59 protein-coding genes and 2 tRNA genes (2 of these 61 cut by a window edge) are annotated in these 56,128 nt (G+C 74.0%); 47 read left to right on the top strand and 14 right to left on the bottom strand.

What is annotated here, in order from left to right:
- Positions 1-62, top strand: partial view of a protein kinase domain-containing protein gene (locus ABEA04_RS19825; protein ID WP_345462879.1) — the final stretch only. Its footprint begins 742 nt before the window's first position; 62 of the gene's 804 nt are visible here — the last part of the coding sequence; its start codon lies beyond the left edge, outside the window; it ends in the stop codon at positions 60-62.
- Between the two features lie 44 nt (positions 63-106).
- Positions 107-1,693, top strand: coding sequence for a hypothetical protein (locus tag ABEA04_RS19820; RefSeq protein WP_345462876.1), 1,587 nt, complete (start codon positions 107-109; stop codon positions 1,691-1,693).
- 67 nt (positions 1,694-1,760) lie between these two features.
- Here ABEA04_RS19820 and ABEA04_RS19815 read toward each other — a convergent pair whose 3' ends face one another.
- Both ABEA04_RS19815 and ABEA04_RS19810 read right to left on the bottom strand, forming a co-directional pair.
- On the bottom strand, positions 1,761-2,783 hold the full coding sequence (locus ABEA04_RS19815) for a PP2C family serine/threonine-protein phosphatase (RefSeq protein WP_345462874.1): 1,023 nt from the start codon (positions 2,781-2,783) through the stop codon (positions 1,761-1,763).
- Complete coding sequence (locus ABEA04_RS19810; protein WP_345462871.1) at positions 2,780-3,481, bottom strand: vWA domain-containing protein; 702 nt, start codon at positions 3,479-3,481, stop codon at positions 2,780-2,782. The genes ABEA04_RS19815 and ABEA04_RS19810 overlap by 4 nt, the downstream gene beginning before the upstream one ends.
- A gap of 153 nt (positions 3,482-3,634) precedes the next feature.
- Here ABEA04_RS19810 and ABEA04_RS19805 point away from each other — a divergent pair, with 153 nt between their 5' ends.
- Entirely contained in the window at positions 3,635-4,945 is a 1,311-nt protein-coding gene (locus ABEA04_RS19805) for a protein kinase domain-containing protein (protein WP_345462868.1), read from the top strand.
- 29 nt (positions 4,946-4,974) lie between these two features.
- On the top strand, positions 4,975-6,636 hold the full coding sequence (locus ABEA04_RS19800; RefSeq protein WP_345462865.1) for a trypsin-like peptidase domain-containing protein: 1,662 nt from the start codon (positions 4,975-4,977) through the stop codon (positions 6,634-6,636).
- A gap of 359 nt (positions 6,637-6,995) precedes the next feature.
- Here ABEA04_RS19800 and ABEA04_RS19795 read toward each other — a convergent pair whose 3' ends face one another.
- Positions 6,996-7,436, bottom strand: coding sequence for a TrmH family RNA methyltransferase (locus tag ABEA04_RS19795; RefSeq protein ID WP_345462862.1), 441 nt, complete (start codon positions 7,434-7,436; stop codon positions 6,996-6,998).
- Positions 7,437-7,678: 242 nt separating this feature from the next.
- Complete coding sequence (gene ku / locus ABEA04_RS19790) at positions 7,679-8,632, bottom strand: non-homologous end joining protein Ku (protein ID WP_345462859.1); 954 nt, start codon at positions 8,630-8,632, stop codon at positions 7,679-7,681.
- A 134-nt stretch (positions 8,633-8,766) separates the two neighbouring features.
- On the opposite strand from ku, the gene ABEA04_RS19785 reads away from it, so the two are divergent.
- From ABEA04_RS19785 to ABEA04_RS19655, 27 genes are all read left to right on the top strand, one after another.
- Positions 8,767-9,333 (top strand): Uma2 family endonuclease, encoded by a 567-nt coding sequence (locus ABEA04_RS19785; RefSeq protein ID WP_345462856.1) that lies wholly within the window; start codon positions 8,767-8,769, stop codon positions 9,331-9,333.
- Positions 9,334-9,362: 29 nt separating this feature from the next.
- Positions 9,363-10,319: a non-homologous end-joining DNA ligase gene (ligD, locus tag ABEA04_RS19780; RefSeq protein ID WP_345462854.1), complete on the top strand. Its 957-nt coding sequence runs from the start codon at positions 9,363-9,365 to the stop codon at positions 10,317-10,319.
- Positions 10,316-11,053, top strand: a complete 738-nt coding sequence (locus ABEA04_RS19775; protein ID WP_345462852.1) for a L,D-transpeptidase family protein — start codon at positions 10,316-10,318, stop codon at positions 11,051-11,053. The genes ligD (ABEA04_RS19780) and ABEA04_RS19775 overlap by 4 nt, the downstream gene beginning before the upstream one ends.
- A 3-nt stretch (positions 11,054-11,056) precedes the next feature.
- Positions 11,057-11,977, top strand: coding sequence for a non-homologous end-joining DNA ligase (ligD, locus tag ABEA04_RS19770; RefSeq protein WP_345462849.1), 921 nt, complete (start codon positions 11,057-11,059; stop codon positions 11,975-11,977).
- A 70-nt stretch (positions 11,978-12,047) separates the two neighbouring features.
- The gene (locus ABEA04_RS19765) at positions 12,048-12,740 is read left to right on the top strand and encodes a response regulator transcription factor (protein ID WP_345462846.1); all 693 of its coding nucleotides are present in this window, start codon (positions 12,048-12,050) and stop codon (positions 12,738-12,740) included.
- Positions 12,733-13,923, top strand: coding sequence for a HAMP domain-containing protein (locus ABEA04_RS19760; protein WP_345462843.1), 1,191 nt, complete (start codon positions 12,733-12,735; stop codon positions 13,921-13,923). The genes ABEA04_RS19765 and ABEA04_RS19760 overlap by 8 nt, the downstream gene beginning before the upstream one ends.
- 258 nt (positions 13,924-14,181) lie before the next feature.
- Positions 14,182-15,306: a sugar phosphate isomerase/epimerase family protein gene (locus ABEA04_RS19755; RefSeq protein ID WP_345462839.1), complete on the top strand. Its 1,125-nt coding sequence runs from the start codon at positions 14,182-14,184 to the stop codon at positions 15,304-15,306.
- A gap of 137 nt (positions 15,307-15,443) precedes the next feature.
- Positions 15,444-16,478 (top strand): LacI family DNA-binding transcriptional regulator, encoded by a 1,035-nt coding sequence (locus tag ABEA04_RS19750; protein ID WP_345462836.1) that lies wholly within the window; start codon positions 15,444-15,446, stop codon positions 16,476-16,478.
- A gap of 58 nt (positions 16,479-16,536) precedes the next feature.
- Positions 16,537-17,826, top strand: a complete 1,290-nt coding sequence (locus ABEA04_RS19745; RefSeq protein ID WP_345462833.1) for an extracellular solute-binding protein — start codon at positions 16,537-16,539, stop codon at positions 17,824-17,826.
- The gene (locus tag ABEA04_RS19740; protein WP_345462830.1) at positions 17,823-18,782 is read left to right on the top strand and encodes a carbohydrate ABC transporter permease; all 960 of its coding nucleotides are present in this window, start codon (positions 17,823-17,825) and stop codon (positions 18,780-18,782) included. The genes ABEA04_RS19745 and ABEA04_RS19740 overlap by 4 nt, the downstream gene beginning before the upstream one ends.
- Entirely contained in the window at positions 18,779-19,678 is a 900-nt protein-coding gene (locus ABEA04_RS19735) for a carbohydrate ABC transporter permease (protein WP_345462827.1), read from the top strand. The genes ABEA04_RS19740 and ABEA04_RS19735 overlap by 4 nt, the downstream gene beginning before the upstream one ends.
- Entirely contained in the window at positions 19,675-21,762 is a 2,088-nt protein-coding gene (locus ABEA04_RS19730) for a hypothetical protein (RefSeq protein WP_345462824.1), read from the top strand. Before ABEA04_RS19735 ends, ABEA04_RS19730 begins: the two co-directional genes overlap by 4 nt.
- A gap of 34 nt (positions 21,763-21,796) precedes the next feature.
- The gene (locus tag ABEA04_RS19725) at positions 21,797-22,747 is read left to right on the top strand and encodes a glycoside hydrolase family 130 protein (protein ID WP_345462821.1); all 951 of its coding nucleotides are present in this window, start codon (positions 21,797-21,799) and stop codon (positions 22,745-22,747) included.
- Positions 22,738-23,943 carry an AGE family epimerase/isomerase gene (locus ABEA04_RS19720; protein ID WP_345462818.1) on the top strand — a complete coding sequence of 402 codons (1,206 nt, stop codon included), beginning with the start codon at positions 22,738-22,740 and terminating at the stop codon, positions 23,941-23,943. Before ABEA04_RS19725 ends, ABEA04_RS19720 begins: the two co-directional genes overlap by 10 nt.
- 499 nt (positions 23,944-24,442) lie before the next feature.
- Positions 24,443-25,105, top strand: a complete 663-nt coding sequence (locus ABEA04_RS19715; RefSeq protein ID WP_345462816.1) for a hypothetical protein — start codon at positions 24,443-24,445, stop codon at positions 25,103-25,105.
- A 194-nt stretch (positions 25,106-25,299) separates the two neighbouring features.
- On the top strand, positions 25,300-25,689 hold the full coding sequence (locus ABEA04_RS19710) for a hypothetical protein (protein WP_345462813.1): 390 nt from the start codon (positions 25,300-25,302) through the stop codon (positions 25,687-25,689).
- 104 nt (positions 25,690-25,793) lie between these two features.
- Positions 25,794-27,914 carry an MMPL family transporter gene (locus ABEA04_RS19705; RefSeq protein WP_345462810.1) on the top strand — a complete coding sequence of 707 codons (2,121 nt, stop codon included), beginning with the start codon at positions 25,794-25,796 and terminating at the stop codon, positions 27,912-27,914.
- Between the two features lie 71 nt (positions 27,915-27,985).
- A complete protein-coding gene (locus tag ABEA04_RS19700) occupies positions 27,986-29,191 on the top strand; it encodes a sensor histidine kinase (protein WP_345462807.1) in 1,206 nt (401 codons plus the stop codon).
- Positions 29,188-29,880, top strand: coding sequence for a response regulator (locus ABEA04_RS19695; protein WP_345462804.1), 693 nt, complete (start codon positions 29,188-29,190; stop codon positions 29,878-29,880). The genes ABEA04_RS19700 and ABEA04_RS19695 overlap by 4 nt, the downstream gene beginning before the upstream one ends.
- Positions 29,881-30,011: 131 nt before the next feature.
- Positions 30,012-31,325 (top strand): TadA family conjugal transfer-associated ATPase, encoded by a 1,314-nt coding sequence (locus ABEA04_RS19690; RefSeq protein WP_345462800.1) that lies wholly within the window; start codon positions 30,012-30,014, stop codon positions 31,323-31,325.
- A 4-nt stretch (positions 31,326-31,329) separates the two neighbouring features.
- Positions 31,330-32,187, top strand: a complete 858-nt coding sequence (locus ABEA04_RS19685) for a type II secretion system F family protein (RefSeq protein WP_345462798.1) — start codon at positions 31,330-31,332, stop codon at positions 32,185-32,187.
- Complete coding sequence (locus ABEA04_RS19680) at positions 32,184-33,122, top strand: type II secretion system F family protein (protein ID WP_345462796.1); 939 nt, start codon at positions 32,184-32,186, stop codon at positions 33,120-33,122. Before ABEA04_RS19685 ends, ABEA04_RS19680 begins: the two co-directional genes overlap by 4 nt.
- A gap of 50 nt (positions 33,123-33,172) precedes the next feature.
- Entirely contained in the window at positions 33,173-33,379 is a 207-nt protein-coding gene (locus ABEA04_RS19675; RefSeq protein WP_345462794.1) for a hypothetical protein, read from the top strand.
- Positions 33,379-33,789, top strand: coding sequence for a TadE/TadG family type IV pilus assembly protein (locus ABEA04_RS19670; protein WP_345462792.1), 411 nt, complete (start codon positions 33,379-33,381; stop codon positions 33,787-33,789). Before ABEA04_RS19675 ends, ABEA04_RS19670 begins: the two co-directional genes overlap by 1 nt.
- Entirely contained in the window at positions 33,786-34,244 is a 459-nt protein-coding gene (locus ABEA04_RS19665; RefSeq protein WP_345462789.1) for a hypothetical protein, read from the top strand. The genes ABEA04_RS19670 and ABEA04_RS19665 overlap by 4 nt, the downstream gene beginning before the upstream one ends.
- Complete coding sequence (locus tag ABEA04_RS19660) at positions 34,234-34,704, top strand: pilus assembly protein TadG-related protein (RefSeq protein WP_345462786.1); 471 nt, start codon at positions 34,234-34,236, stop codon at positions 34,702-34,704. The genes ABEA04_RS19665 and ABEA04_RS19660 overlap by 11 nt, the downstream gene beginning before the upstream one ends.
- Before the next feature lies 1 nt (position 34,705).
- Complete coding sequence (locus tag ABEA04_RS19655) at positions 34,706-35,254, top strand: hypothetical protein (RefSeq protein ID WP_345462783.1); 549 nt, start codon at positions 34,706-34,708, stop codon at positions 35,252-35,254.
- A gap of 25 nt (positions 35,255-35,279) precedes the next feature.
- On the opposite strand, the gene ABEA04_RS19650 is transcribed toward ABEA04_RS19655, so the two are convergent.
- Positions 35,280-35,942, bottom strand: a complete 663-nt coding sequence (locus ABEA04_RS19650) for a response regulator (RefSeq protein ID WP_345462780.1) — start codon at positions 35,940-35,942, stop codon at positions 35,280-35,282.
- Entirely contained in the window at positions 35,939-37,120 is a 1,182-nt protein-coding gene (locus ABEA04_RS19645) for a sensor histidine kinase (protein ID WP_345462778.1), read from the bottom strand. The genes ABEA04_RS19650 and ABEA04_RS19645 overlap by 4 nt, the downstream gene beginning before the upstream one ends.
- A gap of 127 nt (positions 37,121-37,247) precedes the next feature.
- Here ABEA04_RS19645 and ABEA04_RS19640 point away from each other — a divergent pair, with 127 nt between their 5' ends.
- The 4 genes from ABEA04_RS19640 (at position 37,248) to ABEA04_RS19625 (ending at position 40,588) form a co-directional block, all read left to right on the top strand.
- Positions 37,248-38,174, top strand: coding sequence for an ABC transporter ATP-binding protein (locus ABEA04_RS19640; RefSeq protein WP_345462776.1), 927 nt, complete (start codon positions 37,248-37,250; stop codon positions 38,172-38,174).
- Positions 38,171-39,004 (top strand): ABC transporter permease, encoded by an 834-nt coding sequence (locus ABEA04_RS19635; protein ID WP_345462773.1) that lies wholly within the window; start codon positions 38,171-38,173, stop codon positions 39,002-39,004. Before ABEA04_RS19640 ends, ABEA04_RS19635 begins: the two co-directional genes overlap by 4 nt.
- 179 nt (positions 39,005-39,183) lie before the next feature.
- A complete protein-coding gene (gene rph / locus ABEA04_RS19630) occupies positions 39,184-39,912 on the top strand; it encodes a ribonuclease PH (RefSeq protein WP_345462770.1) in 729 nt (242 codons plus the stop codon).
- Positions 39,905-40,588 (top strand): non-canonical purine NTP pyrophosphatase, encoded by a 684-nt coding sequence (locus ABEA04_RS19625; protein ID WP_345462767.1) that lies wholly within the window; start codon positions 39,905-39,907, stop codon positions 40,586-40,588. Before rph ends, ABEA04_RS19625 begins: the two co-directional genes overlap by 8 nt.
- Positions 40,589-40,594: 6 nt before the next feature.
- On the opposite strand, the gene ABEA04_RS19620 is transcribed toward ABEA04_RS19625, so the two are convergent.
- The 3 genes from ABEA04_RS19620 to bcp all read right to left on the bottom strand — a co-directional run bounded on the left by ABEA04_RS19620 (position 40,595) and on the right by bcp (position 42,113).
- Positions 40,595-41,449: a hypothetical protein gene (locus tag ABEA04_RS19620; RefSeq protein WP_345462764.1), complete on the bottom strand. Its 855-nt coding sequence runs from the start codon at positions 41,447-41,449 to the stop codon at positions 40,595-40,597.
- A gap of 15 nt (positions 41,450-41,464) precedes the next feature.
- A tRNA-Leu gene (locus ABEA04_RS19615) sits at positions 41,465-41,546 on the bottom strand.
- Positions 41,547-41,633: 87 nt separating this feature from the next.
- Positions 41,634-42,113: a thioredoxin-dependent thiol peroxidase gene (gene bcp, locus ABEA04_RS19610; protein ID WP_345462761.1), complete on the bottom strand. Its 480-nt coding sequence runs from the start codon at positions 42,111-42,113 to the stop codon at positions 41,634-41,636.
- A 126-nt stretch (positions 42,114-42,239) separates the two neighbouring features.
- Between bcp and ABEA04_RS19605 the strand changes: the two genes are divergently transcribed.
- From ABEA04_RS19605 to ABEA04_RS19565, 9 genes are all read left to right on the top strand, one after another.
- The gene (locus ABEA04_RS19605; RefSeq protein ID WP_345462758.1) at positions 42,240-42,926 is read left to right on the top strand and encodes an energy-coupling factor ABC transporter permease; all 687 of its coding nucleotides are present in this window, start codon (positions 42,240-42,242) and stop codon (positions 42,924-42,926) included.
- Positions 42,923-43,288: a PDGLE domain-containing protein gene (locus tag ABEA04_RS19600; protein WP_345462755.1), complete on the top strand. Its 366-nt coding sequence runs from the start codon at positions 42,923-42,925 to the stop codon at positions 43,286-43,288. Before ABEA04_RS19605 ends, ABEA04_RS19600 begins: the two co-directional genes overlap by 4 nt.
- A 58-nt stretch (positions 43,289-43,346) precedes the next feature.
- Positions 43,347-43,973, top strand: coding sequence for a cobalt ECF transporter T component CbiQ (gene cbiQ, locus ABEA04_RS19595; protein ID WP_345462913.1), 627 nt, complete (start codon positions 43,347-43,349; stop codon positions 43,971-43,973).
- Positions 43,970-44,725: an energy-coupling factor ABC transporter ATP-binding protein gene (locus ABEA04_RS19590; protein WP_345462752.1), complete on the top strand. Its 756-nt coding sequence runs from the start codon at positions 43,970-43,972 to the stop codon at positions 44,723-44,725. Before cbiQ ends, ABEA04_RS19590 begins: the two co-directional genes overlap by 4 nt.
- On the top strand, positions 44,722-44,970 hold the full coding sequence (locus ABEA04_RS19585) for a DUF3618 domain-containing protein (protein WP_345462749.1): 249 nt from the start codon (positions 44,722-44,724) through the stop codon (positions 44,968-44,970). The genes ABEA04_RS19590 and ABEA04_RS19585 overlap by 4 nt, the downstream gene beginning before the upstream one ends.
- 50 nt (positions 44,971-45,020) lie before the next feature.
- Positions 45,021-45,320, top strand: coding sequence for a GroES family chaperonin (locus tag ABEA04_RS19580; RefSeq protein ID WP_345462910.1), 300 nt, complete (start codon positions 45,021-45,023; stop codon positions 45,318-45,320).
- A gap of 276 nt (positions 45,321-45,596) precedes the next feature.
- On the top strand, positions 45,597-46,631 hold the full coding sequence (locus tag ABEA04_RS19575) for a hypothetical protein (protein ID WP_345462746.1): 1,035 nt from the start codon (positions 45,597-45,599) through the stop codon (positions 46,629-46,631).
- Positions 46,632-46,661: 30 nt separating this feature from the next.
- A complete protein-coding gene (locus ABEA04_RS19570; RefSeq protein ID WP_345462743.1) occupies positions 46,662-49,121 on the top strand; it encodes a penicillin acylase family protein in 2,460 nt (819 codons plus the stop codon).
- Positions 49,122-49,268: 147 nt separating this feature from the next.
- Positions 49,269-49,619: a hypothetical protein gene (locus tag ABEA04_RS19565; protein WP_345462740.1), complete on the top strand. Its 351-nt coding sequence runs from the start codon at positions 49,269-49,271 to the stop codon at positions 49,617-49,619.
- Between the two features lie 140 nt (positions 49,620-49,759).
- On the opposite strand, the gene ABEA04_RS19560 is transcribed toward ABEA04_RS19565, so the two are convergent.
- Positions 49,760-49,832, bottom strand: a tRNA-Lys gene (locus ABEA04_RS19560).
- 88 nt (positions 49,833-49,920) lie between these two features.
- Positions 49,921-51,504 carry a phytoene desaturase family protein gene (locus tag ABEA04_RS19555; protein ID WP_345462737.1) on the bottom strand — a complete coding sequence of 528 codons (1,584 nt, stop codon included), beginning with the start codon at positions 51,502-51,504 and terminating at the stop codon, positions 49,921-49,923.
- A gap of 82 nt (positions 51,505-51,586) precedes the next feature.
- Here ABEA04_RS19555 and ABEA04_RS19550 point away from each other — a divergent pair, with 82 nt between their 5' ends.
- The gene (locus ABEA04_RS19550; protein ID WP_345462734.1) at positions 51,587-53,464 is read left to right on the top strand and encodes a penicillin acylase family protein; all 1,878 of its coding nucleotides are present in this window, start codon (positions 51,587-51,589) and stop codon (positions 53,462-53,464) included.
- Positions 53,465-53,477: 13 nt separating this feature from the next.
- Here ABEA04_RS19550 and ABEA04_RS19545 read toward each other — a convergent pair whose 3' ends face one another.
- Entirely contained in the window at positions 53,478-54,383 is a 906-nt protein-coding gene (locus tag ABEA04_RS19545) for a bifunctional helix-turn-helix transcriptional regulator/GNAT family N-acetyltransferase (protein WP_345462732.1), read from the bottom strand.
- A 460-nt stretch (positions 54,384-54,843) separates the two neighbouring features.
- Between ABEA04_RS19545 and ABEA04_RS19540 the strand changes: the two genes are divergently transcribed.
- A complete protein-coding gene (locus ABEA04_RS19540) occupies positions 54,844-55,341 on the top strand; it encodes a hypothetical protein (protein ID WP_345462729.1) in 498 nt (165 codons plus the stop codon).
- 10 nt (positions 55,342-55,351) lie between these two features.
- Here ABEA04_RS19540 and ABEA04_RS19535 read toward each other — a convergent pair whose 3' ends face one another.
- A complete protein-coding gene (locus ABEA04_RS19535; RefSeq protein WP_345462726.1) occupies positions 55,352-55,648 on the bottom strand; it encodes a DUF3263 domain-containing protein in 297 nt (98 codons plus the stop codon).
- A gap of 178 nt (positions 55,649-55,826) precedes the next feature.
- On the opposite strand from ABEA04_RS19535, the gene ABEA04_RS19530 reads away from it, so the two are divergent.
- Positions 55,827-56,036 carry a hypothetical protein gene (locus tag ABEA04_RS19530; protein ID WP_345462723.1) on the top strand — a complete coding sequence of 70 codons (210 nt, stop codon included), beginning with the start codon at positions 55,827-55,829 and terminating at the stop codon, positions 56,034-56,036.
- Here the strand turns inward: ABEA04_RS19530 and ABEA04_RS19525 are convergent.
- Positions 56,033-56,128, bottom strand: partial view of a hypothetical protein gene (locus ABEA04_RS19525; protein WP_345462720.1) — the 3' portion only. It continues 84 nt past the right edge of the window; the window shows 96 of its 180 coding nt (coding positions 85-180); its start codon lies beyond the right edge, outside the window; the stop codon is at positions 56,033-56,035. The genes ABEA04_RS19530 and ABEA04_RS19525 overlap by 4 nt on opposite strands.

Raw genomic sequence — 56,128 nt, 5'->3', positions numbered from 1 at the left:
GCCCGAAGACCGCAGCCGAGGTCGCCGAGCGCATCGACGCGCTCCAGCCGGCGACCGCCTGACCCGACCCGCCGGCCCGCGCGGCCCCGCACAGGAAGCACCGCCGATGCAGCTCCACGAGCACCTCTACGCGCTCGGGCAGCGCCTCGGGCGCGACGTGTTCGACGACGCCGACGGCTTCCGCGGCGCCCTCGACGACTTCCTCGACGAGGACGCCGCGAGCACGGGCGAGATCAACCTCCTGGTCGACGCCGTGCGCCTCGGCGCGCTGCGCTCGATGGTCACCACCCTCGACAGCGGCGGCGACGTGCTGCGGGCCGTCGAGGAGGCCGCCGCCCGGCTCGCGCGCGACCGCGGCAGCGCCGACCTCGACGGCGCCCGCTGGGCGCTGGCCGCGCTCGGCTACGGCCTGGGCCGGGTCAGCGACCCCGACGTGCAGCGCTACCGCAGCGCCGCCGCCCCGGACGCCGACGCGTCGTCGCCCGCGGTGCCGCCCACCGTGCTGCCCACCGTGCTGCCGCCGCCCAGCCCCGGACCGCAGGGCTGGACGCCGCCCACCGCGCAGGCCGGCCCGGGCCCGCAGGCACCCCAGCCCCAGCCTCAGCCTCAGCCCCAGCCCGTGTACTCGCCGGCGCAGCAGTGGGGCCCGCCGCCGACGCCGGGCACCGGCACCCCGCACGCGGGCCCACGGAGGAGGAGCAGGGCGCTGCCGATCCTCGCCGCGGTGCTGGCCGTCGTCCTGGTGGCGGGCGGCATCACGGCGGCCGTGGTGCTCACCGGCGGCGACGACGAGCCGTCGGTCGACCCGACGGGCGAGAGCACGCCCGTGAACGACGACTCCTCGCCGCCGCCGAGCACGCCCACGACCCCCGAGACGAGCGCCGACCCGACGGCGTCCGGGGCGGTCAACCAGCGCTACACCGGCCTGGCCGACCTGGTCACCACCGGCACCTCGAGGTGCCAGGAGGGCGACCCCACGTCCGGTGAGACCGAGCGGCTGGAGTGCGTCATCGACGCCGGCCTGCTGCAGCTGGTCACCTACGACAGCCAGGCCGACCTCGAGGCCGCGCGCAAGCGCGCCGTCACCCTCACCGCGGGCGGCCGGCTCGAGGAGACCGACGCCGGCACCTTCTTCGCCTACGAGGAGACCGACGACGACGACAACCCGCTGCAGGCCTACCTGTACTGGGACGACGTCGACTCGCTGCAGTCGGGCCGCTACGACGCCACGGCCGGCACCGACCTCGACGAGCTCGTCACCGTCTTCGAGTCCACCGACCCCAGCCGCGCCTACCCCGAGAAGCCCAGCAGCCAAGAGCTGCTCGACTTCGCCTCGCAGTGGTTCCTGACCTCCAAGTGCGAGCGCATCCAGACCCTGGTCGACCAGGAGCTCGAGGAGAACTACTGCGACGTCAACGGGCCGGTCGAGGTCTACCTCGGGCGCTTCGGCAGCCGCAAGGACTTCCGCGACTACCGGCGCATCGCGCTCGGCTACGCCAAGACCGACGACCGGATGCTGCGCACCTGGAACCAGCAGGAGGGCGACCCGCCGATCGGCGCGCTCTACGAGTACACGACCGACTCCGGCAGCGCCGTGCGCTACTGGGACCTGCCCGGCTGCTTCTGCTACGCCGAGGCCTACCTGTCCAGCGGCAGCTACGACCGGCTCGAGAACTGGTGGTACACCGGCTGACACGGACGCGTCAGCGGACGGGTCGAGACCTCGCACGGAGCGCGGGGAGCCTCGCCACTCCCACCCGCTAGGGCTGCACCTTCGGGCGCTCGACCGTGGGCGGTGGCTCCACCGCCTGCTCCGCCTGCTCTGCCTGCTCCGCCTGCTCGGCCCGGTCGACCGTCTCGACCGTGGCCGGCGACTCGTCGTACGGGATCGGCACGGTCGGCGGGACGGCGTCGCCGTCCGGCTGCTCGTCACCGGCGTCGGACGGGCCGAGCGAGCCGTGGGCGAGCAGGGAGAGCGTGGTGTCGTCGCCCCCGATGCGTGCGGGCTCCTCCAGCCACTCGGGCAGCTGCCGGGCGATCCACGACAGGCCGCGGTCGCGGGCGAAGCCGAGCAGCTCGACGCCGGTGCGGGCCCACCAGTCGTCGTCGACGCGGGCGCGGCCGAAGCCGTCGGTGCAGCAGTAGGCCAGCACCACCGGGTCGTCGTCGGGCTCGACGACCGCGTAGCGGAACGAGCGCAGCGGGTCGGGCTGGCACAGCGAGGCGGTGTGGACGCCGTCCAGCGACGGGTCCTCGGCCAGCGGCCGGAACGCCTCGCCCGAGGCGCGCACGGCGACGGTGTCGCCGTCGCCGATCTGCAGGAACAGCAGGCGTCCGGTGGGCCGGCCCGCCGCGGCGACGGCCAGCAGGGTGGCGCCGTAGGGCAGCATCGGGTCGCGCACGCCGCGATCGCGCGGGAACGGGTTGGCCTCGACGTGCTCCTGGACGCCGGAGCGCCAGGCCCGCACCACGCGGCCGGCCACCTCGGCCAGCACGGCGTCGGTGACGGCGTCCACGCGGCCCCGGGTGACGAGCGCCCGGAGCGCGTCGACCGCGGCCTCGGCGGCCAGCTCGGCGCCGACGTCGCTGCGGAAGTGGGTGGAGTGGCCGTGCCCGTCGGCGACCGCCATCACGGCGCGGGCGCCGTCGTCGTCGCTCCAGGTGAGCACGCGGTCCTGGTTGGGCAGGTGCTCGCGCACGTGCATCGAGCCCATGACGCTGGCCGAGGTGACCCGCCAGCCGGCCGCCACGGTGCCCGACCCCTCGGAGGCGCCGCCGCTCATGCCAGCGTGCTCCAGATCGGGTCGCCGACCGGGGCCGGCGGGACGGCGGTGACCCCCGCGTGCGGGTCGACGGCGGGGCGCGAGGCCAGCTTGCTGGCCGCCTTCGAGGCCCACACGATGTACTCGACCAGCTGCTCGGGGTTGTCGGCCCGCAACAGCGGCACCTCCTCGTTGCCGATGAAGCGCCGCATCGAGTGCATGTCGGCGTCGCGGCCCACGCCCAGCGCCAGCCGGACGGCGGCCTCGCCGCAGCGGGTGTTCAGCAGCTCCTGCAGGCCCTCGGCGAACGAGACGCCCGAGCTCTGCGTCGGGCGGCCGTCGGAGACCAGGATGATCGCGGGCGGGTAGGCCACGCCCTGCTGCTCCAGCTCGGTCATCGTCCCGGCCAGCACCCGTAGCGTGCTGCCGAGCTCGGTGAAGCCCTTCGGGACGGCGTCCAGCCGCTGCCAGCTCAGCTCGCCGACCGGCGTCGGCGTCTCGACGACCCACCGCGCCTCGTTGGCGAAGGCCAGCACCCGCACCAGCATCTCGGCGTGCGGGTTGGCGTTGGCCTCGTCGCGCAGGTGGGGGAGCACCTCGGCGATCGCGTTGTTCAGCGCCTGGATGCGTCCGCCGCGCAGCATGGAGCCCGAGACGTCGAGCACGAAGATGAAGTGCAGCGGCTTGCGGGCCAGCGCCCCGCCGAGGCGATCGCTCATGCTGGCAAGTCTTCCTTCTCGCGTCGTGGGGTGTCTGCGGGTGCCGCGGAGCGGTCATCCCTCGGTAAGACGGAGGCTGCTGTGGGCGGCGTCGGGTGAGGCTACGCTTTCGCCGCTACTCCTGCGCACGAAAGCCGGCAGCATCGAATGGTATTGGCCAACGGGACCGAGGTTGACCTCGGCGCGCTCGGCAGCGCCCACGTCTCCTCCCTGCTCGGACAGGGGGGCCAGGGCTACGTCTTCGAGGTGCGCCGGCCGGCCGGCGTCCCCCTCGCGCTGAAGTGGTACAAGCCCGACAGCGCCACCGACGTCCAGTTCCGCGAGATCCAGCAGCTGGTCGAGTTCGGCTCGCCGCACAACCGCTTCCTGTGGCCGCTGAGCATGGCGCGCGCCGGCGGCTTCCCGGGCTTCGGCTACGTGATGCACCTGCGCGACGGCCGGTTCCTTGAGCTGAGCTACCTGCTCTCGAACGTCGACCGCGACGGCACGCCGCTCAACGTCTCGTTCGCCTCCACCATCGAGCTGTGCCGCCAGCTGAGCTTCAGCTTCCTGCGGCTGCACGCGCGCGGCCTGTGCTACCGCGACATCTCCTTCGGCAACGTGTTCTTCGACCCCACCAACGGCGACGTGCTGATCTGCGACAACGACAACGTGGGCGTCGACAACGGCACCGGACGGGTGCTCGGCACGCCCTACTTCATGGCGCCGGAGGTGGTCAGCGACGCCAGCTACGCCACGCTGCCCAGCACCGACACCGACCGCCACTCGCTCGCCGTCCTGCTGTTCTACTCGCTGTTCCTCGGCCACCCGCTCGAGGGCGCGCTCACCGACGCCGGCCTGCGCGACGCGAGCTGGCTGCAGACCCACTTCGGCACCGACGCCGTGTTCTGCATGCACCCCGACGACGACCGCAACCGGCCGCCCGAGATCGTGCGGCAGTACTGGGAGATCTACCCGCCGTTCCTGCGCGAGCTGTTCGTGCAGGCCTTCGTCACCGGCCTGACGACGCCGTCCGCGCGGGTCACCGAGGGGCAGTGGATCAAGGCGATGGACCGGCTGCGCGACGGCATGGCCACCTGCCGCCACTGCCCGACCACCAACTTCTGGGACCCCGCCGCGCCCGAGCGCACCTGCCGCTCGTGCGGGCAGCCGCTCACCCCGCCGCTGACGGTGCGGGCCGGACGCCGCACGCTCGCGGTCAGCCCGCTGCTGACGCTGCGCGCCGACCACCTCGGCTCCGGCGTCGACGACCCGCGCGTGCTCGGCCGGTTCCGCCAGCATCCCGAGGACGCCGCCCGGTGGGGCCTGACCAACGTCTCGACGGTCGCCTGGACCGTCGGCTACCCCGACGGCCAGCAGGTCTCGCTCGAGCCGCAGCGCACCGTCGAGCTGGTCGACGGCACCCGGGTGCGCGTGCCGCACCAGGGCCGCACCGCCGAGCTGGTCGTGCGGCGTCCGTCCTGACGGCACGGCTCGGGCGAGAGGAGGACGACGTGGCGACGCTGGTGGTCGAGCTCGACGGGCGCACCCTGCGCTTCGGCGAGCCGCGGCTGATCCGCATCGGCCGCAGCATCGACGCCGACGTGCTGCTCACCGCGCCGTCGGTCTCGCGGGTGCACGCCGAGTTGCGGCCGGTCGAGGACGGCTGGGTGCTGGTCGACTCCGGCAGCCAGTTCGGCACCTTCGTCGAGGGCGCCCGGGTGCACGAGCAGCGCATCGACCGACCCACCCGCGTGCAGTGCGGGCCGCCGGCGCGGGGTTCGACGTTCTCGGTCGCGGTCGAGCAGGTCGCCCCGGCGGCCCCGCCCACGCCGGTGCCCGTGCCGTCGTCCGCGCCGCCGCCCACCGCCCCGCACCCGCCTCCCCCGCAGTGGGGGGCGCCGTCCGACCGGCTGGCGGCCGGGCCACCGGGCCAGCCGGCGCCGCCCGCGCTCGAGCACACCCAGGTGCTCTCGCTGCCGCGCGACACCGTCGGCCTGCCCGGCGCGCGCAGCGGACCCGACCTGCTGGTGGTGGCGCAGGGCCGAGAGCACCGCTTCCGCCACCCCGCCCAGCTGCGCATCGGCCGCGCGCCCGACTGCGAGGTGGTCGTCGACGCCCCGGTGGTCTCGCGGTTGCACGGCCTGGTGGCCGCCGTCCCGGGAGGGTGGACCTTCACCGACCAGTCGGCCGAGGGCAGCTTCGACCAGGGACGCCGGGTGCGCACGACGCGCTTCGACGAGCGGCTCGACCTGCGGCTGGGCCACCCGGTGGCCGGCCCGCCGCTGAGCCTCGTGCCGATCCTCTCGGCCGCCGAGGAGGAGCGCCGGTTCGCGCGCAGGCGCCGCAACCGGGTGCTGGTGGTGGTCGGAGCGGTGGTGGCCGTGCTCGCGCTGGTCGCGGCGAGCGCGGTGACGGCGGTGCTGCTGACGCGCGACGGCACCGGCGGCGTGGCGGGCGGCGGGTCGTCGTCCTCGCTCGACGTGCTGAGCAGCGCCGAGCTCGACAGCGCCAAGGCGGCCACGGTGCTGCTGATCGGCGAGACCGACGACCAGGGTCCCTACGCCGGATCGGGGTCGATCATCCGGTCCGACGGGCTGATCCTCACCAACGCGCACGTCGCGCAGCCGACGGCCGAGGGGCTGGAGGAGAACTACGGCGAGGTCGGGCGCGACGACCCCGACTACCTGCTGGTCGCGCTGGTCGAGGGGGACGACGAGCCCGCGGCGCCCGAGTACCGCGCCCGGCCGGTGCAGGTCGACGGCGTCGCCGACGCGGCGGTCCTCGAGATCTACGCCGACGCCGACGGCAACGAGGTCGACACCGGCACTCTCGACCTGCCGACGATGCCGATCGGCGACTCCGGCTCGCTCGCCTCCGGCGACGACGTCACCGTGCTCGGCTTCCCCGGCATCTCCGGCTCGACGCGGCTGACGGTCACCACCGGCGTCGTGTCGACCTTCATCGACGTCGACGGCCTCGGTCCGCGCTCCGAGATCGACACCGACGCCCGCATCGCCCCGGGCAACTCCGGCGGCGCCGCCATCAACAACGACGCCGAGATCATCGGCATCCCGTCGGCCCTCTTCGACGACGGCACCTCGAACGTCGTCAGCGGCCGCATCCGCGCCATCGACGCCGTCCGCGACCTCATCGAGGCCGCCGAGGCCGGCTGACGCCGGGCCCACGGTGGTCGAGGTGCGAGGCCGGCCACGGCCGAGCCTCGAGACCGCGAGAGGTTGACGCCGACCCGACCCCACGGACCCTGAGCCTGTCGAAGGGCGTGCAGGGCCGGTGGTCTCGAGGCTCGTCGCCGGGGCTCCTCGCACCTCGACCATCGTCAGAGCCCCACGGTGGTCGAGGTGCGAGGCCGGCCACGGCCGAGCCTCGAGACCTCGCACCCACCGCGCGAACGTTTCCGTGGAGGGCCGGTGGTTTCGACGACGCTCGTTCCTCGCTGCTCAACCACCGGTGGTCGAGGTGCGAGGCCGGCCGCGGCCGAGCCTCGAGACCCCTCGGCCCGCGGGAGCGCCGGTCACGACAGGCCGGCCAGCCGGTACAGCACGAGGCTGCCCGAGACGGCCACGTTGAGGCTCGCGCCGGCGCCGGCCATCGGAATCTCGACACAGGCGTCCGACTCCTCCACCCACCGGTCGGGCACGCCGTGGTGCTCGTGCCCGAGCAGGACGACGGTCGGTCCGGTCGCGATGCCGAGTCGGGGCAGGGGCACGGCCGCCTCGGCGAGCTCGACCGCCACGACCCGCGAGCCCGCCCGACGTTGCCGCTCCACCCAGGCGTCCTTGTCGCCCCTGACCCAGTGCAGGCACGGCTGCCGGCGTCCGAGCGTGTTGCCGCGCGTCAGGGCCGATCGGTAGTGCTCGGTCGAGGGCAGCGCCAGGCAGGCGCCGACGGCGTCGCACGTGCGGGCCAGGGTGCCCAGGTTGGCCTCGAAGGCGACCCACAGGGGCGCCGCCACCAGGTGCCCCCAGCAGCCGGGTCGGCGTCGGTCGGGTGGTCGCCGTCGGCGGCGCAGGTCGGACGGCCGCGACTTCGCCGCGCTCACCGCGTCGAGGCGACTCCGAGGGGAAGGGGGTTGACGGTGCGAGGTGTGCTCATCGCGTGACGCCTTTCAGCGGCGGCGCCGGTCCATCGTCGTCGTGACCCGCGTGGCCACACCGACAGTCTCCCACGTCGCCGGTGCCGGCCGTCGAGCCCGCGTCAGCTGGCCTTCTTGGCCGCGGTCTTCTTCGTCGTCGACTTCTTCGCGGCGGTCTTCTTGGCGGGCGCCTTCTTCGCCGTCGACTTCTTGGCGGCCGTCTTCGTGGTCGAGGCCTTCTTCGTCGCCGCCTTCTTCGCCGGCTTCTCGTCGGCGTCGTCTGCGTCGTCCTCGACCGTCTCGCCGCGCGCCGACTTCGCCGCGTTCACCGACTTCTGCAGCGCGGCCAGCAGGTCGACGACCTCGCCACGGGTCTTGGTCGAGGTGGGCGTCCGGGTCAGCTCACCGCCCTCGATCTTGGTCTTCACGAGGTCCTGCACGGCACCGGCGTAGTCGTCCTCGAACTCGCTGGCGTCGAAGTCGCCGGCGAGGGTCTCGACCAGCATGGTGGCCATCCTGACCTCCGAGTCCTTCACCTCACCGGTCTCGACCGAGAAGTCGGGGGTGCGGATCTCGTCGGGCCACATCATCGTCTGCAGCACGATCACGTCGTCCTTGACCCGCAGCACCGCGATGCTGGTGCGGTTGCGGATGGCGACGGTGACCACCGCCATCCGGTCGGCGTCGAGCAGCGCCTGCCGCAGCAGGGCGTAGGGCTTCGCGCCGGTCTTCTCCGGCTCGAGGTAGTAGCTCTTCTCCAGCAGCATCGGGTCGATCTGGTCGCTGGGCACGAACTTCTCGACCGCGATCTCGCGCGAGGACGTCGACGGCAGCGCGGCCAGGTCGTCGTCGCTGAGGACGACCATCTCGCCGTCCTCGGTCTCGTAGCCCTTGGCGATGTCGGAGTACGCGACCTCCTCGCCGTCGATCGAGCAGACCCGCTGGTACTTGATGCGACCGCCGTCCTTGGCGTGCACCTGGCGGAACGAGACGTCGTGGCTCTCGGTCGCCGCGTAGAGCTTCACCGGCACGCTGACCAGCCCGAAGGAGACCGCGCCCTTCCAGATCGCACGCATGACCCCAGTATCGCGGCCCCGCCCACACCCCTGTCCACAGGCGAGCGGACGCCGGTGGCACGCGCCGGGTCGGGCGGCGAGCCCGGAGCGATGGGCGCGGGCGGTGCGAGACTGGACCCCACCGAGGAGGAGACGTGGCGCAGAGCGTGTGGGACCGGCACGAGCCGTGGACCTTCGACGACCTCGACAGGCTCGACGGCCTGCCCGTCGAGGGCTGGCGCTACGAGATCGTCGACGGGACGCTCGAGATGAGCCCGCCGCCCGCCGTGCGCCACGAGGCCGTCGCCTACCGGCTTGGTCGGGCGCTGGACGCCGCCCTCCCGGAGTCGGCGGTGTGCTTCGGTCCTGTGGGGGTCGAGCTCGGCGCCAGCCACCGGGTGCCGGACCTGGTCGTGGTCGACCGCGCGACGCTCGCCGACCCCGCGCCTCGCCTGCACGCCGAGCAGGTGCACATCGCCATCGAGATCGTGTCGCCGACGTCGCGCACCACCGATCGGATCACCAAGCCCGCGCAGTACGCCGCCCACGGCATCCCCGCCTACTGGCGCGTCGAGACCGACAACGTCGTCGGCGTCACCGCCTACGCGCTGCGCGACGGCGCCACCGCCTACACCGAGGTCGGCACCTGGCGCGAGGGCGAGACGCTCGAGGTCGAGCAGCCCTTCGCGCTGCGCGTCGCGATCGACGACCTCGTTCCCTGACCTGCCGCGACCCGCGCCGAGGCGGCAGGATGACGCCCGTGCGTCCCATGCTCGCGACCACCGGCGGCGGCCACGTGCCCACCGGCGAGGAGTGGACCCACGAGGTCAAGTGGGACGGCATGCGCATCCTGGCCGACACCACGTCCGGGCCGGCGGCCCGGACGCGGTTGACCAGCCGCAACGAGAACGACGTCACCGCCTCGTGGCCCGACGTCGCCGGGGCGCTCGACGAGACCGACCTCGCCGGGCGCGACCTGCTCGTCGACGGCGAGGTCATCGCGCTGAACGCGGACGGCGTCCCCGACTTCCGCACGCTGCAGGAGCGGCTGCACGTGCGCAAGGCGGCCACGGTGGCGCGGCTGGTGAACGCCGTGCCGGTCACCTACATGGCCTTCGACCTGCTGCGCCTCGACGGCCGCGACCTCACCGACGAGCCGCTGGAGCGCCGGCGCGCGCTGCTCGCCGAGGTGCTCGACGGGACGCCGTGGCAGGTGCCCGGCGCCTACGACGACGGCGAGATGCTGCGCGAGGCCACGCTGCAGCAGGGCCTGGAGGGCATCGTCAGCAAGCGGCTCGCCTCGCGCTACCGGCCGGGCGAGCGCAGCCCGCACTGGCTGAAGCTGGCCCACCGTCACCGCGTCTCGTACGTCGTGGGCGGCTGGCGGCCGCAGACCGGTGCCGAGGGCATCGACCGGCTGGCTGCGCTGCTGGTCGGCGAGCCCACGCCCGACGGCCTCGCCTACCGCGGGCGGGTCGGCAGCGGCATCGCGGCCACGCAGTCGCGGGCGCTCGCGGACGCCGTCGCCGGGCTCACCCGCACCGACAGCCCGTTCGCCGACGAGGTGCCGCGCGTCGACCGGCTCGGCACCGTGTGGGTCGAGCCGGTGCTCGTGGTCGACGTCGACTCGCACGGACGCGGCTACGCACGGCTGCGTCAACCGTCCTACCGTGGCCTGCGCCCCGACCTCTCGCCGGAGGACCTGTGAAGACCCTCGCCGCCACGGCCGGCGCCGCCGCCGCCCTCGTGCTCGCCCTCGTGGCACCCGTCGCACCGGCCCACGCCGTCAACCCGCACGGCGGCGACGGCCTGCGCGCCGCGTCGCCCCGCGCCGTCGAGCTCGGCGGCGTCCGCGTGCGGCTGCAGCCCGGCACCGAGCAGGTCGTCACCTTGAACCGCCGCCGCGGCCACCACGCCACCGTCACCTTCTGGGCCCGCGACGCCGACGGCGGCTGGACGGCGCGACGCACCGCCCGCGACGGCCGCATCGGCTACGGCGGCGTCGTCCCCGGCGACCGGCGCCGGCAGGGCACCGGCACCACGCCGCTCGGCACCCACCGGCTGTTCAGCACCTTCGGCACGCACGGCCGCGCGACCGCCCGGCGCGCCGGCTGGGACCTGCCCTACCGCCCGATCCGCCGCGGCGACTTCTGGGTGCAGGACAACCGCTCGCGGTTCTACAACCGCTACCGCAACATCAGCCGCGGCGGGTTCCGGCCGCACACCTCCGAGCGGCTCACCGACTACGGCGCCCAGTACGAGTACGTCGTGGTGCTCGACTACAACCGCGAGCAGGTGCGCGGCCGCGGCGCCGGCATCTTCCTGCACGTCAACGGCGACGGCGCCACGGCCGGCTGCGTGAGCGCCCCGCGCCGGATCCTGGCGTTCGCGATGCGCTGGCTCGACCCCGCCAAGCACCCGGTCGTCGCGGTGGGGCGGTAGGGCGTGGCCCCGGAGAGGGCGGAGCCGGGCGGCGACGTGCACGTCGACGTCGAGGGCCGCACCCTCAAGCTGGGCAACCTGACCAAAGTGCTCTACCCGCGCACCGGCACCACCAAGGGCGAGGTGCTCGACTACTACGCGCGCATCGCGCCGACGATGCTGCCGCACCTGCGCGACCGCGCCGTCACCCGCATCCGGTGGCCGCACGGCGTCGCCGAGGGCAGCTTCTTCGAGAAGAACGTGCCCGCGGGCACGCCGGGCTGGGTGCGCACGGTGACCGTGCCGACGTCCGGGCGCCGCAGCGGCCAGGGCGAGGGCACCATCACCTTCCCCGTCGTCGACGACCTCGCGACCCTCACGTGGCTGGCGAACCTGGCCGCCCTCGAGCTGCACGTGCACCAGTGGCGCGTGGGCCGCAACGGCCGCCCGCGCAACGCCGACCGCATCGTGGTCGACCTCGACCCGGGCGAGCCGGCCGGCCTGCACGAGTGCTGCCAGGTGGCGCTGCTCACCCGCGACGCGCTGGCCGAGCGCGACCTCCACGCGCGCCCGGTGCTCAGCGGCAGCAAAGGACTGCACCTGTACGCCGACCTGCCCTCGCGGCTGCCGCCGGACGACTCGACGGCCCTGGCCAAGGAGGTCGCCGAGCAGCTGCAGCAGGCCCACCCGGCGCTGGTCACCGCGACCATGACCAAGTCGCGCCGCGGCGGCAAGGTGTTCTTCGACTGGTCGCAGAACGCCGGCTCCAAGACCACCGTCGCGCCCTACTCGCTGCGCGGGCGCGAGCGGCCCTTCGTGGCGGCGCCGGTCTCGTGGGACGAGGTCTCCGCGGGCGCCGAGGACCCCTTCGGGCTCGACCAGCTGCGCTTCGAGGAGGTGCTCGAGCGGGTGGCCGACGTCGGCGACCTGTTCGCCGTCACCTGATCGGACGGCCCGTCCACGACCGCGGCGGTTCAGCCACCGGGCGCCCCTCCAGCCCCTATGATCCCAGGTCATGGCGCACCGGGTGCTCGTCGTCGAGGACGAGGAGGACATCGCCTTCCCCCTCGTGCGGACGCTCGAGCGCGAGGGCTACGAGGTCAACTGGGTCGACACCGGCCAGAAGGCGCTCGACGAGCTCGGCGGCCGCTCGGTCGAGGTCGTCATCCTCGACCTGGGTCTGCCCGACATGGACGGCCTCGACGTCTGCAAGCAGGCCCGTGCCACCGGCTACGAGGGCGCGATCATGATCGTCACCGCGCGGGCCGGTGAGCTCGACCGCGTCGTCGGCCTCGACTACGGCGCCGACGACTACCTGGCCAAGCCGTTCGGCCTCGCCGAGCTGCAGGCTCGGGTGCGGGCGCTGCTGCGCCGCACGGGCGCCGGGGGAGCGCAGGCCGCCGACGACGACGACGCGCTGCGCATCGACGTCGGCGCGCGGCGGGTCTACGCCGGCGACACCGAGGTCACCCTCACCGGCAAGGAGTTCGACGTCCTGTCGATCCTGGCCGCCAACAAGGACAAGGTCGTCAGCCGCGGCCGGCTCATGGCCGACGTGTGGGACGAGAACTGGTACGGCTCCACCAAGACCCTCGACGTGACCATCGGGCGCCTGCGGCAGAAGCTCGAGAGCGTCGGGGTCAGCGAGCGGGTGGTCGCCGTGCGCGGCGTGGGCTTCCGCCTCGAGGCCCCCGCCGCCGATGCGTGAACGGCTGACGCTCGCCTTCGTCGCGATCGCCCTGCTGCTGCTCGCGGTCTCCGGCGTGGTGCGCTCCCTCGCCGTGCAGGGCGAGCTGCGGGCCAGTGAGCGCGAGGACGTCGAGACCGTCGCCGAGGCCGTCGGCGTCGCGCTCGGCGAGCGGCTGGCCCGCGACGACCGGGTCGACCGCCAGCTGCTGCAGCCGTTCGTGGCCGAGCGCACGCAGGTGCGCTACGAGGCGCCCGGACGTCGTCCGATCGAGCTGACCGACGCCGACTTCGACGCCGACGACCCCGTCTCGGCCACGGTCGTCACCGGCGAGGGGCGGCTGACCGTCTCGCGCTCGGTCGACGGCGGCGTCACCGCGGTGTGGGGCACCGGCTGGCTCGGCACCATCGCGCTGTTCGCGATGCTGGCCTTCCTCGCCGGCCTGATCGGCTACGGCGTGGCCCGCTCGATCTCGGCGCCGTTCCGGCAGCTGGCCGCGGCGGCGTCGGCGCTGGGACGCGGCCGGTTCGTGCTCGACGTGCCGCGCGGCGGCGTCCCCGAGGCGCGCGAGATCGGCCGCGCGCTGGAGAGCAGCGCCGACCAGCTGCGGGCGCGCGTCGAGCGGGAGCGCGAGTTTAGCCTCCACGCCTCTCACGTGCTGCGCACGCCCCTGACGAGCCTGCGGTTCCGGCTCGAGAGCCTGGCGGGCGACCCCGACGTGCCCGACCACGTGCGCGACACCGCCTCCGCGGGGCTGCGCACCGTCGGCAAGCTGAACCAGGTGGCCGGCGAGCTGGTCGAGATGAGCGGCCGCGGCGTGCTCGTCGCGGGCGCGGCCATCCCGTTGCGCGACCTCGCCACGCAGGTGGCGCAGCGCTGGGCCGACGTCCTCGACGGCGAGCGCGACCTGACCGCGGCCGTCGAGGGCGACACCGAGCTGCCCTTCACCCCCGGCCCGGTCGAGCAGGTGCTCGACCTGCTGCTCGAGGACGTCGCCGCCGGCTCCGGCCGCGCCGTCCGGCTGGTCTTCGAGGGCCGGGCGAGCCGGCTGCGGGTCGACGTCGTGTGGCCCACCGCCGGTGACGACCCGCTCGCCGAGGGTGAGATCGGCGAGCGCACCCGCGCCGCCGTCGACGCCCTCGGCGGCCACCTCGAGCACCCCCACGACACCGACGTCCTGCGCCTCTACCTCCCCCGTCGCTGACGCCGGTCTGCGCGGCCGGGTGCCTCGCCACGGTGGTCGAGGTGCGAGGAGCCCTGGCGACGAGCCTCGAGACCACCGGCCCTCCACGGGATCGTGCGTGCCGACGCGCGACTTTGCCAAGCAGGTTGCCGAAGTCGGCCGGATGGTTGACCAACTCGGTGTGACGCACCTAACGTCCCAGCATCTCGGGCGGGCCGGACGGACCGCGCACGGCTGCGGCCGGGTGTCGTTGCCAACCCCACCCCTCTCGGAGCCGTCATGACCGACCAGCCCACCTCCCCTCGACCCCTCACCGACGAGCAGGCCCGCTTCGGACGACGTCTGGGGCTGAGCCGCCGCCAGACCCTCGCCGCCTCGATGGGCCTGGCCACCGCGGGGGCCGTCGGTGCCGCCGTCACCACCGCCTCGCCCGCCTCGGCCGTGCCGAACCGTGCGCTGGTGCCGCCGCCGCGGCGCGGCATCATCCTCTACACGGTGCGCGACGTCATCGGCCGCGACCCTGGCACCACCGACGCGCCCTCGGGCTTCCGCGAGGTGCTGAAGTACCTCAGCGAGGTCGGCTACCGCCAGGTCGAGTTCGCCGGCTACACCCAGCACGCCAACGCCGTCGGCGGCGCGGACCTCGGCACCACCCAGGGCGCGCGGCAGCTCAAGCGCTGGCTCGACGCCTTCGGCATCGTCGCGCAGGGCAACCACGGGTCGGTGCCCTCGACGATCACCGCGGCCACGCTGGCCGAGTTCGACCGCACGTGCGAGATCGCCACGATCCTCGGCATGAAGCACGTCGGCACCGGCGGCGACCCCACCGGCGGCAGCACCAAGGCCGAGTGGGACGCCGCCGCCGACCGCTGGAACATCCTCGGCGAGCGCGCGATGCGCAACCACGGGCTGAAGCTCTACACGCACAACCACGACGGCGCCTACGGCTTCCTGCTCGACAGCCCCGACGCCGCCGGCGCGATGATTCGCTCGACCGGCGTCCGCAAGCTGGAGTACTTCCTGAGCGTCACCGACCCGAAGTTCGTCTGGCTCGAGATGGACATCTACTGGGCGCACGTCGCGCAGTTCAAGCACACCGATTTCACCGCCCCCGACGGCGCCGAGGCCCGCAACATCTTCGACCCGGCCCTGCTGGTCGCGCGCCACGCCAGGCGCTACCCGCTGTTCCACGCCAAGGACGGCAACAACGTTCCGACGGCCGACTCGGGCTACGACATGGTGCCGCTGGGGCAGGGCGACATCGACTACCAGTCGTTCTTCCGTCGCATCGACTCGCGCAACTACGCCAACCCGATGTTCGAGATGGACAACGGCACCTACGGCAACGGCTCGCTCGACAACGCCCGCATCAGCATCGAGGCGATGGCAGCGCTGAAGGGCTAACCACCGCCCGCTGACCGCGTGGCCCAGCGCCTCCCGTGCCGGACGGCTCGGGAGGCGCTGTCACTCCCGGGCCTGGAAGTAAAGGCTGCGGTGTGACGGTTGACACGTTCGGCACTTAACCGGTTTAGTCAGCCGGGATGGCTCGCCCCACGATCTCCGACGTCGCCCGTGCCGCGGGCGTGTCGAAGGGTGCCGTCTCGTTCGCCCTCAACGACCGCCCCGGCGTCTCGGCCGACACCCGGGCCCGCGTGCTCGACGTCGCCCGCGCCATGGGGTGGACGCCGAGCGCGGGTGCCCGCGCGCTGTCGACCAGCCGTGCGCATGCCGTCGGCCTGGTGCTCGCCCGCGCCCCCGAGGTGCTGCGCGCCGACTCGTTCTTCCCGGCCTTCATCGCCGGGCTCGAGACGGTGCTCTCCGGTCGCGACTACGCCCTCCTGCTGCAGGTGGCCGAGCGCGACGACGAGCCCGCCTACCGCCGTCTGGCCCAGCAGCAGCGCGTCGACGGCGTCATCCTCACCGACCTCCACGTCGACGACGACCGCCCGCGGCTGCTCGCCGAGCTCGACCTGCCGGCCGTGCTCGTCGGGCCACGGCTCGACGTCCCGCCGTCGCCGCGGCAGGTGACGCTCGGGGCGGACGACGGCCCCGCCGTCCGCGAGACCGTGCGCCACCTCGTCGGCCTCGGCCACCGCGTCGTCGCCCACGTCGCCGGACCCGCCGACCTGGTGCACGGCCGCTCGCGCCGCGCCGCCTGGGAGGCCGCGCTCGCCGAGGCCGGGCTGCGCCCCGGCCCGGTCGTCGAGGCCGACTTCTCGGCCGAGTCCGGGGCGCGGGCCACCCACCACCTGCTCGACCTCGCCCCGGACGAGCGCCCGACCGCGATCGTCTACGCCAACGACCTCATGGCCACCGCCGCCCTCGCCGTCGCCCACGAGCGCGGCGTCGACGTGCCGGGCCAGCTGTCGGTCACCGGCTACGACGACACCGAGCTCGCCGCCCACCTGCGGCCGGCGCTCACCACTGTGCGCACCGACGTCGTCGGCTGGGGCCGCGCCGCCGCCACCCGGCTGCTGCAGCTGGTCGACGGCGACACCGGCGGCGGCCCGGCGCCCGCCGCACCCACCGCGCGGCTCGTCGTCCGCGCGTCGACCGGCCCTGCGCCGAGCACCTGACCACCTCTCACCACCAGCCAGCACCCACCGCCCGCCCATCTGCACGAGGAGAACCGCGATGAAGCGTCCCCTGATCAGCACCGCCGTCCTGGCCCTGGGCCTCGGACTCACCACCGCCGCGTGCGGGGGAGGCGGCCCCGACGCCGAGGAGGCGCGCGGCAGCACCGGCCCGATCACGATCTGGACCTCGAACAACCCCGAGGAGATCGCCTGGGCCGACCAGATGGTGAAGGCGTGGAACGCCGAGAACCCCGACGAGGAGGTCAAGGCCCAGGAGATCCCCGCCGGCAAGACCTCCGAGGAGGTCATCTCGGCCGCGATCACCGCCGGCAACGCGCCCTGCCTGGTCTTCAACACCAGCCCGGCCGCCGTCCCGCAGTTCCAGAAGCAGGGCGGCCTGGTCGCGCTCAGCGACTTCGAGGACGGCGACGACTACGTCGAGGAGCGCAGCGGCGACCTCGCGGGGCAGTACGCCTCGAGCGACGGGAAGTACTACCAGATCCCGTGGAAGCAGAACCCGGTCATGATCTTCTACAACAAGGACCTGTTCGAGAAGGCCGGCCTCGACCCCGAGAACCCCGAGCTGGCGACCTACGACGAGTTCCTCGCCACGAGCAAGAAGCTGGTCGACGCCGGCGTGAGCGACGCGGCCATCTACCCCGCGCCCACCAGCGAGTTCTTCCAGTCCTGGTTCGACTTCTACCCGCTCTACGCCGCCGAGTCCGGCGGCCAGCAGACCGTCGAGGACGGCCAGGCCACCTTCGACGACGAGGCCGGCCAGGCCGTGTGGGACTTCTGGGCCCAGATGTACGCCGACGGCTACAGCCCGAAGGAGAAGTACGACGGCGACTCCTTCGCCGACGCCAAGGCCGCGATGGCGATCGTCGGGCCGTGGGCGGTCAAGGTCTACGGCGAGTCGGTCGACTGGGGCGTCGTCCCGGTGCCGACCAGCCAGGGCACCCCGGCCGAGGAGACCTACACCTTCTCCGACGCCAAGAACATCGGCCTGTACTCGGCGTGCGAGAACCAGGCGACCGCCTGGGAGGTCATGAAGTTCGCCACCAGCGAGGAGCAGGACGGCCAGCTGCTCGAGCTGACCGGCCAGATGCCGATCCGCGACGACCTCACGGGCACCTACCCCGACTACTTCGAGCAGAACCCGGCCTACGAGACCTTCGCCGACCAGGCCTCGCGCACCGTCGAGGTGCCCAACGTCGCCAACTCCGTCGAGATCTGGCAGGAGATCCGCGACAGCTACTCCAAGTCGGTCATCTTCGGCGAGGAGCCCGTCGCCGACGCCCTGTCGGCCGCCGCCGGCCAGGCGAACGAGCTCGCCGACGAGTCGTGAGCACCACCGCCCCCGCCCGGGCGGTCGAGCCCGGCGAGAAGCCTCCCGAGCCGGACGGCGGCCCCCGCCGCTCGGTGTGGCAGCGGGTCTTCGGGCCCCACCCGCTCGGCGCACTGTTCGCGGCGCCGTACGCGGTCTTCCTGGTCGCGCTGTTCGCCTATCCGCTCGGCCTCGCGGTGTGGATCAGCTTCCACGACTACTTCTTCACCGCGCCCGGGGTGCCGGTCGACCGGCCGTTCGTCGGCCTTGAGAACTACAAGACGGTGCTCGGCGACCCCGACGTGCGGCGCGCGTTCGTCAACGTCGCGATCTTCCTGGTCATCAACGTGCCGCTCACCGTCGGCCTGGCGATCGTGCTGGCCAGCGCGCTGAACTCGGTGACCCGGCTGCGCACCTTCCTGCGGGTCTCCTACTACGTGCCCTACGTGACGGCATCCGTCGCGCTGGTCGCGGTGTGGCTGTTCCTGTTCAGCTCGGGCGGCCTGGTCAACGAGATCCTCGGCCCGCTGGCGCCCGACCCGTCGTGGCTGGTCAACGGCGGCCTGGCGATGCCGATCATCGCGGTCTTCGTGACCTGGAAGAGCCTCGGCTTCTTCATCCTGCTCTACCTCGCCGCGCTGCAGGGCGTCTCGAAGGACCTCTACGACGCCGCCGCCGTCGACGGGGCCGGCGTGGTGCGCCGGTTCTGGCACGTCACGGTGCCGGGGGTGCGGACGGCGACCACCCTGGTCGTCATCCTCGCCACCATCACCGGCGCCAACCTGTTCACCGAGCCCTACCTGCTCACCAACGGCGGCGGCCCGAACGGCGCGTCCGCCACGCCGGTCTTCGTGATGTACCAGAAGGGCATCGAGCAGGGGAACCCCGACGTCGCCGCGGCGATCGGCGTCGTCCTGGTGCTGCTGGTGCTCGCGATCTCGCTGATCAACCGACGACTGCTGGAGCGTGACCGATGACCCAGGTCTCCGAACCCCGGACCGTGGAGACCGTCGAGGACGACGCCACCCCGCCCACCCCCCGGGTCGGGCTGCGGCGGCGGGTGCTCTCGATCGCCGCGCTGCTGCTGGGCGCGCTGGTCTTCCTGTTCCCCTTCTACTACATGGTGGTCGGGTCGCTGCAGCGCTCGCCCGACACCTCCCTGGCCGGGGCGTTCCCGCTCGGCGGCTGGACGCTCGACAACTTCTCCGACATCAACTCCCGCGTGAACCTCGCCCAGTCGCTGCTGAACTCGGCGATCTTCACCGGCGCGGTGCTGCTCGGCACGGTGGTCTTCGGCGTCCTCGCCGGCTACGCGCTGGCCAGGTTGAGGTTCCGTGGCCGCGGCACCCTGTTCGCGGTGATGCTGCTGGTGCAGATCGTGCCGTTCCAGCTGCTCATCATCCCGATCTACGTGATGATCGTGCGCTACTACGACCTGGCCGACTCCTACGCCGGCATGATCGCGCCGTTCCTGATCAACTCGACGGCGGTCTTCGTCTTCCGGCAGTTCTTCCTCAGCCTGCCCGAGGAGCTGTTCTCGGCCGCCGCCATCGACGGCGCGAGCGAGCTGCGCATCCTGTGGTCGATCGCGCTGCCGCTGGTGCGGCCGGCGCTGCTGACCGCGATGCTGCTGACCTTCATCGGGCCGTGGAACGAGTTCCTGTGGCCGTTCCTGGTCACCAAGGACCCCGACCTGCAGCCGCTGGCGGTCACGCTGGCCAACTACATGAGCAACATCGCCGGCCGCGCGGGCAACCCGTTCGGCGCGATCCTCGCCGGCGCCGTCGTGCTGGCCACGCCCGCGGTGGCGCTCTTCGTCGCCTTCCAGCGGCGGTTCACCGACCTCGAGATCGGCAGCGGAGTGAAGGGATGACGATGACGACGACCAGGAGGTCCCTCGGGGCCGTCACGGCCCTCGTGCTCGGGGCGGGGGTGCTGGCGGCGTCGCCGTCGCAGGCGGACGTCGTCCCCGCGGCCTCGGCGCAGCGGGCGCAGCGGGCTCAGCCGGCTCAGCTGGCGCCCGCGGCCGCCCGGACGCCGCTGACCAACCTCGACCACCTCGACTTCCTCGGCGACACCGCGTCGCCGCGCGTGCTGGCGCGCCACACGACCTACCGGCTGGTGCAGGAGCCCGAGGTGGGGATGCTGTGGACCTACGCCGACCGGCGTCCGGAGTCGCCCGACGGCTTCGAGCGCATCGGCGGCGGCACCCTCGACCCCGAGACCGGCCACTGGACCCAGGGCGCCTACAACGCCGACGACGTCGCGCGGGCGGCCGTCGTCTACGTGCGGCACTGGCAGCAGACCGGCGACGCCGACAGCCGCGAGCGCGCCTACCAGCTGCTGCGCGGGCTGACCTACATGCAGACCGCCACCGGCCGCAACGCCGGCAACGTGGTGCTCTGGATGCAGCCCGACGGCACGCTGAACCGCAGCGCCGAGCCGGTCGAGCTGCCCGACCCCAGCGACAGCGACGCCTCCTACTGGCTGGCCCGCACGATCTGGGCGCTGGGCGAGGCGGTGCCCGCGTTCCGCGACGCCGACCCGGGCTTCGCGCGCTTCCTCGAGCGCCGGCTCGGCCTGGCGCTCGACGCCGTCGACCGGCAGGTCCTCGACCGCTACGGCGACTTCTACAACGCCGACGGGCGCCAGACGCCGGCCTGGCTGATCGTCGACGGCGCCGACGCCACGGCCGAGGCCGTGATCGGCCTGGCTGCCTACGTCGAGGACGGCGGCACCCCGAAGGCCCGTCGCGTGATGCGGCAGCTGGCCGAGGGCGTGGCCGGGCTGTCGGCCGGCGACGCGCGCAGCTGGCCGTTCGGCGGCGTCCTGCCGTGGGGCCTGTCGCGCTCGCTGTGGCACGCATGGGCCTCGCAGACGGGGGCCTCGCTGGCCGACGCCGGCCGGGCGCTCGGGTCGCCCGAGCTCACCGACGTCGCCCGCCGCGACGCGTTCACCTTCGACCCGTGGCTGATCACCTCCGGCGGGCCCGACAACGGACGCCAGCCCACGCGGGCCGACCGGGTGCAGATCGCCTACGGCGTCGACTCGCGGGTGCAGGGCCTGCTCGCGCACCGCAACGGTGCGGGCCGGCAGCTGGCCGGCGTCACCGCGGCGTGGTTCTTCGGGGCCAACGCCTCGGGCGAGCCGACCTACGACCCCGCCACGGGCGTCACCCTCGACGGCGTCGAGGCCGACGGCCGAACCAACCAGAACTCCGGTGCCGAGTCGACGATCCACGGCCTGCTCACCATGCTCGCCCTCGACGCCCACCCCGGCGTCGCGAAGATCGCCCGCACCGCCACCATCACCGGCGGCGTCGGCATCACCGAGCTGCAGGCCGAGGACGCCGTCCTCTCCGGCGGTGCGGTGGCCGTGGCGCCCGAGAGCCGCTGGACCGGCGAGTCGCAGTACGGCGGCACCGGGTTCGCCCGGCTCACCGACGGCAGCCGGGCCCGGTTCGCCGTCCCGGCGAAGCAGCCGGCCTCGGTCGTGATGCCGGTGACCGACTACCGGCGCGGCACACGCGCACTCACCGACTACCGCGCCGGCGACCGCCGGCTCGGCACCGTCGCCGCCGGTGACGTCGGCCCGCAGGGTCGCTCCGAGGCGCCCGGCGCGCTGCTAACCGAGACCCTCGGCGTGCTGCCCGCCGGCTCGCAGGTGGTGGTGGCCCGCACGCGGGGCGGCACCGCCCGCCTCGACGCGGTCGTGCTGCAGCCGCTGGTCACCAAGCACGTGCTCGCCGGCTCCGGCGCCGAGGCCGGCCACGGCACCGCCGTCGTCCGCAGCGCCGCCCAGCGCGAGCGCCGCACCTCGGTGCGGGTGCCCGGGTCGGGGGCCGCCACGGTGCGCGTCTTCGACGGCGCCGGGCGCGTCGTCCGCACCACCACGTCGGAGGCGACCGTCGTGCCGCTCGTCCTCCCGCCGGGCGGCTTCGCCGTCGTCCGCCGCTGACCACCGCTCGCTGAACGCTCACAGGAGAGAACCCATGACGCACCCACGCGCCCAGTTCCCGCTCGGCCCGTTCACCCCCTACGCCCAGAACCCGATCCTCGTGCCCGAGGGCGACGGCTGGGAGTCGGGCAGCATCTACAACCCGGCCGCCATCGTGAAGGACGACCAGGTCGTTCTGCTCTACCGCGCGCACGCCGACGACATCGTCAGCCACGTCGGCTACGCCACCAGCGACGACGGCATCCACTTCACGCGGCGGCCCGAGCCGGTGCTCAGCCCGAGCGAGGACTACGAGCGCTTCGGCTGCGAGGACCCCCGGGTCACCGAGATCGACGGCACCTACTACCTCACCTACACCGCCTGGGACCGCACCAACGCCCAGCTGTGCCTGGCGACGTCGTCCGACCTGATCACCTGGACCAAGCACGGGCCGCTGTTCCCCGACTTCAACACCTTCGAGCCGAACGCGGACGACGTGCCGACGCCGTGGAGCAAGGCGGGCGCGATCCTCGACAAGCAGGTGGACGGCCGCTGGCTGATGTACTTCGGCGAGGGCTCGATCTACCACGCGTGGTCCGACGACCTGCTGCACTGGGAGCCGGCGCCGCAGGACCAGCCGCTGATGCTGCCGACGAACCCGGGCACGTTCGGGGAGTTCCTCGTCGAGGTCGGGCCGCAGCCGATCTGGACCGACAACGGCCTGATCCTGCTGCTGCACAACGCGGCGGTGAAGTACGACGACGGCTCGGTGCGCTACACGTGCGGCCAGCTGCTCTTCGACCCCGCCCGGCCCACCGAGATCATGGCGCGCATGGACTACCCGTGGCTCGAGCCGACGACGCACGAGGACCAGCACGGACTGGTCTCGAACGTGACGTTCGTCGAGGGGCTGGTGCACTTCAGGGACACCTGGTTCGCCTACTACGGGCAGAGCGACTCGACGCTCGGCGTGGCGACGTTCGAGCCGGGGACGCCGTGGTCCTGAGCGACCTGCGGCCGGACGCCGCGTGGCTGGCCGCCGAGACCGACCGGCTGCTCGACTTCGGGCTCGGCGCTGCCGTCGAGGGCGGGTTCGGCTACCTCGACGACGACGGGCGGCCCGACCCGGCCCGTCCGGTCGAGCTGTGGATCACCTGCCGGATGACGCACGTCTACTCCCTGGGCCACCTGCTGGGGCGCTCGGACGCCGGAACGCTGGCCCTCCACGGCGTCGCCTCGCTGCTCGGGCCGCTGCACGACGACCGGCACGGTGGCTGGCTGGCGCCGGGGGCGGCGTCCAAGACGGCCTACGACCACGCCTTCGTGGTGCTGGCGGCGAGCAGCGCGGCGGCGGCCGGCGTCCCCGACGCCGACGACCTGCTCGACGACGCCGTCGACGTGCTGCTGCACCGTTTCTGGGACGACGTCGCCGGCATGGTCGTCGAGGAGTGGGACCCGTCGTGGGACGTGCTCGACCCCTACCGCGGCGTCAACGCCAACATGCACGCCGTGGAGGCGATGCTGGCCGCTGCCGACGTGCTCGACCGCCCCGACCTGCGGCACAACGCGCTGCGGGTGACCACGCGCGTCGTCCGCGACCTCGCGCCCGACCACCATTGGCGGCTGCCCGAGCACTTCGACGCCGCCTGGAACCCCCGGCTCGACTACAACGCCGACAAGCCGGCCGACCCGTTCCGCCCCGCCGGCGCCACGGTCGGGCACTGGCTGGAGTGGTCGCGGCTGTCGCTGCAGCTGCGGGCGGCGCTCGAGGCGGCGGGGGAGGAGGCGCCCGGCTGGCTGCTCGAGAACGCCGTCGACCTGTTCGACGCCGCGGTGCGCGAGGGGTGGGCGGTCGACGGCGCCGACGGGTTCGTCTACACGGTCGACTTCTCCGGACGCCCGCTGGTGCGCCAGCGCATGCACTGGGTGCTCACCGAGGCGGTCGCGGCCGCGGCGGTGCTGCACGCGGTGACCGGCGAGCAGCGCTTCGCGGACCGTCACGCCGAGTGGTGGGCCTACGCCGAGCGTCACCTGATCGACCACGAGCGCGGCTCGTGGCACCACGAGCTCGCCCCCGACAACACCCCCGACGCCCGCACCTGGCCCGGCAAGCCCGACCTCTACCACGCCGTCGGCGCCACCCTCACCCCCCGCCTCCCCGTCACCCCGACGGCGTCCGTGGCCCTCCGTCAGGCCCCCTGAGCCCGCCTGCCGGTGGTCGAGCAGCGAGCCCCCCGGCCCCGTGAGGCCAAGGCCCCGCACGGACCCTGAGCCCGCCTGCCGGTGGTCGAGCAGCGAGCACCCCGGCCCCGTCAGGCCAAGGCCCCGCACGGACCCTGAGCTCGTCGAAGGGCGCCGACGGCACCACGGTGGTCGAGGTGCGAGGAGCCCTGGCGACGAGCCTCGAGACCTCCGGCCCTCTGAGGCCAACCCCCAGCACGGACCCCTGAGCTCGTCGAAGGGCGCCGACGGCACCACGGTGGTCGAGGTGCGAGGAGCCCCGGCGACGAGCCTCGAGGCCCGGCGAGGACGACGCCCACCCCGGCCGCTCGCGCTCCTCGTCCTCGGGATCGCCATCCCGCACCGCACCCAGCGCGGTTCTCCACAGGCGCGCCACCACCCCTGTCGCCGACCGGACGACGTTCCTAGGGTCGACCGCGACGGCCGCTCGGGGCCGTCGTCCGTCTCGGAAGGCCCACCCATGCGACTCCGCACGTCCCTCACGGTCCTCGGTCTGCTCGCCACGCTCGCCCTGTCCGGCTGCGGCGGCGACGACGACGGCGACGACGGCGGCGAGCCGACCGCCGCCTCCGCTGAACCGGTGCCGCAGACCTACGCCCGGACGACCGACGGCGTGTGCGAGACGCTCGGCCTCGACACCGCCACCGAGGCCCTGGGCCGCCTCGTCGCGAACACCCCGTCGCACGAGGAGCAAGCGCGCGGCACCACCGACCGTTGCTACCTCGACGACGACCCCGACTCCGCGACGGTCGACGCCGACGGCGAGGTGGTCTGGCCCGCGGCCGTCAGGGTCGTGGTGCAGGTCGTCGTCCGCATCGACGGCACCACACCGCCGTTCGACGCACGCCAGTTCCCGATCTGGCGGGAGGACGGCGTCGACGCCGCGAGCGAGCCGGTCGACGGCTGGTGGACCGAGGGCGTCGCCGGCACCCAGACGCTGGTCGACGACGACGGCACCCTGCACGGCTACGCCGCGAGCGGCGCGGTGCGGCACGACAACCTCGAGGTGATGGTCGAGGTGACCGCCGAGCACCAGGACGACCCCGAGCCCTACCGCGCCGCCGTGACCCGCACGCTCGAGCGGCTGCTCGGCGAGGTCGGCCCGCAGCTGCCACGCGCCTGAGCCGCCCGGCACCCCGGCGACCGCAAAGATCCGATCTTCCACGGCGCGGATCCGCGCCGTCTCCGGCGGCGACCGCGGTCGCCTCCGTGAATGATCTGATCTTTGACGGCCCTGAGCGCGCGCCCGGTCCGACGGATGACAGGCTCGGACGCGCATCCGAGCCCCCGACCCGGACCTGGAGGAGCAGCACCCCCATGAGCGAGACCGGCACCGACCCCGCCGCCGACCTGATCCGCGCCGTCGTCACCAACCTGACGCACGCGCCGGAGAACTGGCAGTCCCTCGCGATCGTCGTCGAGCTCGGCGGCGGCCGGGTGAGCGGCACGTCCGGCTACACCTACGCGCCCGACGGCACCAGCGAGCCCACCTCGGCCCGTCCCTCGCGCATCATCCCGGCGGTCGAGGCCTACCTCGACGACCGTTACGAGCCGGGCCAGCCTCGACCCGTCGCCATGCTCGTGCAGCTCGACCGCGACGCCAGCGCCTACGAGATCACCTTCGAGGACGACGACATCCGCCGCTGGAAGGTCACGCCGGCCAACATCGACGAGATGCCCGAGAAGGTGCGCCCGCACCTGGGCTGACGACGACGCCCTCCGGGGGCGTACTCCCACAGGAGTAGATCGCCCCTGGCGGTGACGCCCGCAGGCGGACGCGGCAGGGGTGCCCGCGACGGGAGGGTCGGGGCATGACGACACAGATCCCCTCCCGGCCCTCGCCGGCGGCCCGCGTGGTCGCCACGCTCGCCGCCTTCCCACGCCGCTCGCTCGCCGCCGTCCTGCTCTTCGTCGCCCTCGCCGGCGTGATCGGCGGGCCGGTGGCGGGCGCGATGGTCTCCGACGGCGGCTTCGCCCCCGCCGCCTCCGACTCCGCCCGCGCCGTCGAGCGCATCGAGGCGGCCACCGGGCAGCAGCCGACCGCCGGCATCCTGCTGCTCGTCGACACCCCCGGCGGCACCACCGTCGACGAGGCCGTCGCCACGCTCGCCGGCGTCGACGGCGTGGTGGACGCCGTCCCGGCCGGCACCGCGGCCGACGGCTCGTCGGCGCTGGTCGCCGGCACCGTCGTGGCCGGGGTCGACGACGAGGAGGTGGCGCACGACGTCCTCGAGGCCTTCGAGGACGCCGCCGGCGTCACCGTCGGCGGGTCGGCCGTCACGGGCTTGCAGCTCGGCGAGCAGGTGGAGTCCGACCTCAGCCGCGCCGAGCTGCTCGCGCTGCCGATCCTGGTGCTGCTCTCGGTGATGATCTTCGGACGCCGCGCCGCCGTCCTCCCGCTGGTCGTCGGCATCACGACCGTGCTGGGCACCTTCCTGGTGCTGGCCGGCATCAACCAGGTCTACGGCCTGAGCGTCTTCGCCCTCAACCTGGTCATAGGCCTGGGCCTCGGCCTCGCCATCGACTACACCCTGTTCCTGGTCAGCCGCTACCGCGAAGAGCTCGACCGCCAGGGCGAGGGCCCCGGCGCGATCCGCACCACCATGGCCACCGCCGGCCGCACGGTCGTCTACTCCGCGGTGACCGTCGCCGTCGCGCTCGCCACCCTGGCGCTGTTCCCGCTCGGCTTCCTGCGCTCGATGGGCCTGGCCGGCGCGTCGGTCGCGCTGGTGGCGGCGGCGTCCGCGCTCGTCGTCTCGCCCGCGCTGTTCGGCCTGTGGGGCGCCAAGCTGACCCGCAAGCGCCGCCGCTCCGCCGGTGCCGCCACCGAGGGCCGCTGGTACCGCTTCAGCCACGCCGTGATGCGTCGTCCGGGCGCGATCGCCGTCGCCACCGCCGCGGTCATGGTCGTGCTGGCCGCCCCGGCCGTCCAGACGCAGTGGACCCCGGTCGACGGCACCGTCATCCCCGACGGCCTCAGCTCGCGCACGGTCAACGACACGCTCGCCGCGCAGTACGGCGGCGACGGCGGCACCCCGGTCACCGTGGCCGTCAGCGCCGACGCCGCACCGGTCGGGTTCGCCCGCGAGGCGTCCACGCTGCCCGGCGTCGTCCAGCCGGCCGAGCCGGTCGCCCTCGGCGGCGACACCTGGCAGGTCGACCTCGTCGTGGCCGGCGACGCCGCCGGTGACGACGCCCGCTCGGTCGTGGAGTCGGTGCGCGACCTCGCCGACGACACCGGCACCGACGCCCTCGTCACCGGTCCCGCCGCCGAGTTCATCGACATGCAGCAGGCCATCGGCGACACCCTGCCGCTCGCCGTCGGGCTGCTGGTGCTGCTCACGATGCTGGTGCTCTGGCTGATGACCGGCTCGGTGGTGCTGCCGGTCAAGGCGGTCGTGATGAACGTGCTCACGGTCGGCGTCTCGCTGGGCGCGATCGTCTTCGTCTACCAGGGCGGCCGGTTCACCGAGCTGCTCGGCTACACGCCCAACGGGGGCGTCGAGCCCAGCAACTTCCTGGTCACCGCGGCGCTGGTCTTCGCTCTCTCCACCGACTACGGCGTCTTCCTCCTCGGCCGCATCAAGGAGTCCCGCGACGCCGGCCTCACCGAGCGGGACGCCGTCGCCACCGGCCTGGGCCGCACCGGCAGCATCGTCACCGCCGCCGCGATCCTGCTCGCCGTCGCCATCGGCGCCTTCAGCACCAGCGAGATCAGCTTCATGCAGCAGATCGGCATCGCCACCGCGGTCGGCGTCCTGGTCGACGCGTTCGTCGTCCGCTCGCTGCTGGTGCCCTCGCTGATGGGGATGATGGGCAAGTGGAACTGGTGGTCGCCGATGTGGCTGCGCCGGGTGCACGACAGGGTCGGGCTGAGCGAGGCCGAGGCCCCCTCCGCCGCGCCCGTGCCGCCCGTGCCGGCCGGGGTCTGACCGGGTGACCTGCCGGTGATCCACCGATGACCGAGCGCCGAGCCGGCTCGTCCGCCACTACCGTGTGGGGGGTGAGCCGGCTCAGCGTGCGTGTGCGGCCGATGGACGTCGCGCTGACGCTGGCGTGCGTCGTGCTGATGCACGTCGAGATCCCGCTCAACGCCAAGGCCGAGGCCGGGCTCTACACCAGCTTCGGCATCGTGGTGGCGTCGCTGCCGGTGCTGCTGCGCAGCAGCGCGCCGGTGCTGGCCTACCTGCTCGGCTTCGCCGGCCTGTTCGTGCTGATGACCGGCGACCCGCCGTACAACACGATGCCGGCGCCGGTGGTGCTGTGCGCCTACGCGATCGCCGAGCGCCACGGCCTGCGCGCCGCGCTCGTCACCGGCGCGCTGTCGCTGCCGGCGGTGGTCGCCATCCTGCAGGTCTTCAGCCCCCACGGGCTGTTCGACTGGGGCACGGCGCAGAACCTGGCGCTGGTGCCGCTGCCGCTCGCGCTGGGCGTCGCCGTCCACGACCGGCGCTGCTACACCGCGGTGCTCATCGAGCGGGCCGAGGCCGCCGAGCGCACGCGCGAGGAGGAGGCGCAACACCGCGTGGCCGAGGAGCGGCTGCGCATCGCCCGCGACGTGCACGACGTGGTGGCGCACGCGATGGTCACCATCAACGTGCACGCCGGCGTGGGGGCGCACCTGCTCGAGCGCGACCCCGACCAGGCGCACGAGCGGCTGCGCACCATCAAGAACGTGAGCGGCGACGCGCTCACCGACCTGCGCGCCATGCTCGGGCTGCTGCGCGAGGCCGCGCCGGGCGAGCCCGCCCCGCCGGTGCAGCGGCTGGCCGACCTCGGCGACCTGCGCGAGAACCTGCTCGCCGCCGGCGTCGACCTCACCCTCGACGTCGACCCCGCCGCCCGCGCGCTGCCGGCCTCGGTCGACGCCACCTGCTTCCGCGTGGTGCAGGAGGCGCTCACCAACACCCTCAAGCACGCCGGACCCACCAGCGCCCGGGTGCGGGTCGCCCGTGGTGACGACCGGGTGGTGGTCGAGGTGCTCGACGACGGCGGTGAGAGCGGCAGTGCTCCGGCCCCGCTCGCCGGCACTGGCGCCGGCCACGGCCTGCGCGGCATGGGGGAGCGACTCGCCGCGCTCGGCGGCACCCTCGAGGCCGGACCCCGCCCCGAGGGCGGCTGGCGGGTGTGGGCCTCGGTGCCGCTGGGCGCCGGCGCGTCGCCGCGACCGGCGCCCACGACGTCCGGCGTGGGGACGCCGGCCCGGTGAGCGAGCCCGTGCGCGTCGTCCTCGCCGACGACCAGGCGCTGCTGCGTGCGGGGTTCCGCGCCCTGCTCGACTCCGACCCGACCACCACCGTGGTCGGCGAGGCCGCCGACGGCGCCGAGGCGGTGCGGGTGGTGCGTGAGACCCGGCCCGACGTCGTCCTGATGGACGTGCAGATGCCGCGGATGGACGGCCTCGCCGCCACCGCCGAGATCACCGCCGACCCTGCGCTCGCGGGCACGAAGGTGATCGTGCTGACCACCTTCGAGCTCGACGAGTACGTCTTCGGCGCCCTGCGCGCCGGCGCCTCGGGGTTCCTGCTCAAGGACATCGAGCCGCAGGCCCTCATCGACGCCATCGGCCTGGTGCACGAGGGCCAGGCGCTGCTCGCCCCGCAGGTGACCCGCCGTCTCATCGAGGCCTACCTGGTCGAGCCGCCCGCGCCGCCGGCGCCCACGGTGGACGACGCCCTCGTCGCCCAGCTGACCCCTCGCGAGCGCGAGATCCTCGCCCTCGTCGGCGCCGGCCTGTCGAACCACGAGATCGCCGAGCGCCTCGTGCTCTCGCCGCTGACCGCCAAGACCCACGTCTCCCGCATCCTCACCAAGCTCGACGCCCGCGACCGCGCCCAGCTGGTCGTGCTGGCCTACGAGGCCGGGCTGGTGACAGCGGGGGCTGGTGAGGCCTCCTGAGGCGGGGGTGACGCGGTCGCACCCGCCGCATGTAGGGGTTATCCCCAGATCTTCGGTCGGCTCTGGATCGGGTGGTTTGCGCTCGCTTATGGTCGAACGACCAGGACCTCTACTCGGGAAAGGGGAGTCTGGTGGCGATCGCCTATGCCCACGAGCCCGCCGACGGTCTCGACGACACCGCGCCCGGTGCGCACGGTGTGCTGGCCGACCAGCTCGACGCGCGGGTGCGCGACGTCGTCCGGCGCGAGGGGGTCGACCCGCAGCGCGACGCGCACGTCGTCCGTCGCATCGCCGAGGGCGTGGTGCGTGAGCACGACGAGCACAGCCTCACCGGTCGGGTCGCGCCGGTCGCCGACGTCGACGCGCTGGTGGGCGAGCTGGTGGCGCGGGTCGCAGGGTTCGGGCCGTTGCAGCCGTTCCTCGACGACCCGACGGTCGAGGAGATCTGGATCAACGACCCCAGCCGGGTCTTCGTCGCACGAGCCGGACGCCACGAGCTGACCAACCTCGTACTGACGCGTTCGCAGGTCACCGAGCTGGTCGAGCGGATGCTCAAGAGCAGCGGGCGCCGGCTCGACGTCTCCGCGCCGTTCGTCGACGCGATGCTGCCCGAGGGGCACCGGTTGCACGTCGTCCTCGAGGGCATCAGCCGCGGGTTCTCGGCCGTGAACATCCGCAAGTTCGTGCTGCGGGCGGGCCAGCTGAACGACCTGGTGCGGCTGGGCAGCCTGAGCCCGCGGGCGGCGTCCTTCCTCGACGCCAGCGTCCGCGCCGGGCTGAACGTGCTCGTGGCAGGCGGCACGCAGGCCGGCAAGACCACCCTGTTGAACTGCCTCGCCGCCGCCATCCCGGGCGGGGAGCGCGTGGTGAGCGCCGAGGAGGTCTTCGAATTGAGATTTCCTCATCCTGATTGGGTCCCCATGCAGACCCGGCAGTCAGGGCTCGAGGGCACCGGTGAGATCCGGCTGCGCGACCTCGTGAAGGAGGCCCTGCGCATGCGGCCGAGCCGGGTCATCGTCGGCGAGGTGCGGGCCGAGGAGTGCCTCGACCTGCTGCTCGCCCTCAACGCCGGCCTGCCGGGCATGTGCACGCTGCACGCCAACAGCGCCCGCGAGGCGCTGGTGAAGATGTGCACGCTCCCGCTGCTGGCCGGCGAGAACATCTCCGCGCGGTTCGTGGTGCCGACGGTGGCGTCGTCCGTCGACCTCGTCGTGCACCTCGGCATCGACCACCGCGGCGTGCGGCGGGTCAACGAGATCGTCGGCGTGCCGGGCCGCGTCGAGAACGACATCATCGAGGTCGAGCCGGTCTTCGTGCGCCACGGCAACGAGCTGCGCCGCACCCACGGCATGCCGCCGCGGGCCGAGCTCTACGAGCGGGCCGGGCTCGACGTCCACGCGCTGCTCAACGAGTCGGTCCCCGTCGAGCGCGAGACGGGCTGGTGAGCCGGTGGGCACCCTGGTCGGTCTCGGCGTCGGCGTCGGGCTGCTGCTGATCTGGTCGGCCTTCGCGCTGCCCAAACGGCCGGACGACGCCCGCTCGCGCAAGCCCGGACGCCTGCGGGTGCTGCTCGACACCGCCGGGCTGCCCGAGGTCTCGGTCACCGGCGTCCTCGGCCTTTCGCTCGCCTGCGGCGTCGTGCTCGCCGTCGTCATGCAGGTCGTCTCGCAGACGCCGCCGGTGGCGCTCGTCTTCGGCGTCCTCGCCGCCCTCGGCCCGACCCTGATCCTCTCCGGCCGGGCGCGCCGTCGGCAGCGCGAGCTGGCCGAGGTGTGGCCCGAGGCCATCGACAACCTCGCCTCGGCGGTCCGCGCCGGGCTGTCGCTGCCCGACGCGCTCGCCGGGCTCGCCACCCGGGGGCCCGAACCGCTGCGCCCGGCCTTCGACGCGTTCGCGCTCGACTACCAGGTCACCGGCCGCTTCGGGGAGTGCCTCGACCGGCTCAAGGCACGGCTCGCCGACCCCGCCGGCGACCGCGTCGTCGAGGGCCTGCGCATCGCCCGCGAGGTCGGCGGCGGCGAGCTCGGCCGGCTGCTGCGCAACCTGTCGGGCTACCTGCGCGACGACCTGCGCACCCGCTCCGAGCTCGAGGCCCGCCAGGCGTGGGCGGTCAACGGCGCCCGCCTCGCCGTCGCCGCGCCCTGGATCGTGCTGCTGCTCATGTCGTTCCAGACCGACCTCATCCAGCGCTACCGGACGCCGAGCGGCACCGTCGTGCTCGTCGTCGGAGCCACCCTCTGCGTCGTCGCCTACCGGCTGATGATGCGCATCGGCCGGCTGCCCACCGAGCGGCGGATCCTGTCGTGACCCCGGCGTGGTGGGGTGCGCTCGCGGGCGGCGCGGCCGGGCTCGGCGTCGTGCTGGTCGTCGTCCGGGTGCTGACGATCCGTCGTCCGTCGCTGGCCCTGCGGGTGCTGCCCTACGTGCGCGACGTGCCGCAGCTCGGCGCCGGCCCGCGGCTCGCGACGCCGTCGGCGTCCACCTCGGCGGCGTCCGGCGTGTTCGGGCCGCTGCTGCGCTCGGCCGCGGACGCCGTCGAACGCCTGCTGGGCGGGGCGCCGTCCGTGCAACGCCGGCTCGCCCGTGCCGGGCTCGACCGCACCGTGCACGACTTCCGCGTCGAGCAGGTCGTGTGGGGCCTGGTCGGGTTCGCCGCCGCGGCGTCCCTCGGCCTCCTGCAGGCGCTCGCCTCACGCGCCAACCCAGTGGGCCTGCTGGTCCTCGCCCTCGTGGCGTTCGTCTCGGGCGTGCTGGCCCGCGACACCTGGCTCACCAGCCAAGTGCGCTCGCGCGAGCGGCAGATCATGGCCGAGTTCCCGACCGTCGCCGAGCTGCTCGCGCTCGCCGTCGCCGCCGGCGAGGGACCGGTCGGAGCGCTCGACCGGGTCGTGGCCCGCAGCGGTGGCGCGCTCAGCGACGACCTCGCCGCGGTGCTCGCCGACATCCGCACCGGCGAGCCCGTCGGCGCCGCCTTCGACCGGATGGCGGCCGCCAGCGGACTGCCGCTCGTCTCGCGCTTCGCGCAGGGCGTGGCCATCGCCGTCGACCGCGGCACCCCGCTGGCCGACGTCCTGCACGCGCAGGCCGGCGACGTCCGCGAGGCCGGACGCCGCGAGCTCATCGAGCTCGGCGCGCGCCGCGAGGTGCTGATGATGGTGCCCGTCGTCTTCCTCGTGCTGCCGGTCACCGTGCTGTTCGCGTTCTACCCCGGCGTAATCGGGCTGTCGCTCTCGGCGACCTAGTCCCGCTCGACCCGCCGTCCCCTCCACAGGTTTCTCGGAAAGGAAGCACCATGACCAGGATCCACCTCCTCCTCGCCCGGCTCTACCTGTCGGCGTTGGCCCTGCTGCACGCGCCGCGTCGTCGCGACGACCGCGGCGACGTGCCGGGCTGGGTGATGATCACGCTGATGTCGTCGATCCTCGTCGGCGCGCTGCTCGTGATCGCGCGGCCGCAGATGAGCCAGATGCTGCGCACCGCCCTCAACAGCATCGGCTGATGGGCGGACGACGTCCGCGCGGCCGACGCGGCCGCGCAGGCGGCGAGCGGGGTGCGGCGGTCGTCGACTTCGTGCTGGTGCTGGTCATCCTGGTGCCGCTCGTGCTCGGGGTGCTGCAGGTCGGGCTGGTGCTGCACGTGCGCAACACGTTGGCCTCGGCCGCCGCCGAGGGAGCCCGGGTCGCCGCGGCCCAGGACGGCACGGCCGCCCAGGGCGCGGCGTACGCGCGCTCGCTCATCGACGGCGCCGTCTCCGGTGAGTTCGCCGGTGACATCGACGTCCGCCAGGTCGTCATCGGCGGGCGGCCGACCGTCGAGGTCGTCATCGAGGCCGACGTGCCCGCGCTGGGTCTCGGCGGGCCGAGCGTGCACGTCGAGGTGTCGGGGCACGCGGTCAAGGAGCCGGAGTGAGGCGGACGACGCGGCGCCGCGACGACCGGGGGAGTGCCGTCGTCGAGTTCGTCTGGCTCGGGCTGCTGCTGCTCGTCCCGTTGGTGTGGATCGTGCTGTCGGTCTTCGAGGTGCAGTCCGGCTCGTTCGCCGCGACGACGGCGGCCCGCTCGGCCGCCCGCGCCTACGCGCTCGCGCCCACCGACGCCGCCGGCGCGACGGCGGCCAACCGGGCGGCGCGCGAGGCGCTGGCCGACCAGGGGCACGCCGACGACCCGGTCACCGTCGTCGTCACCTGCCGGCCCTACCCCGACCGCTGCCACAGCGGGACGTCGATCATCACCGCCCGCGTGACCACCCGCGTCGACCTGCCGCTCGTGCCCGACCTGCTCGGCGACACCCGGCCGACGTTCCGGCTCGAGGCCGAGCACACCGTGCCGATCGGGCAGTACCAGGAGATCACCGGTGCCGGCTGAGCGGCGGGATCGCGGACGCGGGCGCAACCCTGACGAGCGCGGCTCGATCACGCCGCTGCTCGTCGGGTTCCTGCTCGTCCTGCTGCTGCTGGTGGCGGTGGTGGTAGACGCCAGCTCGGCCTACCTGCACCGCCAGCGCCTCGCGACGCTGGCCGAAGGGGCCGCGCTGCAGGGCGCCGACCTCGGCATCGCCGGCGCGGAGGTCTACCAGGGCGGGCTCGGCGACGGGCCGCTCGAGGTCACCCCGGCGCGGGCGCGGGCCGCCGTCCAGGCCTACCTCTCGGACGTCGGTGCCTACCGCGAGTACCCCGGGCTGCGGGCCCGGGTGAGCGTGCGGGGGTCGCGGGTCGTGGTCGAGCTGAGCCATGCCGTCGAGCTGCCGCTCGCCGTCCCGGGTGTCGTGCAGCGGGCCACGGTCACCGGCAGCGGCTCCGCCATCGCCGACCCGGAGGTGCCCTGAGGTGAAGGACCACCCCCGGTTCTGGCTCGTGACGGCGGCGTCCACCGCCCGCGACTGCTGGGTGCGCATCACCTCGCCCGAGACCGACCCGGTCGGTGAGTCGGTGATGGAGCGGCTGCTGGCCGACCAGCCGCTCGACGGGCCACTGGAGCTGACGGTGTGGAACCGCGGTCCGCGGCGCGGCGACCTGTTGTGGACCGGCGGTGGCACGTTCTCGGCGGTCTCCGAGCGTGCCGTCGGCGTGCTGGAGTCGATCGGCGCCACCGGCTGGCGCTCGGTGCCCGCCACGACCCGCTTCGCCAACGGCGACCCGTTGACCGGCTACCACGTGCTGGTCGTCACCGGCCGGTCCGGCGAGCTGTTCGGCCAGAAGCGCCGACCCGACCGGCCCGGAGTCGATCCCTCGCAGGGCTGGGACGGCAGCGACGTCTTCGCCCCGAACGGCCGCCCGCACTTCACGTTCTGCGTCACCCACCGCGTGCGCGAGGCGTTCGACGCCGCGGGTCTGGAGCGGGTCGTCTTCCGCGACCCGGCCCGCTACGGCAGCTGAGCCGAGGTCACGGGTCGGGCGTGCGTCAGTCGAGCCCGGCGTCGTGCACGCGGATGGCGATCTGCACCCGGTTGGTGACGCCGAGCTTGTCGAAGACGTGCGAGACGTGCGCCTTCACCGTGGGCACCGACAGGTGCAGCTCGGCGGCGATCTCGGCGTTCGACAGGCCGCGGCCGATGGCCAGGGCGACGTCGCGCTCGCGGTCGGTGAGGGCGGCGATGGCCTGCGCGGCCTGCTTGGCGCGCTCGGCGGCCTCGTCGTCCCCCGAGCGCAGCCGGTCGATGAGGCGACGCGTCACCGACGGCGAGAGCATCGGGTCGCCCGCGACGACCTTGCGGATCGCGGCCACGATCTCCTGCGGCTCGGTGTCCTTGAGCAGGAACCCGTCGGCGCCGGCCGCGAGCGCCTCGACGACGTACTGGTCGGCGTCGAAGGTGGTCAGCACCACCACCTTCGGCGGCTGCGGCCCGGCCATGAGGGCGCGGGTGGCCTCGAGGCCGTCGAGGCGCGGCATGCGGATGTCCATGAGGACGACGTCGGGCCGCAGCTCGGCGGCGCGCGTCAGGCCGTCGCGGCCGTCGACGGCCTCGCCGACGACCTCCAGGTCGGCCTGCCCGCCGAGCATCAGGCGCAGCGCCGACCGGACCAGCGCGTCGTCGTCCACGACGAGCACCCGCGTCGCGCTCACGCCGCCCACGGGATCCACCCTCGCAGCACGAACTCGCCGTCGTCGTGGCGGTGCTCGATGTGGCCGCCGCGCAGCGCCGCCCGCTCGGCGAGACCCACCAGGCCGAGGCCCGCGCCGGGCGTGGAGGAGGGGCGGAAGCCGAGCGGGTTGCGCAGCTCGACGCTGAGCCCGTCGTCCGGGGAGCCGGCGAGCTCGACGTCGAGCCGGGCGCCGGGGGCGTGCTTGCGCGCGTTGGTGATGCCCTCCTGCACGATGCGGTAGAGCGTGCGTCCGGCGGCGTCGGGCACCGGTTCGCCGGCCTCGACGCGGTCGTCGAGCTCGACGCGCAGGCCGGACTCGCGCGCCTCGGCGACGAGGTCGGCGAGGTCGGCGTAGGTGGGCTGCGGGGTGTGCAGCGGCGCCCCGTCGGACTCGCGCAGCACGCCGAGGACGCCGCGCAGGTCGTTGAGCGCGTCGTGCGCGGCGTCGCGGATCATCCGCACCCCCTCGCGCAGCTCGTCGGCGTCGAGGTCGTCGCGGTAGTGCAGCGCGCCGGCGCGCATCGAGATCTGCGAGATGCGGTGGGCGAGGACGTCGTGCATCTCGCGGGCGATGCGGCCGCGCTCCTCGAGCCGCGACTGGTTGGCGCGCAGTTCCTGCTCGGCCTCGGCGCGCTCGGCGCGGGCGCGGAGCGTCCAGAGCAGCTCGCGGCGCGAGCCGATGTACATGCCGACCGCCAGCAGGCCGACGATGAAGGCGACGTTGGTGAACACGTCGACGAGCCACGAGTCGTCGCCGGGGCCGGGCTGCACCTCGGCGAACGTCATGCCGGCCGCGAGGTTGAGCAGGCCGATGGGGATCAGCTGCGCGAGCCTGCGGTGCGTGGCCAGCGAGACGCTGGCCAGGGTCGCGGGGCCGGCCGCGAACGACGAGACCGCGCTGAGCGCGACCGTCACCGCCGCGACGGCGACGGGCCAGCGGCGGCGCCAGAAGACCAGGAGCACGGCCGGGACGCCGGCTGCGACGTCCAGGACGAAGCGCGCCGACGGCTGCTGCTCGGCGATCGTGGCGAACACGACGCCGCTGATCGACAGCACCAGCACGGTGCGCCAGGTGTGGCCCCACCAGGTGAGCGGCGGCTGGAACTCCTCGGCGCAGGGCCGGCCGACGTCCCGCTGCTCGGTCGTGCTCGTCGCCACGATCCCAGCCTAGGGACGCCGGTCGCGGCCGGCATCGGACCTGCGTCGGACACACCCCCTACCAAGGTCGCGAGGCCCTAGCCCGCGGTCCGATGTGCGGCGGGCGAGGCGCGACGACGCTGGAGCCATGATCGAAGTCAACGGACTCACCCGGACCTACGGCCGCTTCACGGCCGTGGACGACGTCACCTTCACCGCACAGCCGGGCCGCGTCACCGGCTTCCTCGGACCCAACGGCGCCGGCAAGACCACGACGATGCGCATCATGGTCGGCCTGACGCCGCCCTCGCGCGGCAGCGTGAGGATCGGCGGCCACGACTACCGCGACCTGCCCAACCCCGGACGACGGGTCGGCGTCCTGCTCGACGCCTCGGCGCAGCACGCCGGCCGCACCGGCCGCGAGATCCTCACCGTCGGCGCCCGCACCATGGGGCTGCCTGCCTCGCGCGTCGACGAGATGCTGCAGATGGTCTCGCTGACCGAGCAGGAGGCCGGACGCCGGCTGCGCAACTACAGCCTCGGCATGAAGCAGCGGCTCGGCATCGCGCACGCGCTGCTCGGCGACCCCGAGGTGCTCATCCTCGACGAGCCGGCCAACGGCCTCGACCCGGCCGGAATCCGGTGGATGCGCGACCTGCTCAAGGGCTACGCGCGGCGCGGCGGCACCGTGCTTCTGTCGTCGCACCTGCTGCACGAGGTCGAGCTGATCGCCGACGAGATGATCCTCATCGGCCGCGGCCGCATCGTCGCCCAGGGCGACAAGCAGACGCTGCTCGCCCAGAACGGGTCGGTCAGCACCTACGCCGCCGGGCTCGACCGCGACGCCCTCGGTGTGGCGCTGCAGCGGGCCGGCCTCGAGGCGGCCCCGGACGGCGAGGGCTTCCGCGTCACCGCCGCGGCCGCCGACATCGGACGCGCCGCGCTCGAGCACGGCGTCGTCCTCACCGAGCTGCGCAACGCCGCCGCCGGGCTCGAGGACCTCTTCCTCGAGCTCACCTCCGACACCCAGCGCGACGCCGTCGCCGCCCACGACCCCCAGGGAGCCGCAGCATGACCGCCCAGACCAGCCACCCCGCCGCCCCGCCGTCCGGCGCCCCGTCGGCCGCGACGCCGTGGGACCTCTCGCAGGACGCCCGGATGCCGCTCAGCCGGCTCGTCTCGGTCGAGATCCGCAAGAGCTTCGACACCCGCGCCGGGCGGTGGCTGACGATCTCGATCATCGGCCTGGTGCTGGTGGCCTCCGTGATCGGCGCGTTCGCCTTCCCCGAGGGCCAGCAGGACTACGTGAACCTGCTCGGGCTCGCCGGCGGCATCCTCGGCTACTTCCTGCCGATCCTGATGATCCTGCTCATCACCAGCGAGTGGACCCAGCGCACCGGCCTGGTCACCTTCGCGCTCGAGCCGCGCCGGCCGCGGGTCGTGCTGGCCAAGGTGCTCGCCGGGCTCGCGCTGGCGGTGGTCGTCCTCGCGCTCGGCGCGGCCATCGCGGCGGGGGCGACCGCGCTCAGCCCGGTCAACGGCGGCGAGGCGGTGTGGAACCTCGGCGGGACCGAGGTGCAGAACTTCCTGCTGACCTCGGTCATCGGCGTCCTGGTCGGCTTCGCGCTCGCGATGCTGCTGCGCAACTCGGCCGCCGCGATCGTGGCCTACTTCGTCTACACCTTCATCCTGCCGATCGTCGCCGACGCCCTGAGTGCGCTCGTCGACGGCTTCGAGAAGATCGCGCCGTGGGTGGAGTTCAACACCGCCCAGATGCCGCTGTTCACCGGTGACTACCGCGCCACCGGGGAGGAGTGGGCGCAGATCGCGGTCTCCGGGACGATCTGGCTCGTCATCCCGTTCGCGTTCGGGGTCTGGCGGCTGATGCGGGCCGAGGTGAAGTAGTCGGCTCGCCGGCGCGGATCCGCTACGGGGCGGGATGTCTGACGATGGTCAGGCATCTCGCCCCGACGGCGTTCTCGCCCGGGAGCGAGCACGCACGCCCCCGGCTGCGAACGCAATCGGCCGCGGCGTTGGCGCATCCCGGCGCTGCCCGGCCTCGGCCACGCACCTAGGCTCGCGACATGGCCGAGACGACGACCCCCGCCCCGCCCCGTGAGGACGGCCGCGCCGACGACGAGCTGCGTCCGGTGCGCATCACCCGCAACTGGCTCGACCACGCCGCGGGCTCGGTGCTGGTCGAGTTCGGCCGCACCCGCGTACTATGCGCGGCCTCGGCCTCCGAGGGCGTGCCGCGCTGGCGCAAGGGCTCGGGCCTCGGCTGGGTGACCGCCGAGTACGCCATGCTCCCGGCCTCGACCCACACCCGGTCCGACCGCGAGTCGGTCAAGGGCCGGATCGGCGGGCGCACCCACGAGATCAGCCGGCTCGTCGGCCGTTCGCTCCGCGCGGTCGTCGACTACCGCGCGATGGGGGAGAACACGATCCAGCTCGACTGCGACGTGCTGCAGGCCGACGGCGGCACCCGCACCGCCGCCATCACCGGCGCCTACGTCGCCCTGGCCGACGCCGCCGCGTCGCTCGGCGTCTCGAACGCGCTCACCGACTCGGTCGCCGCGGTCTCGGTCGGCATCATCGACGGCGTCCCGCGCCTCGACCTGCCCTACGTCGAGGACGTGCGCGCCGAGACCGACATGAACGTCGTCATGACCGGCGCCGGCACGTTCGTCGAGGTGCAGGGCACCGCCGAGGGCGCCGCCTTCACCCGCGCCGAGCTCGACGCCCTGCTCGGGCTCGCCGAGCGGGGCTGCGCCGACCTGACCCGCCTGCAGCGCGAAGCCCTGGATGGCTGAGCCGCAGGCGCCGCTCCGGATCCACCTGGCCTCGCGCAACGCGGGCAAGGTGGCCGAGATGGGCCGCATCCTCGCCGAGCGGGTGCCCGGCGCGGTCGTGCTCGGCCTGGCCGACGTCACCGACTACCCCGAGCCGGTCGAGGACCAGCCCACCTTCGCCGGCAACGCCCTGGTCAAGGCCCGCGCCGGCGCGGCCGCCACCGGGCTCCCCACGGTCGCCGACGACAGCGGCCTGTGCGTCGACGCGCTCAACGGCATGCCGGGTGTGCTCTCGGCCCGCTGGTCCGGCCCGCCCAAGAGCGACGAGCGCAACAACACGCTCCTGCTCGCCCAGCTGGACGACGTCCCCGACGAGCGACGCACGGGGCACTTCGCCTGCGCGGTGGCGGTCGTCGTCCCGTCGGAGGACGACGGCGAGCCGGCTCGTGAGCTCGTCGTCGAGGGCCGGATGCCGGGCCGGGTCGTGCGAGCGCCGCGGGGCACGGGCGGGTTCGGCTACGACGTCCTCTTCGAGGCCGACGAGCGTCCCGGGCTGACCACGGCCGAGCTCGACCCGGCCGAGAAGGACGCGATCTCGCACCGCGGGGCGGCCCTGCGCGAGCTCGCCCCCCGGCTGCGCGACGTCCTGGAGGGGCGTCCCGGCTGGAGCGGATCTCCTACGAGCGGGAACGTCTGACCTTCGTCAGGCATCCCAGCGCCAGCTGGCGAGCATCCGCTCGAAGTCGTCGCGCGAGATCAGGTCGCCGTCGCCGGGCAGGCTGAGCCCGATCGAGTACTGCATGCCGTCGCGCTGCACCAGGTAGGCGACCTGGTCGATGCTGAGGCCGTCCTGGTTCTGGCGGTCGTCGAACTCGACGCCGATCGCGCGCTCACCGTCGATCATGATGTCGGGGACGTCGTCGGGCTCGGCGCCGTCGGCCTGGCTCAGGTTGGCGCGCCACAACGGCTCGAGCTCGTCGAGGGTCGGGGAGCCCACGGCCACCGACCGCTCGACGAGGATGTTGCTCTGGGCGGTGTCGATCGCCGTGCCCAGCACGATGAACGAGTCGATCATGAACTGCGGGTTGCGCCGCTGCGCCTCGGCGGTGAGGTCGGACCAGGCGCGGTTGGGCAGCCGGTAGCGGTAGCCGGTGCCCACCACGGTGCCGGGTCCGGGTCGGGGTGTGCTCGACGACGGTCCGCTCGACGGCGGTGGTGGCGGCGCCTGGTCGCTCGAGGTCGTGGCGGACGGGGACGTCTCCGACGGCGACGGGGAGGCCGGGGCGCTCGACGTCGGTCGGTCCGACCCGCTCGCGTCCTCACCGGCCTCGTCGTCCTCACCGCCGGTGGTGACGAGCAGCGTGACCAGGATCGCGGCCACCACGACGACGACGCCGGGCGCCGAGCCGAGCACGACCCCGCGGCGGCGGCGGCGCGGCGGCGGCCCCGCCGGTGGCCCGACCGGCGGGCCGGGGACGCCGGGTCCACGGGGTCCGCCGTGGCCCGCTGGCGGCGGGTAGCTCGGGGGAGGCGCTCCCCACGGGCTGTCCTCGCTCACGGCGTCGAGGATAGGTGCCGGAGGGGGGACTCGAACCCCCACGCCCGAAGGCACAGGCACCTAAGGCCTGCGTGTCTGCCAGTTCCACCACTCCGGCTCGAGCCGGGCCAGTCTGTCACCGCCGTCGTCCCGCGGGGGAGCCGTGCCGGGCGCGGCCCGCGCCGCGACGACGACGTCGCCGCCGTCAGGCCAGGCTCAGGTCGCGGCGCAGCTTGGCGACGTGACCGGTCGCCTTGACGTTGTACTGCGCTACCTCGATCGTCCCGTCGGGATCGACGACGAACGTGGAGCGGATGATGCCCTCGACCGTCTTGCCGTACAGCTTCTTCTCGCCGAACGCGCCCCAGGCGGCGGCGACGGAGCGGTCGGGGTCGGAGAGCAGCCGGATGCCGAGACCCTCCTTCTCGCGGAAGGTCGCCAGCTTCTCGGGGGCGTCGGGCGAGATGCCGACGACGTCGAGACCGGCGCCGCGCAGCGAGTCGAGGGAGTCGCTGAAGTCGCAGGCCTGCGTGGTGCAGCCGGGCGTCATCGCAGCGGGGTAGAAGTAGACGACCACGCGGCGTCCCTCGGCGAGCAGGTCGCCCAGCGAGACGTCGGTGCCGGTGTCGTCGGCCAGGGTGAAGGCGGGGGCGGTGTCGCCGGGCGCGAGGCGGGGGCTGGTCACGGTCGTCCTCTCGGATCACGGCTGCTGTTGCAAGGAGTTCGCAACAGCATAGGGTGACGTGTCGTCCATCAGTCGTCGCCGGTCAACCTACTGACCGGCCCGAGACCGCGAGGTGCCGCAGTGCACGTGCCCGACGGATTCCTCGACGCACCGACGTCGATCGCCACGGGCGTGGTCGCCGCCGCGGCGGTCGGGGTCTCGCTGCGCAAGGCCCGTGACGAGCTCGACGACCGCACCGCGCCGCTCGCCGGCCTGGTCGCGGCCTTCGTCTTCGCCACCCAGATGCTGAACTTCCCGGTCGCGGGCGGCACGAGCGGACACCTCATGGGCGGCGCGATCGCGGCGGTGCTGGTCGGTCCCTGGACCGGCGTGCTGACCACCAGCGTCGTGTTCCTCGTCCAGTGCCTGCTCTTCGCCGACGGTGGCGTCACCGCGCTGGGCACCAACATCCTCCTCATGGGCGTCGTCACCTGCGCCGTCGGCTGGGTGGCCTTCCGAGGCCTGCAGGCCGTCCTGCCGCGCACGGTCGCGTCCGTGCCGATCGCCGCCGGGCTCGCGGCGTTCGTGAGCGTCCCGGTGGCCTCGCTGGTCTTCGTCGGCCTCTACGCCGTCGGCGGGGCGGCCAGCGTGCCGTTCGGCACGCTGACCGGTGCGATGGTCGGCGTGCACCTGCTCATCGGCATCGGCGAGGGCCTGATCACCTTCCTCGCGGTCGGCAGCATCGTCGCGGTGCGCCCCGACCTCGTCTACGGCGCCCGCCGGGTCGTGGAGCGCCACGAGCTGGTGCTGCGCTCGAGCGGGGCAGGCGCGTGAGCGCCGGGACCTCCCGCCGGCGGGTCTCGGCGCGGGTGGTCGCGGCCGCGATCCTCCTCGTCTCGCTGCTGCTCGCCGGCGTGGTCAGCTTCTACGCCGACAGTGACCCCGACGGACTGTCGAAGGTGGCGATCGAGCAGGGCTTCGCCGGCACCGAGACCGAGCACGCCACGGGCGAGGGCCCCTTCGCCGGCTACGGAGCGAGCTTCGTGGACGACGAGCGCGCGGCAGGCGGGCTGGCCGGCGTCGTCGGTGTGCTGGTGGTGCTCGGCCTCGGCTCCGGGCTGGCGTTCGCCCTGCGTCGTCGTCCCGAGCCGCTCGCCGACGCCGAGGGCGCCCGCTCCGGCCGCGCCCCCGCCTGAGCAGGAGTCGGCGTTGAGCGGTTCACACGGTGGTCTTCTGCACCACCGCGGCGACTCGGTGGTCCACCGCGCGCCCGCTCACCTGAAGGTGATCGCGCTCGTCGCGTACGCGATCGCGGTCGTCGCCACTCCGGCCGGCTGGTGGTGGGCCTTCGCCGTCCACGCCGCCGTGCTGCTGGGCGTGATCGCGGCCAGCCGGGTGCCGCCGTCCCACCTGGCGCGGCGCATGGTCGTCGAGCTGCCCGTCGTCGTCTTCGCCGTGCTGCTGCCGTTCGTCGCCGACGGCCCGCGCACCAAGGTGCTCGGGCTGACGGTGAGCCAGGCCGGGCTCGACGGCGGGCTCACGCTGCTCGTCAAGGCGACCCTCGGCGTCCTGGCGAGCCTCACGCTCGCCGCGACGACCGAGCCGCAGGACCTGCTGCGCGGCCTGGCCCGCCTACGGGTGCCGTCGCTGCTGGTGCAGATCATGGGGTTCATGGTCCGTTACCTCGAGGTGGTCGCCGACGACCTGCGACGGATGCGCATCGCCCGTGAGTCCCGCGGCTTCGTGGCCCGGGGCCCGCGCGCCTGGCCGGTGATCGCCCGCTCGCTCGGTGCCCTGTTCATCCGCAGCTTCGAGCGCGGCGAGCGCGTCCACCTCGCGATGCTCTCGCGCGGCTACGACGGCAAGCTGCCCCCGAGGTGACCGCGCCCGCGCTCGACGTCCGCGGCCTCGCCTTCGCCTACCCCGACGGCCACCAGGCCCTCTTCGGGGTCGACCTCACCGTCGGGGCGGGGGAGCGGGTCGCGCTGCTCGGACCCAACGGGGCCGGCAAGACGACGCTCGTGCTGCACCTCAACGGTGTGCTCACCGCCGGGGCGGGCACCGTCTCGGTCGGCGGGCTGCGGGTGGAGCGGACCTCCCTCCCAGAGGTGCGGCGCCGGGTCGGCATCGTCTTCCAGGACCCCGACGACCAGCTGTTCATGGGCACCGTGCGCGACGACGTCGCGTTCGGGCCGGCCAACCTCGGGCTGCGCGGCCGCGAGCTCGACGCGCGCGTGGTCGAGGCGCTCGACCGGGTCGGGATGACGGCCTACGCCGACCGGCCGCCGCACCACCTCTCCTTCGGGCAGCGCCGCCGCGTGGCGGTGGCGACGGTGCTGACGATGCGGCCCCAGGTGCTCGTGCTCGACGAGCCGTCGTCGAACCTCGACCCCGCCTCCCGGCGGGAGCTCGCCGACATCGTGCGCTCGCTGGAGGAGACCGTGCTCGTGGTGACCCACGACCTGCCGTACGCGCTCGAGCTCTGCCCACGCGCGGTGGTGCTCGCCGACGGCCACGTCGTCGCCGACGGCCCGACCCGCGACGTCCTGCTCGACGAGCCGCTCATGCGCGCGAACCGGCTCGAGCTGCCCTTCGGGTTCGACCCGGCGGCCATTGATAGCCTTCCCCGGTGAGTGACGAGCTGGCCAAGCTGGAGCGCGAGATCGAGCAGACGCGAGAGCGTCTCGCGGGCACGATCGACCAGCTGTTGTACCGCTCGAGCCCGAAGACCATCGCCACGCGCGAGGTCGCGGCCGTCAAGGGCCACTACGTCGACGCCGAGACCGGCGAGCCGCGCACCGACAACATCCTCAAGACGGTCAGCGTCGTGGTCGGCACGGTCGTGCTGATCGTGGTGCTGCGCCGCGTCACCCGGTGAGCGCCGCCGGGCCCGACGCCCTGGGCAGGGCCGACAAGCAGCCGATCAAGATGCTGCACGACCGCATCCTGTGCGAGGCCGACCGCGAGGCCGGCGAGCGCCGCTCGTCCGCCGGCATCGTGATCCCGGCGACCGCCGCGATGGGCGCACGCCGACTGGCGTGGGGCCGCGTCGCCGCGGTCGGCCCGCAGGCGCGCGCCGTCGAGGTGGGCGACCGGGTGCTGTTCGACCCGGAGGACAAGGCCGAGGTCGAGGTGCACGGAGAGACCTACACCGTCATGCGGGAGCGCGACGTGCACGCCGTCGCCGCCGACCGGCTCGCCGACGAGGCGGCCGGTCTCTACCTCTGACGGGTTCCTCGGCGCCGATCGAGCCGTCACGACGGTCGTTCCGGGCGTCGAAATGACCAGGAACCGTCCACAGGCGGGGTTCGCGCCGCGTTCATCCACAGCCGGACGTCGACCGGCCGCCTGATGTCGGTGAGCGGTGATGGGCTGCGCGGCATGACCACACCGAACCCGGCCCCCGATCCCTGCGACCCGCAACCCGCACCGAGACCCGCACCGCCACCCCAACGCGACCCGATCAGTGACGCCGTCGCCCGGGCACGACGGGCCCTGCTCGAGGTGCTGGACCGTCAGGTCTGGCCCCTCGACGCCGCCGCCAGCCGCGCCCTCCTCGTCGAGGTCTCCGCGCTGAGCTGTCAGATCGCCGAGCTCGAGCTGCGGCTGCTCGACCACGCGTGCCGCCTCCGGGCCGGCGAGGAGGCCGGTGCGTCCTCGACCGCCACCTGGCTGGCCCACGCCACGCGGCAGACCGCCCGGTCCACCCACGCCAAGGCGCGGCTCGCCGTCGCGGTCGTCGCCCACGACACCGTGCGCCGGGCGATGGGCCGCGGCGAGCTGCTGCCCGACCAGGCCCGCGCCGTCCTCGACGCGGCCCTGCGCCCCGGCGGCGGGCGTCAGCGCGGCGCCGTCGAGCAGCTGGTCGCCGAGGCGTCCTCCCACTGCGCTCCGGTGCTGCGGATGCTCGCCCGCACGCCTGCCTCCGACGACCCCGTGCCCACCGTGACGCGGCTGGACGACGCGTCCGCCGACCCCGAGCCCGGCGCGGGTGGTGCTGCTGCCCCTGAAGCCCCCGAAGCCCCCGAAGCCCCCGGGTTCGCCGAGGCGCTCGCGACGCTCGAGACGTCCGAGCCGGCGCCGCACCCCGGGCAGGCCCAGAGCCAGGCCGAGGCCCACCACCCGACGCCGTCCCTGCTGCTCGAGAACGCGCCCGGCCCGTGTCGGCTGAGCTGGACCGTCGACGCCTCCGGCACCGCCCGCGGGCAGTTCGTCGTCCCTCGCCGCACCGCGACCCTGCTCGCCACCGCGCTCGGTCGCCTCGGGGCGAGCGACGCCGGACCGACCGAGCGGGCGGCGTCCTACGGTCGCGCGTTCTGCGCCTTCGTCGAGGCGCGCGCCCAGGTCGTCGCGCCCCCGGCCGCGCCGCACCGATCCGAGACCGCGCCCGGGCCCGTGCGGGGCCTGCGGCGCCGAGTGCCGCGCTGGGACGTCGTGCGGCGCCGGCACCGGATGCGACGGATCCGGCGGGTCGCCGACCGTTGGCGGCTCGACGACGTCGCCCGGGCGTCGTCGGCGGCACGAGCCGTTCCCGCGTAACCGCTCGGCGGTGCGGGCCGTTGGAGGGCCATGCGTCGCGTCCTCTCGACCTGTCTCGCCGCCGTCGTCCTGCTCCCGGTCGTGCCCGCGTCGACCGACGCGCGGGCGGCCGCCCTGTCGGGGTCCCCGTCGGCGAGCGCGTCGGTCGAGAGCGGGCCGGCGGTCGCGACGGTGAGCCACCTCGAGCGGTCGGCGTCGGCCGACCGGCCGCGCTACCGCGCCACGGTGCGCTGGACCCGGCACGGCATCCCGCACGTGACGGCACGCAGCTTCGGGTCGCTCGGCTTCGGCAGCGGGTACGCCGCCGCCGAGTCCTCGGTGTGCACGCTGGCCGACACCCTGGTCACCGGCCGGGGCGAGCGCTCCCGGTGGTTCGGCCCGCGCGGCCGCTACGACGACCAGGTCAGCATGAACGGCACCAACCTGCAGATCGACACCCTGGTCACCGACCTGCGCGACCGGCGCGTCGTCGAGCGACTGCTGCGCAGCAAGGCCGGGCCCGAGCCCCGCACCCGCGCCCTGGTCGCCGGCTACGTCGCCGGCCTGAACCGTTGGCTGCGCACGCACCGCGTCACCGACCCCGCCTGCCGCGGTGCCGGATACCTGCGGCCGGACGTGACGCGGCTCGACCTCTACTACGGCGTCTACCTGGCCAACCTGCTCGCCTCGACCGGGGTGTTCGTCAAGGAGATCGCCGACGCCGACCCGCCGACCCTCGCCGACCCCGGGCTGCCCGAGCTGCCGCTGAACGCGGCGGACTTCACCGCCGCCCAGCGCGACCGGCTGCTCGCCGCGCTCGGCCGCGACCCCGACAGTCCCTTCGGCTCCAACGCCACCGCGATCGGCGGGGACTCCAGCTCGACCGGGCGCGGCATGTTGCTCGGCAACCCGCACTTCCCTTGGCGGGGCCGCTACCGCTTCACCCAGCAGCACCTGACCATCCCCGGGCGGTACGACGTCGCTGGCGCCTCGCTGATCGGGTCGCCAGCGGTCAACATCGGTTGGAACCGCGACGTCGCCTGGAGCCACACCGTCTCGACGGCCTACCGGTTCACGCCGTACGAGTACCGGCTCGTCGACGGTGCGACGCGCTACCTGAGCGGAACCGGCGTCCGTGAGCTCGAGCGGCGCGTGGTGAAGGTGAAGGTACGTGGCGGTGACGGCCGGGTGCGCACCGTGCGGGAGGACCTGTGGCGGACCCCGCAGGGGTACGTCGTCGACTCGCCCGCGACGCTCATGGGCTGGACGGCGGCGAGCGTGTGGGCGATCCGTGACGCGAACGCGGAGCACCTGCGCACCATCGACACCTTCCTCGACATGGGCGCGGCCACGAGCGTGCGCGACCTCCTGCGGCGCCAGGACGCCGGCGGCGGCATGCCCTGGGTCAACACGACCGCGGCCGACCGGTCGGGACAGGTGGTCTACGCCGACCACTCGGTGGTGCCGCACGTGACCAACGCCAAGAAGGAGCGGTGCCTGACCGTGGTCGGGCGCGTGCTCGACCAGGTGGCCGGGCTGCCCGGGCTGGACGGCACCACCGCGGGCGGGCGCTGCGCGTGGGGCACCGACAAGGACGCCCAGCGACCCGGCATCCTCGGACCCCGCCGGCTGCCCGAGGCCTTCCGCCGCGACTGGGGGATGAACGCGAACGACTCCTACTGGCTGCCGAACCCGAAGCAGCGGCTCGAGGGGTTCCCGACGATCATGGGCTGCGAGCGGTGCGAGCGGACCATGCGCACGCGGATGGTCTCGCAGTACGTCATCGACCGGCTGCGCCGCGGCAAGGAGACACCGACCAGCCTGGCCTCGCACCAGTACGCCAACCGGCTGCGGGCGGCCGAGGTGATGCGCGTCGGGGGCGACCTCGACCGCGCCTGCGCCGCGACCGGCGAGCAGCGGGCGTGCGCGGTGCTGCGCCGGTGGGACGGTCGCTCCGACGCCACTTCGGTAGGCACCCAGCTGTTCGAGGCCTTCGTGGCCCGGCTGCCGGACCAGGGCGTGTGGGAGGTGCCCTTCGACGCACGGCAGCCGCTCACCACCCCGCGTGACCTCAACGAGGCCAACCCGGCCGTGGTGCAGGCCATGCGGGACGCCGTCGCAGACCTGCGGCGGCGCGGCGTCCGGCTGGACGCGTCGTGGGGCCGGCTCCAGGTGGCGGGCGACCGCGGCGCGCCGCCGCTCGCACTGGGCGGCGGCACGGGCGACGCCGTCGGCAACGCCAACGCGCTGGCCTCGCGCCGTCCGGGGGCGAACCGGGACCGCTACCGGCCGATCACCTACGGCTCGTCGCACATCCAGGCCATCGCGTTCCTCGACGGGGGACGGGTCTCGGCGCGCACGGTGCTCACCTACGGCCAGGACGAGGACCCCCGCTCGCGCTACGCCGCCGATCAGACGCGGCTGTTCAGCCGCGAGCGATGGGTGCGCTTCCCCTTCAGCGCCGACGCCGTCCGGCGCCAGACCGTGCGCACGGAGCGGCTGACCGGCTGACGCGCCGGCGCGTCGACGCGGTGCCACCACCCTCGTCACCCCCGCCCTCACCCCGTCGCGTGTGCCCCGGCCGAGACGAGCGGTGCTAGACCGGAGACGACCGGCTCCGGGACCCGGAGCCGCAGCCCCCGCAGGAAGGCCCACCCCATGTCGAAGATCACCCTCCTCGCCGCGTTCGGCGCCGGCTACGTGCTCGGCGCCCGTGCCGGTCGCGACCGCTACGAGCAGATCCGGGCGAGTGCCCAGCGCGTGGCGGAGAGCCCGCGCGTCCAGTCGGCCACCGAGACCGCCCGCGAGAAGGCCGGCGAGGTCGCGGCCACGGTCGCGGAGTCGGCCAAGGAGAAGGCGGACGACGCGGTGCACGCCGTGAAGGACAAGGTGCAGCGCGACGACACCACCGGCACCACGACCACCGGGACGACCACCTCGGGCACCACCACCTCGGGCACCACGACACCGGGCACCACCGGCACCACCGGCACCACCGGCTCGATCTGACGCGAGGCGACCCAGGCCCTCCCGGCTCGCCGGGAGGGCCTCGTCGCGTCAGGACCGGCGGACCGGCCCGACCGACGTGGGCGCGTCAGGACGACGAAGCCCCCGGCCTGGGACCAGACCGGGGGCATTGTGTGGATCGGTACGCCATCAGGGACTCGAACCCCGAACCCGCTGATTAAGAGTCAGCTGCTCTGCCAATTGAGCTAATGGCGCATGGTCGGCATCGACCGGTGGACCGAGAGATGAGATTACCAGCGCAGCCGGGGCGGGAGCCAATCGCACCCGCACCTGGACGACGGGCTCACCGCGAGGCCAGGACCGCCTGCGCCGCGTTGTGCCCGCCGATGCCCGAGACGGCGCCCCCACGGCGCGCGCCCGAGCCGCACAGCATGACCGGGCCGACGTCGGTCTGCACGCCCCACTGCCGCGCCGGGGTGTCGAGCAGCGCCCGTCCCGGAGCCCACGGCCAGTCGAGGTCGCCGTGGAAGATGTGCCCGCCCGGCATGGCGAGGTCGCGCTCGACGTCCTGGGGGATCTTCGCCTCCAGACAGGGGTGACCGTCGGCGTCACGGGCCACGCAGGACTCGATCGGGTCGAGCAGGTGCTGGTCGAGCGAGGCGATCGCCCGCTCGACGGCGAGCGTCTTCGCACCCTGGGGGTCGGCCTCGAACAGCGCCGGCGGCGTGTGCAGGCCGAAGTAGGTGAGCGTGTGGGTGCCCTCGGGCACGTCGCCGAGGATGGTGGGGTCGGTGAGCGAGTGGCAGTAGACCTCGCCCGGCATCGTCGTCGGCACCTGGCCCGCGGCCGCCTCGCGGTAGGCGGTCTCGAGCTGGGAGTAGTCCTCGCCGAGGTGCAGGGTGCCGGCGAAGGCCACCTGCGGGTCGACGCCCGAGCGCAGCCTCGGCAGACGCTCGAGCAGCATGTTGAGCTTCAGCTGGGCGCCGGCGGGCTTGGTGGCGGCGTCCTCGCCCTGCCCGCGCAGGATGCGCAGCACCCAGGGCGCCACGTTGGCCAGCACGAACCGCGCGGTGCTGACGTGGACGACGCCGTCGGCGTCGGTCCACTCGACCTCGGCCCCGTCGCCGACGTCGTCGCCGGCCCGGACGGCGCCCACCCCGGCGCCGGTGACGATCTCGGCGCCCGCCTCGACGGCCGCGCGGTGCAGCGCACCGGTCACCGCGCCCATGCCGCCGACCGGCACCCGCCACTCACCGGTGCCGTTGCCGATGAGGTGGTAGAGGAAGCAGCGGTTCTGCACCAGCGACGGGTCGTTGAGCGAGGCGAAGGTGCCGATGAGGGCGTCGGTGGCCACCAGCCCGCGCACCGTGTCGTCGGCGAAGCGGCGCTCGATGGCCTCGCCGAGCGGGCGGGTGACCAGGTCGCGCCAGGTGCCGGGGTCGACGCGCTCGCGCAGGTCGCGCTCGGAGGGCAGCGGCTCGAGCAGCGTCGGCGCCACCACGCGGGCCAGCTCGGCGACGTCGGCGTAGAACTCCCGCCAGGCCTCGTACTCGGCGTCGGAGCCGGTCAGCGCGGCGAAGGAGCGTCGGGTCTCGTCGCGCTCGATGCGCTCCACCATCAGCCCGGCGGCGTGCCCGTCGCGCAGCGTCGGGGTGTAGGAAGCCGTGCGGCGAGAGCGCAGCGTGACGTCGAGGCCGAGGTCGGCCATGAGCGGCTCGGGCATGAGCGAGACCAGGTAGGAGTAGCGCGACAGCCGGGTCGGGACGCCGGGGAACGCGGTCGCCGACACGGCGGCGCCGCCGACGTGGTCGAGCCGCTCGAGGACCTGAACCGACAGACCGGCGCGGGCCAGGTAGGCCGCGGCGACGAGTCCGTTGTGGCCGCCGCCCACGACGACGACGTCGTTCCGGCTCGCGTCTGCACTCACCCGCGCCACGGTAGCGACCGCGGGCGGCACCCCGACGGTGGGCGGGGCCGCGTCGGACTCGTGCGGGCACTAGCGTCGCGGCATGGCGCGCATCTACCGCGACTCCTACGGCATCCCGCACGTGCGGGGCGCCGACGTCCTCGACCTCGCGCACGGCCAGGGCCGGGCGTGCGCCCACGACCGGGCCTGGCAGCTGGAGTGGCTGCGCCGTCGCGCCACCGGCACCACGGCCGAGCTGGTCGGCGCCGGCGGCGAGCCGTGGGACCGGTTCGCGGCGTCGGCCCAGGTGGGGGAGACCGCGCGCCGCGCCTTCGAGGGCCTCGACGAGGAGTTCCGCGCCTTCGTCACCGCCTACGTGGACGGCGTGAACGCCGGCCTCGCCGAGGCGGAGGGGACCGCCGTCGAGCTGGCCGAGCTGGGGGCGACGGCGCAGCCGTGGGAGCCGTGGGTCCCGCTCGGCGCCTTCCACGCCCAGCAGGTGCTCTTCGGCACGCTCGGCAGCCAGCTGTGGCACCGGCGGCTGCGCGAGGTGCTCGGGGACGACGCCCACCTGCTCGAGCGCGAGGACGAGCACTCCGCCGGCAGCAACGCGTGGGCGGTCGGGGGAGGGCGCACCGCGAGCGGTCGGCCGATGGTCGGCGGCGACCCGCACCGCACCTTCGAGTCGCCGGGCGTCTACCACCAGGTGCGGCTGGTCTGCGACGACCCCGACGACCGCCTCGACGTGGCCGGGTTCAGCTTCTGCGGCACCCCCGGCGTGCAGCACTTCGCCCACGCCGGCGACGTCGCCTGGGCCATCACCAACGCCATGGCCGACTACCAGGCCGTCGACGCGGTCGGCCCCGACCACGACGGCCCCACGTTCGCGCCGGGTCTCGGCTACCGCGGCGCCAGCGAGACGCTCGGCGACCTCGGCTTCGCCGCCCTGTTGCCGCTGCTGCGCGCCCGCACCGCCGACGACGTCGACGCCGCCTTCGACCACTGGGTCGAGCCGGTCAACAACCTCGTCGTCGCCGACGTGCTCGGCACCGTGCGCTACCGCCTGGCCGGCAAGGTGCCGACGCGCGACGCCGACGGCGGCTGGACCGGCTGGCTCGCCGACGTCCACCGCGAGGACGCCGGCCCCGACGGCCACGTCGTGACCGCCAACGAGCGTCGTGGTCCGCAGAGCGCCGACGTCGGCACCTGGTTCGCCTCGGCCCACCGGGCCCGGCGCATCGACGAGCTGCTCGAGGGAGGCCCCGACGGTGGTGGCGGGTTCGCGCCCGCCGACTTCGAGCGCATCCACAACGACACGCTGCTCGGCGACGTCGAGACGCTGCGGCCGCTGCTGCCCGAGGCCCTGCGCGACTGGGACGGCCGCATGGACGCCGAGTCGGTCGAGGCCGGCGCGTTCGCGGCCTGGCGCTCGGCGCTCGTGCGCCGCATCGCCGAGGACGCCGCGTTCGACGGGCTGCGCGCCCCGGCGCCCGACCCGCTGCTGCAGCCGTGGTTCGACGTCACGACGTCGGTCGGGCTGGCGCTGCCGTCGCTCGTCGCGGCCGGGACGCCGTTCGGCATCGACGTGCCCGCGCTGGCCCGCCTCGCCGAGGACGACGTGGCCGACGCGCCGCCGACGCCGTGGGGCGCCACCCACCGCTTCGCGCCGACGCACGTCTTCGACACCGTGCGGCACGCACCGCTGCCTCCCGAGGTGCCCGACCCGGGGCTGTCGGGCGACCAGGACTGCGTGCGGTGCGTCGGCTCGCTGCCCGGCATCACCGACGCCGGCTACCGCGGGTCGGTGGCCCGCTACGTGTGGGACCTCGCCGACCGTGCCGCCGGCGGCTGGGTGGTGCCGATGGGCGCGAGCGGCCGGCCCGGCGACGACCACCACGTCGACCAGCTGCCGGTGTGGGCGGAGGGCCGCCTGGCGCCCATCTTGAGCGACTGGTCGGCCCTGACCGAGACCGGTCGGTGACCCGGCCGGGGACTCAGTCGAGCCGCTTCTCGAAGAACAGCTCGGCGTAGGGGTTGTCGTTGTAGCGCTCGACCCGCCGGTAGCCCGCGCGCTCGTACATCGCGATCGCCTCGGCCAGCGTGCCGTTCGTGTCGAGCCGGACGACGCCGCGGCCGCGGGCGCGGACGACGTCCTCGAGGTGGCGCAGCAGGCGCGTGCCCAGCCCGGCGCCCCGCCAGCCGGGGTGCACCCACATCCGCTTGATCTCGTCGGCCGGCTCGCCCGCCGGCCCGCCGTCGAGACCCTGGACGCCGCCGCAGGCGACGACCTGCCCGTCGCTGGTGGCGACCGTGAACGTCTCCAGCAGCGGCGCGGTGCCGGGGTCGAAGCCGCTCGGGAAGCGCGCGTCGAGCTCGACGAAGTAGGCCCTCATCGCGCGGATGGCGAGCGCGCCGCCGGGGTCGACCTCCGTCAGCTCGACGGTCGCCGCCCGCACCAGCAGGTCGGCCGTCGCGAGCGCCTCGGCCAGCCGCGTCCGCTGCCGCTCGGTCAACGGGACGACGAGCCGGCGGGCGGCGTCGTCGGAGCGCTCCTCCAGCCGCGCGAGCAGGTCGCGGCCGGACGCCGTCAGCGTGACGAGGCGCGCCCGGCGGTCGCGCGGGTCGGGCGCGACCGCGACCAGCCCGTCGGCCTCGAGCCGCCGCAGCTGGCGCGACAGGTGGCCGGAGTCGAGGCCGAGCCGGTCGCGCAGGTCGCCGACGCGGGCGCCGTCCGGGCTGTCCGGGCCGTCGCCGCCGGTCGTGCCGACCTCGAAGACGATCCGAGCCGCCCCCAGCGGCAGTCCCAGCCCGAGGAAGGACTCCTCCAGCGCGCCGATGCGCTGGGTATAGGTGCGGTTGAAGGTGCGCACCGTCCGGACGATGTGCTCCGTCGTCGTCATGTGTCTGACTTTAGTCAGACATCTCGGTGCGTGGCCGATCGCGTCCGGGGCGGATCCGCCCCGGGGCGGGACAGACGGAAGCGGCCGACCCCGGGAGGGATCGGCCGCCATCGGGGTGAGTAACGGGACTTGAACGCGGTCACGTCAGGCGGGGGTGGGTGCCGTTGAGCGTGATTCGGCGTCGTTGGGTGTGGCTCGGATCGGCCCGCTGAGGCAACTCTGTTGACGCGTCAACACGTCCGCCAGACAGGCTGGTCCGCGAGAGGGCACACTGCCGGGCATGCGCTCCCCCCTCGCTGTCCTCGTACTCGTTGGCGTCCTCGCGTCCGCCTGCGGCGGCGGAGACGACAGCAAGCAAGACGAGCCGGCCAAGGCGCCCCCGCCCGTCAACGTCGGCGACCCGGCGAGCGCGGTCGAGCTGCGCGACTCAGGCTTCGGCACGAGCCGAGACGCTGGCACGATGCTGATCGCAGTCCTCGAGAACGTCAGCAGTCGGGGGGACATCTCGGCCGACGTCAGCTTCAACGTCTCCGACCCGAACGGGAACCTCATCTCGACGGAGACGACCCGGGCTGGGTTCACCGCGGGGGAGCAGACGATCGTCGTCGCCCTCTACGGGTTGAACATCCCGCAGGGCGCCGAGGTTGGGGCGGTCGACGTCAGCGTCGTTGGCGACGTCGGCGGCTACGACGAGGGCGCGGTCGTCGAGGGCCAGCTGCCGGCCCTCGAGGGCCAGGTCGGCGAGTCAGACTTCGGTCTCGCGCAGGCTCGGTACCAGCTGACGAACACGCTCGACGCGAGCCTCAACGGCGCGCCGGTGACAACGGTGTGTTACGGCTCGGACGGGTCGATCATCGGCGGTGGCGAGGACTTCACGGGTGCGATCGCGCCGTCGCTCATCGTGAGCGAGTCGCCGGCGAGCTGCACGGCCTACCCGCTCCCGCTCGACCTCTCATAGCTGACGGGCGTCACAGCACCTCGGTGCTCAGCCGCCGTGCCGACCGCTGGCGCTGTCGCTCGGTGCGCAGACGTCGCAGCCGGCGAACGGTCAGCGGGTCGTGAGCGAGAGCCCAGGGCTGGTCGATGACGGCGTTGAGCACCTGGTAGTAGCGGGTCGCGCTCATCCCGAACCGCTCGCGCACGGCGTTGTCCTTCGCACCGGCGTACTTCCACCACGACCGCTCGAGCTCGAGCATCGCCTGGTCTCGGGTGAGCGGTCCGTGCTGGCCGAGCTGCTGGCCGAGCTGCTGGTCGTGCTGTGGCATGACGGCGACGGTAGGCGGAGGGTCCGACACCGATCGCGACAGCCGAGCCGTGGGGCGATCATGGGCGGCATGGACCCGCTGCTCGTCATCACGCACCTCGCCGCCGCGGTTGGCGGCTGGCTGATCTGCCGCGCTCAGACCAGGTAGGCGATCGAACACGTGTTCTAACCTGGCGGGCATGATCCCGCGCGCCGAGCACGTCTGGGTGCGCGACGTGCAGACCTACGACGAGAAGCCGTCACCGGGGCTGCTGTGCGGGTGGCGGCAGGACCACCGCGGTGAGTGGCAGGGGTGGGTGATCGTCGCGCAGCTCGGCATCAGCGCCGAGGGCGGGCCGTCGATCCGGCAGGGGTGGGTGGCGGCGGAGTCGATCCAGCCGCGGGACTAGCTGACGGGCTCGACGCGCACGTAGAGGACGGTCCAGTCGTCGGGCTTCTGGTCGTCGATGGCGGCACGGGCGGCGAAGAAGTCGGCGCCGGT

Origin of the sequence: Nocardioides marinquilinus (assembly GCF_039543705.1) — a bacterium.
In the GTDB taxonomy this organism is placed as follows: domain Bacteria; phylum Actinomycetota; class Actinomycetes; order Propionibacteriales; family Nocardioidaceae; genus Nocardioides; species Nocardioides marinquilinus.
The sequence above is the reverse complement of the archived record's forward strand: the minus strand, read 5'-3'. Positions and strand labels throughout refer to the sequence as shown.

What these genes read in the sequence shown, in the direction of transcription:
- ku (WP_345462859.1), bottom strand. Translation starts at nt 8,632, where the DNA reads ATGCGTGCGATCTGGAAGGGCGCGGTCTCCTTCGGGCTGGTCAGCGTG.
- ABEA04_RS19670 (WP_345462792.1), top strand. Translation starts at nt 33,379, where the DNA reads ATGGGCGGACGACGTCCGCGCGGCCGACGCGGCCGCGCAGGCGGCGAG.
- ABEA04_RS19760 (WP_345462843.1), top strand. Translation starts at nt 12,733, where the DNA reads ATGCGTGAACGGCTGACGCTCGCCTTCGTCGCGATCGCCCTGCTGCTG.
- ABEA04_RS19810 (WP_345462871.1), bottom strand. Translation starts at nt 3,481, where the DNA reads ATGAGCGATCGCCTCGGCGGGGCGCTGGCCCGCAAGCCGCTGCACTTC.
- ABEA04_RS19725 (WP_345462821.1), top strand. Translation starts at nt 21,797, where the DNA reads ATGACGCACCCACGCGCCCAGTTCCCGCTCGGCCCGTTCACCCCCTAC.
- ABEA04_RS19755 (WP_345462839.1), top strand. Translation starts at nt 14,182, where the DNA reads ATGACCGACCAGCCCACCTCCCCTCGACCCCTCACCGACGAGCAGGCC.
- ABEA04_RS19815 (WP_345462874.1), bottom strand. Translation starts at nt 2,783, where the DNA reads ATGAGCGGCGGCGCCTCCGAGGGGTCGGGCACCGTGGCGGCCGGCTGG.
- ABEA04_RS19745 (WP_345462833.1), top strand. Translation starts at nt 16,537, where the DNA reads ATGAAGCGTCCCCTGATCAGCACCGCCGTCCTGGCCCTGGGCCTCGGA.
- ABEA04_RS19540 (WP_345462729.1), top strand. Translation starts at nt 54,844, where the DNA reads ATGCTGATCGCAGTCCTCGAGAACGTCAGCAGTCGGGGGGACATCTCG.
- ABEA04_RS19530 (WP_345462723.1), top strand. Translation starts at nt 55,827, where the DNA reads ATGATCCCGCGCGCCGAGCACGTCTGGGTGCGCGACGTGCAGACCTAC.
- ABEA04_RS19580 (WP_345462910.1), top strand. Translation starts at nt 45,021, where the DNA reads ATGCTGCACGACCGCATCCTGTGCGAGGCCGACCGCGAGGCCGGCGAG.
- ABEA04_RS19635 (WP_345462773.1), top strand. Translation starts at nt 38,171, where the DNA reads ATGACCGCCCAGACCAGCCACCCCGCCGCCCCGCCGTCCGGCGCCCCG.
- ABEA04_RS19535 (WP_345462726.1), bottom strand. Translation starts at nt 55,648, where the DNA reads ATGCCACAGCACGACCAGCAGCTCGGCCAGCAGCTCGGCCAGCACGGA.
- ABEA04_RS19640 (WP_345462776.1), top strand. Translation starts at nt 37,248, where the DNA reads ATGATCGAAGTCAACGGACTCACCCGGACCTACGGCCGCTTCACGGCC.
- ABEA04_RS19710 (WP_345462813.1), top strand. Translation starts at nt 25,300, where the DNA reads ATGAGCGAGACCGGCACCGACCCCGCCGCCGACCTGATCCGCGCCGTC.
- ABEA04_RS19675 (WP_345462794.1), top strand. Translation starts at nt 33,173, where the DNA reads ATGACCAGGATCCACCTCCTCCTCGCCCGGCTCTACCTGTCGGCGTTG.
- ABEA04_RS19550 (WP_345462734.1), top strand. Translation starts at nt 51,587, where the DNA reads ATGGCGCGCATCTACCGCGACTCCTACGGCATCCCGCACGTGCGGGGC.
- ABEA04_RS19820 (WP_345462876.1), top strand. Translation starts at nt 107, where the DNA reads ATGCAGCTCCACGAGCACCTCTACGCGCTCGGGCAGCGCCTCGGGCGC.
- ABEA04_RS19730 (WP_345462824.1), top strand. Translation starts at nt 19,675, where the DNA reads ATGACGATGACGACGACCAGGAGGTCCCTCGGGGCCGTCACGGCCCTC.
- ABEA04_RS19750 (WP_345462836.1), top strand. Translation starts at nt 15,444, where the DNA reads ATGGCTCGCCCCACGATCTCCGACGTCGCCCGTGCCGCGGGCGTGTCG.
- ABEA04_RS19735 (WP_345462827.1), top strand. Translation starts at nt 18,779, where the DNA reads ATGACCCAGGTCTCCGAACCCCGGACCGTGGAGACCGTCGAGGACGAC.
- ABEA04_RS19705 (WP_345462810.1), top strand. Translation starts at nt 25,794, where the DNA reads ATGACGACACAGATCCCCTCCCGGCCCTCGCCGGCGGCCCGCGTGGTC.
- ligD (WP_345462854.1), top strand. Translation starts at nt 9,363, where the DNA reads ATGACGCCCGTGCGTCCCATGCTCGCGACCACCGGCGGCGGCCACGTG.
- rph (WP_345462770.1), top strand. Translation starts at nt 39,184, where the DNA reads ATGGCCGAGACGACGACCCCCGCCCCGCCCCGTGAGGACGGCCGCGCC.
- ABEA04_RS19545 (WP_345462732.1), bottom strand. Translation starts at nt 54,383, where the DNA reads ATGACGACGACGGAGCACATCGTCCGGACGGTGCGCACCTTCAACCGC.
- ABEA04_RS19570 (WP_345462743.1), top strand. Translation starts at nt 46,662, where the DNA reads ATGCGTCGCGTCCTCTCGACCTGTCTCGCCGCCGTCGTCCTGCTCCCG.
- ABEA04_RS19765 (WP_345462846.1), top strand. Translation starts at nt 12,048, where the DNA reads ATGGCGCACCGGGTGCTCGTCGTCGAGGACGAGGAGGACATCGCCTTC.
- ABEA04_RS19625 (WP_345462767.1), top strand. Translation starts at nt 39,905, where the DNA reads ATGGCTGAGCCGCAGGCGCCGCTCCGGATCCACCTGGCCTCGCGCAAC.
- ABEA04_RS19715 (WP_345462816.1), top strand. Translation starts at nt 24,443, where the DNA reads ATGCGACTCCGCACGTCCCTCACGGTCCTCGGTCTGCTCGCCACGCTC.
- ABEA04_RS19565 (WP_345462740.1), top strand. Translation starts at nt 49,269, where the DNA reads ATGTCGAAGATCACCCTCCTCGCCGCGTTCGGCGCCGGCTACGTGCTC.